This is a genomic window from Leifsonia poae, assembly GCF_050632195.1.
Classification (GTDB): Bacteria; Actinomycetota; Actinomycetes; order Actinomycetales; family Microbacteriaceae; genus Leifsonia; species Leifsonia poae_C.
Map to the genome: position 1 here is coordinate 222,354 of NZ_CP192580.1, position 54,664 is coordinate 277,017.

Sequence of the window (54,664 nt, forward strand, 5' to 3'; positions counted from 1 at the left end):
GGCGTGCCCGGCACTCAGTACCCCTGCCGCGACACGTGTCTGCACCGTCGACGGGAGCTTGAGCAGACGGATGGTGTTCGTGATTTGCGGACGTGAACGGCCGATGCGCGTGGCGAGCTCGTCTTGGGTGATCCCGAAGTCGGCGAGGAGCTGCTGGTAGGCGGATGCTTCTTCGAGAGGGTTGAGCTGGGAGCGGTGCAGGTTCTCGAGAAGTGCATCCCGGAGCATGTTCTCGTCGGCCGTGTCTTTGATGACAGCGGGAATGGTGTCGAGACCGACGATCTTCGTCGCGCGCAGACGTCGCTCGCCCATGATGAGTTCGTAGCGATCACGCTCGCCGACGATCGGTCGCACCACGATCGGCTGCAGCACTCCGACCTCGCGAATGCTCGCGACCAGCTCGTCCAGCGCATCCTGGTCGAATTCGGTTCGCGGCTGCACCGCGTTCGGAACGATGGAATCGGGGGAGAGGTTCACCAACCGCGCGCCGGGCACGATCACCAGATCGTCGGCGGGAGCCGAGGAATCCGGGAAGAACACGTCGACCGGTCGGGCGGACTGGTCGGTGACGGGGATGAGCGCGCCGATACCGCGGCCCAGACCTGTGCGCTTCGCTGCCATTAGCGGGGTACTCCTCTTCGTGCGATCTCGGCGGCCGCTTCCAGATAGGAGAGAGACCCCGACGAGTTCATGTCGTAGCTGATGACGCTCTGCCCGTAGCTCGGAGCCTCCGAAATGCGGACCGAGCGGGGAATGATCGTCGCGAGCACTTCTTTGGGAAGTGGGCCCGCACGTCCTCGGCCACCTGGTGGGCGAGATTGGTACGGGAGTCATACATGGTCAACAGGATCGTCGAGACACGCAGTTTCGGATTGAGGTGCTTCTCGATCAGCTGGATGTTCTTCAGCAGCTGGCTCAGCCCCTCAAGCGCGTAGTACTCGCACTGGATCGGGATGAGTACTTCGGTCGCCGCGACGAAAGCGTTGATCGTGAGCAATCCCAACGAAGGAGGACAGTCGATCAGCACGTAATCGAAGTCGTACTCCTCGAGGAAGCGGGTCAGAGCGCGCGCGAGTCGTTGTTCGCGAGCGACCATCGAGACCAGCTCGATTTCGGCGCCAGCGAGGTCGATCGTCGCCGGAACGACGAAGAGACCATCGAATTCAGGACTCTTCTGGATGACTTCGTCGAGTTCCTTGTCGTTGACCACGACGTCATAGACGCTCGGAGTTCCCTCACGGTGCTCCACACTGAGAGCGGTGGAGGCGTTCCCCTGCGGATCAAGGTCGATCACCAGTACCTGAGCACCCGACTTCGCGAGCGCCGCAGAGAGATTCACCACCGTCGTCGTCTTACCGACTCCACCCTTTTGATTGGAGATCGTGAAGATGCGCGTTCGTGACGGCAGCGGGAGAGTCTGCGCCGCGATCGCCTGACGGCGACGGGTCAGATCTTGGATTTCCCGGGCGAGTGGGGTCTCCCCATCGAAGACTGAAGAGGTCGATTCGACCTGGGCGTCTTGATCAGGATGTTTCACGTGAAACCTTGTCGCTCGATGGGTGCACGGCACCGTTTCCATGGACTCGGGAAGGTTGATCGGTCTGACTGACCAACCCAACAACTCTAGCTTGAATGACCGACACGACTTGCCGGTGCCGCCACGCAGGACGGGCATTCACACGACTGCCACAGGTCCGCCTCTATGCGCGCGCAGACCGGATCGGGAGAGCGTTTCACGTGAAACACTCGGTGCTCGCATCCAACCCCTGGCTCGAGCTGTCGGCGCCTCAGCCCCAATCTAAGATCGAGCAACTGGTCGCGGTCGCGGAGCCGGCGATCGCCAGATCACGCAGCCCCCGCTCACTGAACCACCGCGCGCCGCTCGAATGTTTCACGTGAAACCTGTCCGGACGCGCTGGATCGTGCGCGGCACGACCATCATCGATAAGCCCGCGAGTATCGGCCGGACGCTCGTGGAAATCCCTGCGGTCTCACCCAGCAGGCATCTTCTGTCGATCCGGCGGCGTCCCCTGATCTGAAGGTCAGCGACGATGCGCTGCAATATCCATCGGCTCACACAACGACGTGATCGCTCGCGGCCCGCTGAGCGCGGGTCGTCCCCAACCACTCGATCAAGCCCGGTCGGGACGGAGATATCGCACCGAGTCTTTGGAGTGTGCAGTATCCCCGTCTGCTATTCATTGTTCCGCAGCCACCCGTCACGGCCACTGCCAGCGCCTGCCCGAGTCCCTTGGGGGCACGGGTAGTGGGGGAGGAGCTGCCTCACCCGCGGATCGTCGACACGTTGAGTGTCACAGGAACGATCCTAAGACCCGCTCCCGATCAACGGACCGTCGCTCGAATCACCCTGGTGACGTCGTCGAGCACGCCATCGCCCAATGTGAGCACCTCGACATCGCTCAGCTTGAATCGGCGAATCTCTTTCGAAGCTGCCTCGACCTCAGCGGCCGCGGCGGCACCCTTCATCAGGACGAGCTCCCCACCATCTCGCACCAGGGGAGCGGTGAGGGGGATCAATTTGCGGAACGCACTCACTGCTCGCGCGGTCACTTGGTCGAGGGGAGTCTCGAGGCGCACATCCTCGGCTCGCGCCCGAACGACCTCGACGTTGTCGAGACCCAGTTCCTCGACCTGCTCAGCCAACCAGGCGACCCTGCGCTCCATCGGCTCGATCAGTACGAAGGTCGACTCAGGACATGCGATGGCCAGAACGAGACCGGGCAGACCTGCCCCGCTACCGACATCCCCAACCCGTCCGGGCTTCATCAGAGGAGCAACGATCGCACAGTTCAGGATGTGCCGCGACCAGAGCCGGGGGAGTTCAAGCGGGCCGATCAGTCCGCGCTCTTCGCCCTGTTCGGCCAGGTTGCGGGTGAACTGCCGAGCGAGGTCGATCTGGTCGCCGAACAGTTCGCGTGCCGCGGCGGGCTCGAGTTCGAGAACGTCGTCGGTCGCGCCGGCTCCGCCATTCGTCGCGTCAGTGGAGTCCGTCAATGTTTCACGTGAAACTAGGCAGCGGTGATGACGGTGTGGCGGTCGCGACCCTCGCCCTGCGAGTTCGAGACGAATCCACGCTCCGACACGATGTCATGCACGAGCTTGCGCTCGTACGAGGACATCGGGGGAAGGGCAGCCTGCGCGGCTCCTTCCTCAAGCCGAGCGATGGCACGCTCGACGAGCGTGGCGAGTTCCGCCTGGCGCGCATCCCGTGATCCGCCGATGTCGAGGATGAGACGCGAGAAGGAACCGGTCTTGTTCTGCACGGCAAGGCGCGTCAGCTCCTGCAGCGCGCTGACCGTCTCGGGCTTCGAGAGAAGTCGGAGGTCGGTGCCACCGTCGGTGTTGACCGAGATATAGGAGCGGCCGTTGCGCGCGTCGATGTCGATGTCACCGTCGATGTCGGTGATGTCGAGCAACTCCTCGATGTAGTCGGCTGCGATATCTCCTTCGCGGTCGAGCTCGTCGGCGGTCGGCTCCGAATACTCCGTACCGGTGCCCGTTACGGCCTGCGTCTCCGCGTCGACGGCGGTCTCAGCGGTGAACTCTGGTTCGGTCTGCTGCACGTCGGTCATCCTGTGTACCTACTACTTTCCGGTCTGCTTCTTGGCGCGGGTCTTGCTCACCGGCTGAACACGCTGCGTGGTCTTCTTGGGCACGTCGGACTCGTTGACGGTCAGCACGACAGCGCCCTCTTCGTTGATGAGCTTGCCCTTGCGTGCGAGGCGAGCCTCGCGAGCCTTCGCGGCATCCGAACCGGGGGTCGGCATGTTGCGGATGACAAGGAACTGCTGAGCCATCGTCCAGATGTTCGAGGTCAGCCAGTAGAACATGACGCCGAGCGGGAACGCGAAGCCCGAGAAGAGGAACACGAAGGGGAGCAGGTACAGCAGAATGCGCTGCTGCTTGAACTGCGGGCTCGCCTTGGTCTCCGGCGACATGTTCTTCGAGACGATCTGGAGCTGCGTGAGGAACTGCGATCCCGTCATGAGCACGACCATCGTGGCCGCGATGATCATGACGGCGGTCTGCTGCGGGTTGGCGTTCAGAGCACCCTGGAAGCTCTGGTGCAGGGGAGCGATCCCGAACAGGGATGCGTTTCCGAACTGCTGGGCCAGCGTCTCGTTGAGGGGGCCGACTCCGGCCTTGCCGCTCTGAGCACCGTTCAGAACCTGGAACAGGCTGAAGAAGATCGGCATCTGGAGCAGCAGCGGAAGACAGGAGCTCAGCGGGTTCGTGCCCGTCTTCTTGTAGAGCTCCATGGTCTCGCGCGACATCGCCTCACGGGAGAACTGGTCTTTCTTGCCCTTGTACTTCTCTTGGATCTTCTTGAGCTGCGGGGCCACTTCGAGCATGCGCCGCTGGTTCTTGATCTGGCGGACGAAGATCGGGATGAGCGCAGCGCGCACCACGACGGTGAGGCCGACGATCGAGAGCACCCAGGTGAGGCCGGCTGCCGGATCGAGACCGACATTGGTCAGGACCCAGTGCCAGGCGACGAGGATCAGTTCTACGACCCATTTGATGGGCCACAGAATCGTTCCGAAGATATCCATGTGGGTGCTAGGCCTTTCCCTGGCTTGTGGCGACGACGAATCCGAACGGAGTCACCCTGTAGCGACGTTTCTTCTTGAGCGGGACGTCATCGACCCCGCCGGCTGCCCAGGGGTGACACCGCGCGATGCGGCGGACCCCCAGCACTGACCCCACAACCACCCCGTGTTCTTGAATGGCCTGCAATGCGTAGGCCGAGCACGAGGGGTAGTAGCGGCAGACATCTCCGTACAGTGGAGAGATCACGGCCCGATATCCGCGCAGCAGAAGCACGGCGACGTTCCTCGGCGCAAGGAGCACAGCTGCGATCGCGGTGTTCATCGACGGGAGTTGCCTCTACTGGTGATGCGGCTGATGGATCGAGTGATCTCTTCGTGCAGGGTAGCCCACTCCGCTTGAGCACAGCCTGGTAAAGCCCTGATCACGACATCCATGCCCGGTGTCATCTGGGGGAGCAATTCGTGGGCGATCGCCTTCATTCGTCGCCGCACGAGATTGCGCCGGTTGGCGGTGCCCACCGTCTTTCCGACGATAAAGCCGAATCGCACCACCTGGGAGTCGGGGTTCGGGCGGATGTACGTCACGGTGTTCGTGTCTGTGGCACGAGCACCCCGACGAACCGTCGCCTTGTAGTCCGCCCCCCGCGTGATGCGATTGGCTTTGGCGAGCACCGGCCGGACTAGGCGGAGAGCTTCGTGCGACCCTTGCTGCGACGGGCAGCCAGGATGGCACGGCCGGCACGGGTGCGCATACGCAGACGGAAGCCGTGCGTCTTGGCGCGCTTGCGGTTGTTCGGCTGGAACGTTCTCTTGCTCATATCAATCTCCGTGTGGTCTCTTAACAGGCCGGTGCTGAATGATGGGCCAGCACGGGGAGGCCGTGAAAAGTTTTTGGGCAGCCTGAACGGCTGAAGTCAACTGGTTAAAGCTACGGCGTCGGCCGGACGAGGTCAAACCGATCGAGCCAAATCCATTGATTATGCACAGGATTGGCAGGAAGCAGGGGAGCGACACGCCGGTGTATTCCGGTTATCGAATTTGATCCACAACCTGTGGACAAGTTACCGTGAGGACGAAAGTTATCCCCAGCCATACCCACTGAGGTCTGGAGATCACTACGGTATTGCACACACAGCGGTGGATAACTCTGTGAATACCTCCCAGCGGGTACCTGAAGCCCGCTGACCCGACGACCTGGTCACGATGATGTGACTCGTTCCAACGGGTGAAGGCATCCACACCAACACGAATACGGGGAACGATGGCAGGCGGCGAAGAGTCCATTTCTGCGGCATGGCAGAGCGTGCTCGACACTTTAGGGTCGGACGATCGCATCACTCCGCAGTTGCATGGATTCCTCAGCCTGGTCGAGCCCAAGGGCATCATGGCCGGCACCTTCTACCTCGAGGTTCCGAACGAGTTCACCCGCGGCATGATCGAGCAGCGCAGCCGCGTTCCCCTTCTCAATGCAATCGGAACCCTCGACGACGACCTCGCAGTGACGACCTTCGCCATCGTCGTCAACCCGGAGATCCAACAGGACACGATGGTCGGCCCCATCGAGCCGTCCGAAGCGGCGTACATCGAGGCTCCCGTGGTTGCCACACCGTCGAACCCCACAGAGATCACGGCGCCACCTCGCAACAGCGATACGCGACTCAATCCCAAATACAGCTTCGACAACTTCGTCATCGGTCAGTCCAACCGTTTCGCGCATGCCGCTGCCGTCGCTGTGGCCGAGGCACCCGCCAAGGCATACAACCCGCTCTTCATCTACGGCGACTCGGGGCTCGGCAAGACCCACCTCCTCCACGCGATCGGGCACTACGCGATGAGCCTGTACCCGGGCATCCGTGTCCGGTACGTGAGCTCGGAGGAGTTCACCAACGACTTCATCAACTCGATCGCCAACAACCGTGGATCCTCGTTCCAGGCGCGCTACCGCAACATCGACATCCTGCTGATCGACGACATCCAGTTCCTCCAGCGAGCGGTCGAGACTCAGGAAGCCTTCTTCCACACCTTCAACACCCTCCACGACCACAACAAGCAGGTGGTCATCACCAGCGATCTGCCGCCCAAGCACCTGACCGGATTCGAGGACCGGATGCGGTCCCGCTTCGAGTGGGGCCTGATCACCGATGTGCAGGTGCCCGACCTCGAGACCCGCATCGCCATCCTCCGCAAGAAAGCGCAGAGCGAGAAGATCCAGGTACCGGACGACATCCTGGAGTTCATGGCCTCGAAGGTGTCGAGCAACATCCGGGAGCTGGAGGGAACGCTCATCCGGGTCACCGCGTTCGCCAGCCTCAACCGCACCCCTGTGGACATGCCGCTCGTACAGACCGTCCTGAAAGATCTGATCACGCTCGACGACGATAACGTGATCGCGCCGACCGACATCATCACGAACACGGCCGACTACTTCAAACTCACCGTCGATGACCTGTATGGTTCGAGTCGTTCCCAGGCGGTCGCCACCGCACGACAGATCGCCATGTACCTGTGCCGCGAGCTGACCAACCTCTCGCTTCCGAAGATCGGACAGTTGTTCGGAAACCGCGACCACACCACCGTGATGTACGCGAACAAGAAGATCAGCGAGCTCATGAAGGAGCGCCGGTCGATCTACAACCAGGTCACCGAGCTGACGAGCCGTATCAAGCAGAACCACCGCTACTCGAAGTAGCAGCCTCGGTTCTGGCAGTTATCCACAGCCTCTCCCCAACGTGGGGAGAGGCTGCCTTGCTCACATGTGGATAACTTGTGGACAAGATGCCGAAACTCGGACCGTTAATGGGGACGAATCCTGAATCCCTGTGAATTACGGCCGTTCGAACGATGCCCCGACTCCCCGCTGTTTGACTGGAGTCCCCAGGTCATCAACAAGTCACAGAGCTGTAGTTCCCAGTCGTGGACCGGGTTCCACCGAGTTATCCACAGTTTCCACAGCGGTTAACACCATTAATCGTTAATTCTTCTTAGTGGGTCAGCCGACAACCTTCGCCCAGAGCTCGAATCACAACTTTGGCCGGCCGAGGCAAGCGCTAGGATTTGTCACGTTCCATTGCCCGCCTACGACAGAGGTGACTTCGTGAAGTTCCAAGCCAACCGGGATGTATTCAGCGAGGCCGTCTCGTTCGCAGTGAAGCTCCTGCCCCAGCGGACGACCCTCCCCATCCTGAGCGGTGTTCTGATCGAGACCACCGAGACAGGTCTCCAGCTGTCGTCGTTCGACTACGAGGTCTCGGCGCAGACAGAGATCGCTGCAGAGGTCGAAGAACCCGGTCGGGTCCTAGTCTCCGGTCGTCTCCTTGCCGAGATCGCAGCGAAGCTGCCGAACGCCCCCGTGCAATTCTCGACCGAGGATTCCAAGATCGTGGTGCGCGCCGGGTCGGCGAACTTCACCCTGTTGTCCATGCCGGTCGAGGAATATCCGAGCATCCCGCAGGTGAGCGGCGAGGCGGGGCTGGTGCCGGCAGATGAGTTCGCCGAGGCTGTCGCCCAGGTCGGAGTCGCTGCATCCCGAGACGATGTCACTCCCGTGATCACGGGAGTCCAGCTCGAGGTCGGCGACAACACGCTCGGACTCGTGGCGACGGACCGCTACCGCGTGGCAGTTCGCGAGATCAACTGGGACAACGGGACCACCAGCGGCGAGCCTGTCACGGCGCTCGTGCCCGCGCGCACACTGACCGAGATCGGTAAGACCCTCGGTCACAGCGGCACCATCGCCGTTTCGATCACCAACCGCGACGACCGCGAGCTCATCGCGTTCACGGCCGATAAAAAGACCGTCACATCGTTGCTGATCAAGGGAAATTTCCCACCAGTTCGACGGCTCTTCCCGGAGACCGTCGACAACTACGCGGTCGTCAACACCGCCGAGCTCATCGAGGCGACGCGTCGCGTCTCCCTGGTGCTCGAGCGTGAGGCTGCCTTGCGATACTCCTTCTCCGCCGAGGGCCTCACCCTGGAGGCCATCGGCTCGGAGCAGGCTCAAGCATCCGAGAGCATCGACGCTCTCCTCACTGGCCAGGAGACGGTGGTTTCGCTGAAACCGCAGTTCCTGCTCGATGGTCTCGGTGCAGTGCACTCGGAATTCGTGCGCATTTCCTTCACCAAGACCGACAACCCCAACAAGCCGGGTCCTGTGCTCATCACGAGCCAAACCTCGAAGGACCAGGCAGGCGCGGACAACTACAAGTACCTGCTGCAGCCCAACCTGCTGCTCAGATAGTTGCCAGTGTCCGAAAGGAAAAGAAGGACAATCATGCACATCGGCCTCATCGGTCTCGGAAAAATGGGCAACAACATGCGTGCCCGCCTCGAGAAGAACGGCATCGAGGTGACCGGCTACGACACGAACCCTGACGTTTCGGATGTCGCCACGCTCGCCGATCTCGTCGCCACCCTCCCCGCCCCTCGCACCGTCTGGATCATGGTCCCGGCCGGGAAGATCACGGATGCGGTCGTGTCGGACCTCGAACCGTTGCTCGAAAAGGGTGACCTCGTCATCGATGGCGGCAACTCGCGGTTCACGGAGGACTTCAAGCACTCCGAGCAGCTCGCGCCCAAGGGCATCGACTTCATGGACGCCGGCGTGTCCGGTGGTGTGTGGGGTCTCGACAACGGCTACGGCCTGATGGTGGGTGGAAGCAAGGAGCAGGTCGAGCGCGTCATGCCCGTCTTCGACGCACTTCGTCCCGAAGGCCCGCGCGACGAGGGCTTCGTTCACGTCGGCGAGGTCGGCGCAGGCCACTACGCCAAGATGGTGCACAACGGCATCGAGTACGCGTTGATGCAGGCGTACGCCGAGGGTTACGAACTCCTCGACACCCGCAAGGACATCATCAAAGACGTCACCGGAACCTTCAAAGCCTGGCAGCGCGGAACTGTTGTTCGGTCCTGGCTGCTCGACCTCCTCGTTCGCGCACTCGAGCAGGACCCGGAGTTCGAGCACATCGAGGGCTACGTCCAGGACTCGGGCGAGGGTCGTTGGACCATCGAAGAGGCTCTGGCGAACGCCGTTCCCGTGCCGACGATCAGCGCCTCCATCTTCGCTCGCTTCGTCTCCCGCCAGGATGATTCCCCGGCGATGAAGGCCGTCGCAGCGCTGCGCAACCAGTTCGGCGGCCATGCCGTCAAAGCTGTCGACTGACGTGCGCCGCTAACGAAGAGTGCGTGTCACCCATCTGTCCCTGACTGACTTCCGCAACTATCGAACGGCGGAAGTTCCGATTGCGGCCGGCGCGAATCTCTTCGTCGGCCGCAACGGCCAGGGCAAGACGAATCTGGTCGAGTCGCTCGGCTACCTGAGCACCCTCGGGTCGCATCGGGTGTCGAGCGACCAGGCCATGATTCGCAAGGATGCGGAATCCGCGATCGTGCGGGCGCGCATCCACCACGAAGGGCGCGACCTCCTGGTCGAACTCCAGTTGAACCGGGGTTCGGCGAATCGAGCTCAGGTCAATCGCTCGGCCATCAAGACACGGGAGCTCCCGCGCTACTTCTCGAGCGTGCTGTTCGCTCCCGAGGATCTAGCGCTCGTTCGAGGTGAGCCGAGCATCCGTCGCCGGTTCTTCGACCAGTTGCTCGTTCAGCGCAATCCGCGGTTCGCTGGTGTGCTCGCGGACTACGATCGCGTGCTCAGGCAACGCAACACCCTGCTGAAGTCGGCTCGCGCATCCGGGGTCCGAGAGAGCCAACTGGGAACGCTCGACATCTGGGATGAACGACTCGTCACCCTGGGTTCGGAGCTCGTCGACGCCCGGGTCGACCTGATCAACCGGCTCACTGATCCGCTGGTCGCGGCCTATCGATCGGTCGCAGGCGACGATCACCACCCTCGGTTGATCCCGCTGCTCACCATTCGAGGAGCCGATGTCGACGATGTCGACACGGACGGAACGGCCGACGCAACGACTGTAACCGGCTCAACCAGTGTCGCAACCGCCGAGGCGTTCCGTGAGGCTCTCACTGGCGTCCGTCGCAAAGAACTCGACCGAGGCATCACTCTGATCGGGCCGCATCGGGACGACATCCTGTTCGAGCTGAACGATCTTCCGGCGAAGGGCTATGCAAGCCACGGCGAATCCTGGTCGTTCGCACTGGCTCTCAAACTTGCTTCCGCCGAGCTGTTGCGGCGCGAGTCCACCACCGGCGATCCGGTGCTCATCCTCGATGATGTCTTCGCCGAACTCGATCAAGCGAGACGCAGGATGCTCGCAACCGCCGTTGCCGGTTACGAGCAGGTGTTGATTACGGCGGCCGTTTACGACGACGTGCCCGAAGAGCTGACTGCGCACACGGTTCGTATCGAAGCGGGCGCGGTCGTCGAGGCTGGCAATGAGTGACGATCGGCCAGAGCTGAGCGAGGCTTCGGCGGTCTACCTTCGGTTCCGTGAGATCTTCGGGGGCGTTCCCGCTCGTGCGCGCCGCCCTAAGAAAAGGGATGAGCGGGATCCGAGCGCGAGTCAGCCCTTCGGCAAGGGGCGGGATCCGCATGGGCTCGGCGACATCGTCGACTCGCTCGCCACGCAGCTCGGCTGGACGTCATCCCTCGCACAATCCGACCTCCTCGCCGGATGGCTGGAACTCGCCGGTGAGGAGACCGCGAAGCACGCGACCCCCGAGGGGATCACCGACGGCGTTCTGACGGTGCGCTGTGAGTCGACGGCATGGGCGACGCAGCTCCGGATGATGCGCTCCGACCTTCTCGCGAAGATCGCGACCCGCTTCCCCCAGGCCGACATCCAATCCATCCGTTTTCAGGGCCCCGACGCCCCCTCTTGGAAAAGAGGCCCCAGGTCGATTCCAGGGCGCGGTCCGCGCGATACTTACGGCTGAGTGCACAAAAGAGGTCGGCGGCACAAAAATAACGCGTCAGACGGGCGAATCTGGCCGTTCCACCAGGCGGCTCTTGGTAGACTGGATGGGTCACACTGAGTGCGGTCAGGAGCCTAATTTCATATGACGATGGAACCGAACAAAGCCGAGTCGGAACACGACTACGGAGCGAATGAGATCCAAGTTCTCGAAGGTCTCGAAGCCGTACGCAAACGACCCGGAATGTACATCGGTTCCACCGGCCCCCGCGGACTGCACCACCTCGTCTACGAGATCGTGGACAACTCCGTCGACGAGGCGCTCGCCGGCCACGCCGACAACATCGAGGTCACGATTCTTCGCGACGGCGCCGTGCGCGTCGTCGACAACGGTCGAGGCATCCCGGTCGACATCCACCCCGTGGAGAAGAAGTCGACGGTCGAGGTCGTTCTGACGATCCTGCACGCCGGTGGAAAGTTCGGCGGCGGCGGATACGCGGTCTCTGGCGGTCTGCACGGTGTCGGTAGCTCCGTGGTCAACGCGCTGTCCGAGCGTCTCGACGTCGAGGTCAGCCGGCAGGGCAATGTGTACCGGCAGAGCTATCGCAGCGGTGTGCCCCAGGCTCCCCTCGAGATGGGCGAAGCGACCGACGCCACCGGTACGACGATCACGTTCTGGCCGAGCTCGGAGACGTTCGAGACGACCGAGTTCGAGTACGAGACGCTCCGCACGCGCTTCCAGCAGATGGCGTTCCTCAACAAGGGACTCCGGATCGCGCTGACCGACGAGCGTCCCCACGATGACGACGAGGACGATCGCACCGAGGTCTTCCTCTATGAGCAGGGCCTCACCGACTACGTGCACTACCTCAACGCCGCCAAGAAGGCGGAGGTCGTGCACGACGAGATCATCTCGTTCGAGTCGGAGGACACGGAGCGCAAGATCGCCCTCGAGGTCGCGATGCAGTGGACCACGAGCTACAACGAGAGCGTCTTCACCTACGCGAACACCATCAACACGCACGAAGGTGGAACGCACGAAGAAGGCTTCCGAGCCGCTCTCACCACGTTGGTCAACCGGTATGCGCGCGAGAAGAACATTCTGAAAGAGAAGGACGACAACCTTTCGGGCGACGATGTGCGCGAGGGACTGACGGCCGTGATCTCGGTGAAGCTCTCGGAGCCGCAGTTCGAGGGACAGACCAAGACCAAGCTCGGCAACACCGAGGCGAAGGCGTTCGTGCAGAAGGTCGTCGGCGATCAGCTCGGCGACTGGTTCGATCGCAACCCGAACCAGGCACGCGAGATCATCCGCAAGGCGCTGCAGGCGGCGACCGCTCGGCTCGCGGCTCGCAAGGCCCGTGAAACCGCTCGTCGCAAGGGACTCCTCGAGGGCGGCGGGATGCCCGGCAAGCTCAAGGACTGCCAGTCGAAGGATCCGTCGATCTCCGAGATCTTCATCGTCGAGGGTGACTCGGCCGGTGGCTCGGCTGTTCAGGGTCGCAATCCGGAGACCCAGGCGATCCTTCCACTGCGCGGCAAGATCCTGAACGTCGAGAAGGCCCGGCTCGATCGCGCGCTCGCGAACAACGAGGTGCAGGCGATGATCACGGCATTCGGTGCCGGCATCGGCGAGGACTTCAACCCGGACAAGGCGCGCTATCACAAGATCGTGCTGATGGCGGATGCGGACGTCGACGGTCAGCACATCACCACGCTGCTGCTCACGCTGCTCTTCCGGTACATGCGTCCGCTGATCGAGCTCGGCTACGTCTATCTCGCTCAGCCACCGCTCTACCGGTTGAAGTGGACAAACGCCGAGCACGAGTACGTCTACTCCGACCGGGAGCGCGACGCCTTCCTGGCCGAGGGTCAGGCGGCCGGCAAGCGCATCCCGAAGGACAACGGCGTGCAGCGCTACAAGGGCCTCGGCGAGATGGACTACAAGGAGCTGTGGGAGACCACGATGAGCCCCGAGACCCGCACGCTGTTGCAGGTCACCCTCGACGACGCGGCCGCCGCCGACGAGATCTTCGCCACCCTGATGGGCGAAGACGTCGAGTCGCGCCGTAATTTCATCCAGAAGAACGCGAAGGACGTGCGGTTCCTTGACATCTGACGACACCACAAACGACGGCACCGGCGTGTCCGGTGAGGACGCCGGCTCGGCCGCCGAGGGCACCGAGACGGAGATCGTGATCGCTGACGGAGCCGGCTTCGGCATCCACGGCCGGATCGATCAGGTCGACCTGCAATCGGAGATGCAGCGCTCCTACCTGGACTACGCGATGAGCGTGATCATCGGGCGCGCGCTGCCCGAGGTTCGCGACGGACTCAAGCCCGTGCATCGCCGGGTGATCTACGCGATGTTCGATGGCGGCTACCGCCCCGACAAGGCGTTCTCGAAGTGCGCCCGCGTGGTCGGCGACGTGATGGGACAGTTCCACCCCCACGGCGACTCGGCGATCTACGACGCGCTCGTGCGGCTCGTTCAGCCTTGGAGCCTGCGCTACCCGCTCGCACTCGGCCAGGGAAACTTCGGTTCTCCCGGCAACGACGGCGCGGCCGCCCCCCGATACACCGAGACCAAGATGGCGCCGCTCGCCCTCGAGATGGTGCGGGACATCGGCGAAGAAACCGTCGACTTCCAGGACAACTACGACGGTCGCACCCAGGAGCCGGCCGTTCTGCCCGCCCGGTTCCCGAACCTGCTGGTCAACGGCTCGGTGGGTATCGCGGTCGGCATGGCCACGAACATCCCGCCCCACAACCTCCGCGAGGTCGCGGACGGCGCGCTGTGGCACCTGGCCAACCCTGAAGCCCCGCGCGAAGAACTCCTCGAGGAGCTCATCAAGCGCATCAAGGGACCGGACTTCCCGACGGGAGCCCAGGTGCTGGGCATCAAGGGCATCCAGGACATGTACCGCACGGGCCGCGGTTCGATCACCATGCGGTCGGTCGTCTCGATCGAGGAGATCCAGGGTCGCGTGTGCCTGGTCGTCACCGAACTGCCGTACCAGGTGAACCCCGACAACCTCGCGATCAAGATCGCCGAGTTGGTCAAAGACGGCAAGATCGGCGGAATCGCCGACATCCGTGACGAGACCTCCGGTCGCACCGGTCAGCGCCTCGTCATCGTGCTGAAGCGCGATGCCGTCGCCAAGGTCGTCTTGAACAACCTGTACAAGCACACACAGCTGCAGGAGAACTTCGGCGCGAACATGCTCGCGATCGTCGACAATGTGCCGCGTACTCTGCCGCTCGACGGATTCATCACCGCATGGGTCGATCACCAGATCGAGGTCATCGTTCGGCGCACTCAGTACCGTCTGCGCGAGGCCGAGGAACGCATCCACATCCTGCGCGGCTACCTCAAGGCGCTCGACGCGCTCGACGAGGTGATCGCCCTCATCCGTCGATCGCCGACCGCTGACGACGCGCGCACCGGGCTGATGGAGCTGCTCTCTGTCGACCAGGTGCAGGCCGACGCGATCCTCGCGTTGCAGCTGCGTCGTCTCGCCGCGCTCGAGCGCCAGAAGATCCTCGATGACCACGACAAGATCGAGGCGGAGATCCTCGACTTCAAGGCGATCCTCGCCGACCCGGTGCGTCAGCGCACCATCGTCAGCGAAGAGCTCACCGAGATCGTCTCCCGCTTCGGTGACGACCGTCGCACCGAGATCATGTTCGGCTTCGACGGCGACATGAGCATGGAAGACCTCATCCCCGAAGAGGAGATGGTGGTCACGGTCACTCGCGGCGGCTACATCAAGCGCACGCGCAGCGACAACTACCGCAGCCAGCACCGCGGCGGCAAGGGCGTCAAGGGTGCCCAGTTGCGGGGTGAGGATGTGGTCGACCACTTCTTCGTCACGACCACTCACCACTGGCTCCTCTTCTTCACGAACAAGGGCCGGGTCTACCGCGCGAAGACCTACGAGGTTCAGGAGGCGGGCCGCGACGCGAAGGGCCAGCACGTCGCCAACCTGCTCGCGATGCAGCCGGATGAGGAGATCGCCGAGATCCTCGACATCCGGGACTACGAGACCGCCAAGTACCTCGTTCTCGCGACGCGCGACGGGCTGATCAAGAAGACGGCGCTCAGTGAGTACGACACCAACAGGTCCGGCGGCATCATCGCGATCAAGCTCCGTGAAGAGGACGAACTCGTCTCCGCACTGCTGGTCGAGGAGGATTCCGACCTGCTCCTCGTCTCGCGCAAGGGCATGTCCATCCGGTTCACGGCGTCGGACGAGGCACTCCGTCCGATGGGTCGTTCGACCTCCGGTGTGATCGGGATGCACTTCCGGGGCGAAGACAAGCTGCTGGACGCATCCGTCGTCTCGGACGAGGGATTCGTGTTCGTCGTGACGGAGGGCGGCTACGCGAAGCGCACCTCGGCGGACCAGTACCGCCTGCAGAACCGAGGCGGTCTGGGCATCAAGGTGGCCAAACTGAGCGACGATCGGGGCGACCTGGTCGGTGCGCTGATCGTGGATGAAGACGACGAGGTCCTTGTGGTTCTTGCCAGCGGCAAGGTGGTACGCTCTGCCGTGGCCGAGGTACCCGCCAAGGGCCGAGACACCATGGGTGTCGTATTTGCACGTTTCGCCGAGTCCGACAAGATCATCGCTCTGGCTAAGAACACCGAACGTAACCTCGATTCTCAGGAAGCTGAAGAAGAATCAGGGGAAGCCGCCGGGAAGGAAGAAACCGTAGATGAGCAGTAGTGTCGCCGAAAAGCTCGCCAAAAAGTCGTCCCGTAGACCCGCATCCTCCAAGCAGGTGCGGCTGAAGCTGGTCTACATCGACTTCTGGTCGGCAGTGAAGCTGTCGTTCCTCGCCGGAATCTGCCTGGCGATCATCGCGATCGTCGGAACCTTCCTCGTCTGGACCGTGCTCGACCGCACCGGTATCTTCGACCAGATCAACGGGCTGTTCAAGGACATCTCCGGCGCCGGTGGAACGGATCTCAAGGCCATCCTCGGTCTCGGGCAGGTCATGGGCTTCTCGCTCGTGGTCGGCGTGCTCGACATCATCGTGATCACGGCCCTCGGTGCCGTGTTCGCTTTGCTCTACAACCTCTCGGTGAAGATCACCGGCGGTCTTCTCGTCGGATTCACCAACAACTAGGCCACATACTCCGGCGCGATTCGGCCGGTTCTCGATTTCGTTTGGCCGGGCAGATCAGGTAGTCTCTAATCTGCCCAATCGGGGATATAGCTCAGGCGGTTAGAGCGCTTCGCTGATAACGAAGAGGTCCGAGGTTCAAGTCCTCGTATCCCCACTCTGTGTGAACAACACCCCATCCGGGGCCTTAGCTCAGTTGGTAGAGCGCCTGCTTTGCAAGCAGGATGTCAGGAGTTCGAATCTCCTAGGCTCCACAGTTTCTGTCTCACTTCCGTCACTGCGGCGGAACGATCGCCCGTGTCGGAAACGGACTCGAATACGAGACGCTCGTCGTCACGCTGCCGAGGGTGCCGATCTTTCCGCTCACCTGTTCGAGGTGTCGCATCGATGTGGCGACGACCTTCAGGATGAAACAGTCGTCGCCCGTCACGTGGTGGGCTTCGATCACCTCAGGGGTCTCTGCGAGCAGGTCGTGAAGCGGCTTGTAGACGCTACTCGGGTAGCGCAACCGAAGGAACGCGAGAACGGAGTATCCGAGCCGCTCCGGATCGACGACGGCTCGATACCCGCCGATGACTCCGGCCTCCTCCAGCCGACGGATGCGCTCTGCCACCGCGCTGTTGGACATGTGGACCGTGCGCGCGAGCTCGGCGATCGAGAGCCGGCAGTCTCGCTGAAGCTCGTGAAGGATCGACGAGTCGACGGCATCCGTGCTGAAAGTGGAATGTTCGGCCATGTCGGCATTCTTGCACCATAATCGCGGCGGTCCGTGGTGGATACCGACGATCGTCGCTTCAAAAGCTCGTCGCTGGTTCCTAATCTTGTGGCTATGGAAATCACGGCTACAGAAGCAGCGCGGCACTTCGCATCCAAGCTGCAGTTCGAGACGGATCCGTCCGACGTGAAGGCGGCGCAGGATGCGGGGAGCGGTTCGTGCTCGTCGACTCGCGCGGCGAGGCCGCCTGGCTCCAGGGCCGCATCCCCGGTGCCGTCCACATGCCCACTGCGACGATCCGGGATCGGGCCGAGGGGCTCATCCCTGCCGGCACGCCCGTAGTCGTCTACTGCTGGGGCCCGGGCTGCAACGGTTCGACCAAGGCCGCGCTGCAGTTCAGCCTGCTCGGATACCCCGTCAAGGAGATGATCGGCGGCTTCGAGTACTGGGCGCGCGAGGGACTCGGAATCGTCGATGATGCCGGTCCGATCGATCGAGTGGTGGACGAGCTCACTGCGCCGGTCGGTGTTGGCGCGATCGACTGTGCGTGCTGACGTCGTATGCCGGCGTGCTGACTACCGCTACTTGAGCAGTCTCGACAGCACACGATCGGCCAGCGGTTTACCACCGGTCTGACAGGTCGGGCAGTACTGCAAAGTCGAATCGGCGAAGATCACCTGGCGCACGGTGTCGCCGCACACCGGGCACAGTTCTCCCGTTCTGCCGTGTACCTGCATCCCTTGCTTCTTCTCACTCTTGAGTTCTGAAGCGGCAAGGCCGTCAGCACGTGCCAGCGCATCGCGGAGGGTCGACTGCATCGCGTCGTAGAGGCGCGCAGTGTCGTCGGCCGACATCGCGGCCGGCTTGAACGGGGACATGCGTGCCGTGTGCAGGATCTCGTCGGAGTACGCGTTGCCGATGCCGGCGATGATCCCCTGGTTGCGGAGGATGCCTTTGATCTGCGCGCGTCCCGCATCCTGAAGGATCCGACTGAACACGTCGAGCGTGAACGACTCGTCGAGGGGATCGGGGCCGAGCCGGGCGATACCGGGAACATCCGCCGGGTCGCGGACGACAGAGATGGAGAGGCTCTTCTTGGTTCCGGCCTCGGTGACATCGAAGCCGGTGCCGTCGTCGAGGATGAGCCGAGCTGCCAGCGGTCCTTTGCTGGGGCGACCCGTGGGTGGTGGTGGCGGCGCATCGCGCCAGCGGATCCAGCCCGCACGAGCCAAGTGGATGGCGATATGCAGGTCACCGGCGGCGATGTCCAAGAACTTTCCGTGCCTCGTCACACCGCTGATCGTCGTGCCCGAGAGAGCGGAGACCGGCGGGTCGAACGTCTTCAGGGCAGCGAAAGCCACCACCGTGAGCCGATCGATCACCCGTCCGGTGAGACGTGAATCGAGATCGGCCGCCAGCGCAGTGACTTCCGGCAATTCGGGCACGACACCAGTCTGCTCTTCACCGCCGACAACCGCAGTATGGTGACGAGATGGATATTCGGGTTGCCGCATACGGCGTCATCGTCGACGAGGGTCGCATCCTGCTCGCCCACTGGCGTGAGAACGGTCGATCGGGCTGGACCCTCCCTGGCGGCGGAATCGATCCGGGTGAAGACCCCGTCGACGCCGTCGTGCGCGAGATAGCCGAGGAGACCGGATACGTCGCCGAGCCGGGCGAGCTGCTCGGCATCGACTCCTACATCGTTCCCGCCGAACATCGCTTCGTCGAGGATGCGGGCCCGCTCCATGCGCTCAGGATCGTCTACCGTGCGAGCATCATCGGCGGAAAGCTGACGAACGAACTCGACGGCTCCACCGATGAGGCTGCGTGGTTCAGGCTCACAGCGATCCCGACCCGCCGCGTCGAACTCGTCAACGTCGCATTGCGGATGGCCGGGCTCGCATCCTGAGAATGCGTCAGACCACTCGTGCAGTGGCCGGTCGAACCTGCTCGGCGGGAATCAGGATCCACATTGCGATGTAGGCGATGAACTGCGGTCCCGGAAGCAGGCACGAAATCAGGAAGAGAATACGGACGGTCCACGCCTTCCAACCGAAGCGCTGCGCGATACCGGCGCAGACACCACCGAAGATACGGCCGTTCAGGGGTCTTTGCAGAGTGTTCATACGTCAACACTGACACCCGGCCGAGCCCGCGACTATCGGGGTATCCCCCGATTCTTCCCGGGGGTTTCGAGCTACTCGGAAGCCGGAGCGGTCGGCTCTTCGTCGGCGACCCAGAGCTCGTCGTCGGCTCGGAAGGTCTGCCAGACGGCGTAGAGAACTCCGATCGCGGCGATGACGCCAAGAGCGACGGCGATGACCGTGCCGGCACCCGGGCCGGACTTCTCCGTCGCGGCCGTGGCCTTCTTCTTCACGTCGGAGCCCGCCTTCTTGACTTCGCCGATGAAGGCACGGGCGCGAGCGTCTCGTGCGTGGTCGACGACGGACATCGCGGTTCCGATCGTCGCGCCGACAGCGGGGATCACATCGCTGACGAGACGGTCGCGCGCAGAACTCGCAGCACGTCCGGCGGTCTCAGCGGCCGGACGGACGTAGGTGTCGTAGCCATCGCGCACACGCGGAGCGAGCTCCTCGCGGGTGAGGTGACCGGCCTGCCGGCGAGCCTCGGCCGCAACCGCGTTAGCGTGCGCCAGGACCTCCTGCTGGTGTCCCCACAGTTCTTCGGCGCTACTGCGCAGGCGTTCGAGTTCCTTCTTACGCTTCCGTGTCAGGCTCATCTGGACCTCCATTGCGTCGTCTAGCGAATTGAATCCATCTTGCCACCGAATGGGCTGTGGATGACCCGAGAGCCCACAACCGCTGTGCAAGAATTGATGGCATGTCAAAGCACACCGCTGTCGCCACGCTCCACACTAACTACGGAGACATCAAGGTCAACCTCTTCGGCAATCACGCGCCCAAGACGGTGAAGAACTTCGTCGGACTGGCGACCGGTGAGATCGAGTGGACGAACCCCCGCACCGGGGAGAAGACCAACGACAACCTCTACGACGGCGTCGTGTTCCACCGCATCATCCCGGGCTTCATGATCCAGGGCGGCGACCCGCTCGGCAACGGAACCGGTGGCCCCGGCTTCCAGTTCGATGACGAGATCAGCCCCGAGCTCGACTTCACTCAGCCGTACATCCTCGCGATGGCGAACGCGGGCATCCAGGCGGGCCACGGCACCAACGGCTCGCAGTTCTTCATCACCGTCGGCCCGACCACGTGGCTGCAGGGTAAGCACTCGATCTTCGGCGCCGTCGAAGATGAGGCCTCGCGCAAGATCGTCGACAAGCTCGCCGAACTGCCGACGGATGCACGCGACCGCCCGCTCGACGACGTCGTCATCGAATCGGTCACGGTCGAGCAGGTCTGAACCGGTAGGGAGAAAGCCGAACGATGAGCGAGCCCGTCGATGTTCGGGCGAGCTATTGCTATCGGCACCCGGATCGCGTCAGCTATGTGCTGTGCCAGCGCTGCGGGCGCACGATCTGCCCGGAGTGCCAGACACCGGCCGCTGTCGGTGTGATCTGCCCCGAGTGCATGGCGCAGCAGCGCGCGACTCAGCCGAAGACCAAGCCGGCCATCCTGACCCGGATGACCGGTCGCGGCGCACCCGTCGTCACGTACGCGCTGATCGGCATCTGCGTGGTCGTCTTCATCTTCCAGTCGCTGCCCGGCATCGGCAATTCCGTCACTCAGGCGCTCCAATACGCCGGCGTCTACTCCGATCCGCGGCTCTTCCAGCCGTGGCGGATGCTCACCGCGGTCTTCGCTCATGGCGGCTTCCTCCACATCGCGCTCAACATGTACACGCTGTGGATCTTCGGGATGCTGCTCGAGCCACTGCTGGGGCGCGCTCGGTATCTGGCGCTCTTCCTCATCAGCGGATTCGCCGGGTCGTTGGGGGTGCTCTTGATTGCGAGCCCGACTCAGCCGGTGGTGGGCGCATCCGGAGCCATCTTCGGCATGTTCGGCGCCTTCTTCATCATTCAGCGCCGTATGGGCGGGGATGCCACCCAGCTCCTGGTGTTGATCGGCATCAACCTGGTGATCGGCTTCATCCCGGGTCTGGGCATCGCATGGCAGGCGCATGTCGGCGGTCTGATCGGCGGCGCGCTCGTGGGACTCATCTATGTGGAGACCCGGCGGATCTCGCGCCAGCGCTGGCAGGTGCCCTTGCTCGTAGCGCTCTGCGTCGTTCTCGTGGGGCTGAGCCTCGTGCGCTTCGTATGGCCCAACGCCTGACCGTTCGCCTTCTCTGCTCTGTCCCCACCGCGTGGATAAGTTATCCACAGCCTTATTAACAATGGGGATAATTACACGCGTGTAACTCTCCACAGGCTTATTAACACTGGGGAGAACGACACCGCTGTAGTTTTCCCCTATGTGGACGGATGCTGTGGATAACTCCGTCGCGAAGGCAAGAAAAAGCCCGGGAGCCGCCGAAGTTGGCTCCCGGGCTGAGGTAGGAGGGGACCGGCTAACGCCAGCGGGTGGTCATGAGGAAGCCGATGAAGGCGATGCCGAAGCCGACGAGGATGTTCCAGGCGCCGAGCGCTGGGATCGGGTACTGGTTCTGGCTGACATAGAACACGATGATCCACACCAGGCCGATCAGCATGAAGCCGAACATGACCGGCTTGAACCAGACGGGGTTGGGGGAATCCTCACCGGACTGCGCGACGCTGCGCTCGGGTTTGGTCTTCGACTTGGTGCGTGCCATAGCACCATAGTGTAGCGGGCCGAACTGGGCGGAACCGATGCGACGACGCCAGCGGCGGTTACACAGCTACCGCCACTAGAATTGTGAATATGAGCCTTGCCGATCAGCCTGCGGAAGCGGCGACGAAGAAGCCGCGGCGCCGGCCGACCTTCGTCGGCGTTCTGGGGGAGATCCTGATAACGGCGGGCGTTCTCGTGCTGTTGTTCCTCGGCTGGCAGGTGTGGTGGAACAGCCTGGTTCTCGCTGGTCAGCAGACGAACGCGGCGAGCAGTCAGAGTCAGAAATGGCTCGACGACGCCAAGAAGATCCCGGCTCCGACGGCCGACTCTGCCGATCCGCCGGTCTCTGCCGCCCCTGCCGACTACCAGCCGTTCGCCGTGATCTACGTTCCGCGACTCGGTCCCGACTGGAAGCGCACGATCAGACAGACCGTCGACACCCAGAAGGTCCTCAACAGCTTCGATGCGGGGGTGGGTCACTACAAGGGCTCGCAGATGCCCGGCGAGGTCGGCAACTTCGCGGTGGCCGGACACGACAGCGGGTGGGGCAATACGTTCATCGACCTGTCCAAGCTGCACATCGGCGACCACGTCTACGTGCAGACGCCTGAGGGCTGGTACACGTACACGTTCCGCAACTTCCAGTACGTGCAGCCGACGGCGGTCGGGGTCGTGCTTCCGGTGCCCACACAGCCCGACGTGAAGCCCGTCGACAGGCTCATGACCATCACGACCTGCAATCCGCCGTTCCACTCGGGCGAGCGCCTGATCGCGTACAACGTGTTCCAGGGCTGGCAACCGCCGACGGATGTGCCGAGCGAGATCGCGGCGACCGTGACCGCGAACGGAGGGTGAGACTTGTACGCAGCGCTGTGGCGCATCCTGCCGGGACCGGTGTGGGTGCGCATCCTTATCCTTCTCGTCATCGTCGCGGTGGTGCTCTTCGCCCTCGTGACGTGGGTGTTCCCCTGGGTTGATTCGCTCATGGGTCCCCAGGAAGGTACGGTGAACGCGTGACCCGCGTACTCGTCATCGACAATTACGACAGCTTCGTCTACACGCTCAACGGCTACCTGCAGGAGCTGGGCGCGACCACGGATGTGGTGCGCAACGACGACATCCCCGAGTCGGAGCTGACCGCTCGTCTGGCCGAGTACGACGCGGTGCTGATCTCTCCGGGGCCGGGCAAGCCCGCCGACGCCGGCGTATCCATCCCGGTCGTGCTCGACGCCCTCAAGACGGGTCAACCGCTGCTCGGTGTCTGCCTCGGCCACCAGGCCATTGCAGAGGCGTTCGGCGGTGTGGTCACCAATGCCGAAGAGCTGATGCACGGCAAGACGTCACAGGTCAGTCACGACGACAGCCCCTTCTACGACGGGGTCGGCCAGCCGTTCACGGCGACGCGCTACCACTCGCTGGCCGTCGTGGACGGAACGGTGCCCGACGACCTCATCATCACGGCGCGCACAACTGGCGGGGTCATCATGGGGCTTCGTCACCGGGAGGCACCCATCTACGGCGTGCAGTTCCATCCTGAATCCGTGCTCACCGAGGGCGGCTACCGGATGCTCGGCAACTGGCTCGAGGTCGCCGGCCTCGCCGGAGCGGCCGCCAAGGCGCGCGAGCTGAACCCGCTCGTGAAGCTGGCCTAGCCGAACGCGATCTTCGCAACCGCTTCTGCGTCGGGTCAGCCCGTGCAGTAAGTGAGGTTGACGGTCGAGCCCTGTGGCACATCCCCTGGCGCGACCGATTGGCTGTGCACCAACGGGCTGCCCTGATCGGCTGGACACGTCTTGTCAGGCTGCGGGTTTCCCGTCAGACCCAGCTCGGCGAGGATGCCCGTAGCCGCCTGGATCGACTGACCCGTCAGATCGGTGAGGGTGACGTTTCCGCTGGAGACCGTCAGCGAGATCGCATCGCCCTGATGAGCGGTCGCCGCGGCAGCCGGATCGGTCTTGATCACCACGTTTGCGGCCACCGTCGTAGAGTTCTCCGTCGTCACCGGACCGACTGTGAGACCTGCGGCGGTGATAGCGGCCTGGGCGGCATCCAGAGTCATCCCGTGCACGTCGGGAACGCTGACCGACTTCTTACCGGTCGAGACGTAGACGGTGACAGAGTCGCCCGTGGCGACGACGATGCCCGCTCCCGGGTCCGTGCGGATGACCTGACCCTCGGCGTACGTTGCGCTCTCCTCGGGCGTCTGGGTCCATTTCAGGCCCAGGTCGTCGAGCTTGGCCGTCGCTGCGTCCACCGTCTGGCCGGAGAGATTGGGAACCTCGCGAGAGGTCTCGGGGAGTGAGGTGCTGGGAGCGAGGCGCAGCACCCAGGCGAGCACCGCGATGACGACAACCGCCATCACCGCGAAACCGGCCCAGATCCAGATCACCGGTGGGCGGCGCTGGGTGCGGACCATCGTCTGATCCTCGGCGAGCTGACGGAAGGCGGCCTCCGGACCGGAGACCACACTCGGCGGAGCGCCGAAAAGGGTCTCACCGACCGGGTCGGGCTCTTTGCGCAGCGGGACCTTTCCGGATGCCGCGACCTCGAGGTCGGCGCGGAACTCCGCAACCGTCTGGTAGCGCTCGAAACGGTCCTTGGTCAGTGCATGGGCGACGACCACGTCCAGAGCCGGAGAAACCTTGGGATTGATCGTGCTGGGGGCGACCGGGGTCTCGCTGACGTGCTGATACGCCACGGCGACGGGAGTGTCCCCGCGGAACGGCGGCCGGCCCGTGAGCATCTCGAACAGGACCACGCCGGTGGAGTACAGGTCGGTGCGGGAGTCGACGGACTCACCTTTCGCCTGCTCCGGGGAGAAGTAGCTGGCGGTGCCGAGGATGGCGGTGGTCTGAGCGACCGTGGCAGACGAGTCGCTGATCGCCCGCGCGATCCCGAAGTCCATGACCTTCACCTGGCCGGTCTTCGTGATCATGATGTTGCCCGGCTTGATGTCGCGGTGCACGACGCCGGCGCGGTGGGAGTACTCGAGCGCGGTGAGGATGCCCTCACCGATGCGCACGGCCTCTGAGATCTCGAGCGGACCCTTCTTGATCAGGTCTTTGAGAAGAACACCGTCGACGTACTCCATGACGATGAACGGCAGCTGCGCTTCGTGCCCGTTCGGCTCGCGCACGGTCTCCTCGCCGGCGTCGAAGACGCGGACGATCGTCGGATGCGCCATGCGGGCGGCCGCCTGCGCCTCCTGACGGAAACGGGTGCGGAACGCGGGGTCGGTGGCGAGGGAAGGCTTGAGGAGCTTGATCGCAACGGTGCGGCCCAGACGGGTGTCGACGCCGCGGTGCACATCGGACATACCGCCGCGACCGATGAGTTCGCCCACTTGATATCGGCCTGCGAGCAGGCGGCTATCTGGGCTCAATGCGAACTCCTTCTCTCGGGGCTGCCGATAGTGTAGCGGGGGCTTTCTGAGTATCTCCTATTTGGTCGGGACGACGTCGCCCTAGCGGTTTCTAGCCGTTACCGCCGCCGGCCGCCGCTTTCACGGTGTAGGTCAGCGCCGGGGATTGCGCCGACTCGATCGACTCGCCGCAGAAGATCGTGTACGTGAGTTGGTAGTCGGCCGCCGTGTCCGGTTTCCAAGTGGTGGAAGTGCCAGGGACCGGGGTTTGCTTCTGTCCGTTGATATAGAGCGAGCGACCCACGAGCGTTTGGCCGGCCGGGCATGCAGCAGAGCCGAAAGTCACATTAACGGTATCGCCAACTGCTGCCTGGCCGGACGATGGATTGGCGGTGACTGTGTCGGTCGGGGTCGGGATCGACGCGACAGGGCCGAAGACCTTGACCGTGATCTGGGAGCCCTTGGGGACAGGACCGGTGGGGTTCACGGAGTAGACCGTGTTGACCTGGGCCTGTGTGGTCGCCGGGTTTCCGGTCTCGACATTGGCGACCATCCCGAGGCCCTGCAGCTTGGTGCGCGCCTCATCGGCGGTCAGGCCGTCGAAGTCCGCCTCGTTGATCGGCACAGTGTTGCTGGTCGGCGTCGGGGTCGGGGTCGGGGTGGGTGTCTGCGACTGAGTGGGTGTTTTGGATGCCGTCGTCGGCGCCGGGTTGCCGCTGGGCTGAGCGATGAGCGCGATGATCGTGCCGATGAGCACGAGTGCCAGCAGGGCGATGAGTGCGATCAGCGGCCAGGTCCACGGGCTGCGCTTCTTGGTCGTGGTGGACTTCGGACCCTCCTCGTCCTCCTCCAGCAGATCGACCGAGGCGGCCGACGGGAGGACGGTGGTGGCTTCCGTCGCACCAGCGGGGGCCGACGACATGAGCACCGTCGCGGCGCCGGTCAGGCCGGCCACGCCGAGAATGGCGGGGACGGATGCTGCCGCGGCCTGCACATCCCCTCGCCGCAGTGCCTGGGCGGCGCGCGCCAGGTGGGCCGCCGAAGCGGGCCGGTCGGCGGGGTTCTTGGCGATGCACGCGAAGACCAGGTTGCGAACGGGCTCGGCGACCGTCGGCGGAAGCTCGGGCGGAGCCTCGTTGATCTGAGCCATCGCGATCGCGACCTGCGACTCACCCGTGAACGGTCGGCGGCCGGCCAGGCACTCGTAGGCGACGATGCCGAGCGAGTAGATGTCGGTCGTCGGAGAGGCGGGGTGACCCGAAGCCTGCTCGGGCGAGAGGTACTGCACGGTGCCCATCACCTGGCCGGTGGCGGTGAGGGGAACCTGGTCGGCGATGCGCGCGATTCCGAAGTCGGTGATCTTGACGCGACCGTCGGGCGTGATCAGCAGGTTGCCCGGCTTGATGTCGCGGTGCACGAGGCCCGCGGCGTGGGCTGCGTGCAGAGCTGCCGCCGTCTGGGCGACGATGTCGAGGGTCTTGTCGGTGCTCAGCACGTGCTCGCGCTCGAGGATGGTGGAGAGGGCCTCGCCGGGCACCAGCTCCATCACGAGGAAGGCGCTCCCCTCCTCTTCGCCGTAGTCGAAGACGTTGGCGATGCCCTCGTGGTTGACGAGCGCGGCGTGACGGGCTTCCGCGCGGAAGCGCTCGAGGAAGCCCGGGTCGCCGAGGTACTCGTCTTTGAGGATCTTGATCGCGACGGTGCGTCCGATGACGAGGTCTGTGGCCTGCCACACCTCGCCCATGCCGCCGATCGCGATTCGCGACTGCAGCTCGTAACGTCCCCCGAAGGTGAGCCCTGCTGTGGGTCTCATTTATTCAGCACCGCCTCTAGTACTTTCTTCGCGATCGGAGCGGCGATGGAGTTACCCGAGCCGCTCTGACCTTGGCCACCGCCATTTTCTACAACAACCGCCACAGCGAACTGAGGATCGTCGGCCGGCGCGAAACCCGTGAACCAGAGCGAGTAAGGCTGGTTGGCCCCGTTCTGCGCCGTTCCGGTCTTACCGCCGACCTTGACCCCGTCTATTCTTGCATTGCTCGCCACGCCGTGATCGACCCCGTCGACCATCATCTGTTTGATCGTGTCGGCGTTCTCGCGACTCGACGCCTGGTCGAGCTCACGCGCCTGGAACTTCTCCAGCGTCTGCAGGTCGGCCGAGCGGATCGAGTCGACCAGATTCGGGTACATCACCTTGCCGCCGTTAGCGATGGCGGCGGAGACCATGGCCATCTGCAGCGGGGTGGCGCGGTCGCTCTGCTGCCCGAACGAGCCCTGAGCGCGCTGCGCGGGATCGGTGTAGAGCGGGTACACGCTCGGCTCTACCGGGATCGGGATGCTCAGCTTCTGATTGAACCCGAACTTCTCAGCCTGCGTCTTGATGGTCTGCGGGTCGAGCTGGATGCCGAGCTCGGCGAACGGGATATTGCACGAGAGGATCTGGGCGGTGGCGATGGACACGGTCTCGCCTGGCCCGCAAGTGCTGAAGTTGTCGTTCTTCACGACGGTGCCGCTGCCCGGAAGCTGCAGAGCCGCGGGGTTCGGGAGCTGGCTGTCTTTGGTGTACTTCCCGGTGCCGAAGGCGGTGGCGCTCATGACCGGTTTGAAGGTCGAGCCCGGCGGGTTGAGATTGCCGCCGATCGTGCGATTGATCAGCGGGTCCCCGGGCGTGTCGAGAAGCTGCTGATAGAGCGCGTTGACCTGTTTCGTGTCGTGCGACGCGAGCGCGTTCGGATCGTAGTTGGGCTTGGAGACCATCGCGAGGATCCGGCCGGTCTTCGGCTCGAGCAGTACGACGGCGCCCTGGTAGTTGCCGAGGGCGTCGTAGGCGGCCTGCTGCGCGACCGGGTCGATCGTGGTCTCGACGGATGCGCCCTGCGGGTTCTTGCCGGTGAGGATCGCGTTGACGCGGTCGAAGAACTGCGAGTTGGAAGACCCGCTGAGCTTGTCGTTCAGCGCTCCCTCGAGTCCCGTCGCCTGACCGTTGATCGGGAAGAAGCCGGTGACCGACGAGTACAGCGGCCCGTTGCTGTATACCCTCTGGAACTTGTAGACATCGTCAGCCGGCACCGATTGGGCGACGGGCTGTCCCGCGACGAGGATGGCGCCGCGCTGCTGCGAGTAGCTGTCGTTGCGGGCGCGGCTGTTGCGCGCATCCGCCGTCAGCGTGTCCGCTTGGAAGACCTGGAGGATCGAGGTGGACACGAGGAGGGCCAGGAACATGGCCAGCACGATGATGCTGACGCGTTTGATCTCACGGTTCACTCAGCTCACCACCAGTCGCGGTTGATTGCGCACGGTGTCGGACAGACGCAGGAGCAGGGCCACGATGATCCAGTTGGCCACCAGTGACGAACCACCTGCGGCGAGGAAGGGTGTCGTGAGACCGGTAAGCGGGATGACGCGGGTGACGCCGCCGATCACGATGAAGCACTGCAGGGCGACGGTGAACGACAGTCCGACGGCGAGCAGCTTTCCGAAGTCGTCCTGACCGGCGAACCCGATTCTCAGTCCGCGTGCGACGAACAGCAGGTAAAGGGCGAAGATCGCGAAGAGTCCCGCCAGGCCGAGCTCTTCGCCGAGGCTCGCGATGATGTAGTCGCTGTTGGCGAGCGGGGTGATCCACGGCTGCCCCTGACCGAGGCCGGTGCCGATGAGGCCGCCGTGCGCCAGCCCGAACAGGCCCTGCACGAGCTGAAAGCTTCCGCCGTTGGCGTTGTAGACCTTGTCGGAGAAAGGGATCAGCCAGTTCTGGAAGCGTCCGTTGACGTAGGGGAGGACCTGGCTCGCGATGACGGCGCCGCCGATGATGAGCAACAGGCCGATGATGACCCAGCTGATCCGCGAGGTGGCGACGTAGAGCATCACGAGGAAGAGGCCGAAGATCAGGAGTCCGGTACCGAGGTCGCGCTGGAAGACGATCACGGCCATGGCCATCAGCCAGACGACCAGGATGGGGCCGAGGTCGCGTCCGCGCGGGAGGCGCATCCCGAGGAACTTCTTGCCCACCATCGACAGCGAGTCACGTCGCTGCACGAGGTAGCCGGCGAAGAAGATGGCGAGGCACAGCTTCGCGATTTCGCCGGGCTGGAAGCTGAAGGGGCCGATACGGATCCAGACCCGCGCCCCGAAGATCTCCTGGCCGATCCCGGGCAGCATCGGGAGCAGCAGGAGCACGAGCGCGGCCAGTCCGAAGATGTACGTGTAGCGCTGCAGCACGCGGTGGTTTCGGATGACCATGATCACCACGATCGCGCAGATGATCGCGACCGCGCTCCACACGATCTGACGCACACCCGCGCTCGCCCAGCCGAAGTCTTTGTAGTGGATGTCGATGCGGTAGATCTCTGCGATGCCGATTCCGTTGAGAACGGTGGCGATCGGCAGGAGGAACGGATCCGCCTGGGGCGCGACGTACCGCAGCGCAATGTGCATCCCGAAGACAAGGACAGAGAGGCCGACGAAGAGGTACAGGAGCGTGAGATCGACGTGACCGATGGCACCGAGCTGGACGAGCACAACCGCGGCGGCGTTGACACCGCAGGCGACGATGAGCAGCGCGAGCTCGAGGTTGCGCTGCTTCTTGGGCAGATGCAGCCGTTTGATCGGGCCGGTCGCCGACTTGGGCCGGTCGGCCACCGCGCTCCTACTGTTGACTGACATTGGTCAATTGATCCACGATCATGCGCGCCGAAGCCAGGTCGGCGGCGTTGATGGTCTGCTCGACGAGTTGTTTGTCGTAGGTGGGCAGCTCGCTGACCTTCACGTCGGATTCCTCATAGACGTGGGACAGGCTGATTGGTCCGAGGTTCTGCTGCACACCCTGGAAGACGGCGACGTTGCCCGACGGTGACGCACCGACGAAGTACCGGGACTGGGTCCACTGGTAGCCGAACAGCACGGCCAGGACGATCGCCACCACCACGACGATGATGCCGATGAGCCAGGTGAGTCGGCGGCGGCGCACGCGGCGCTGATCCTCCTCGATGAGCTCGTCGAGGTAGTCCTCCGACTCCGCTTCGAAGTGGGTCGGGCCGGTGGCAGGGCGCACCGGATGCAGCCGCAGCGACGAGAGTCGCCCCGTGCGCGTGGTCGGCTTCGCCTCGGTGCTGAATGACAGCGGTGCTGCGGCAGAACCGACTGTGACCGGATCTTTCATCGTCTCACCGGGCGCGACATCGGCGATGTCCAGGATCACTACGGTCACGTTGTCCGGAGCGCCCGCGTCGAGGCTCTGCCGAACGAGCTTGTCGGCGACCTGCCTCGGTGTGTCGCGGGAAGCGAGAGCGGTAGCGAGGTCCTCGTTCTTGACCACGCCACTCAGACCGTCGGAGCAGATGAGCCAGCGGTCGCCGGGCTGCGTGTCGAGGATCCAGGTGTCGATCTCGGGGGAGGCGTCGACGTCGCCGAGAACGCGCATCAGCACCGAGCGGCGGGGGTGGACCATCGCCTCCTCTTCGGTGATGCGCCCACTGTCGACGAGACGCTGAACGAATGTGTGGTCGATCGATACCTGCTTGAGCTCGCCGTCGCGATACAGGTAGATGCGGGAGTCGCCGATGTGGGCGAGCGCGATTTGATCGCCGACCCGAATCATCGCGCTCACCGTCGTGCCCATGCCGGTGAGTTCAGGATGCTCGAACACGGTCTCCGCGAGCAGCGAGTTTGCCGCAATCAGCGCGGACTGCAGAGCGAACTCCGCTTCGGAGGCCGACGCGTACTCGCGGTCGGCTTCGCGGATGCGGTTGACGGCGATCGCGGAGGCGACATCACCGCCGGCGTGGCCGCCCATCCCGTCGGCGACGACGAAGAGGTCGCGCCCGGCGTATCCGGAGTCCTGGTTGTTCGAGCGGATCTTGCCGACGTGCGAGACGGCCGCTGCCCGGTTGGGTGTGGCCACGGCTTACCGTCGCAGCTCGAACGTCGTCGTGCCGATCTTGATCGGGGTGTCGAGCGGGACCTGGGTCGGGATGGTGACGCGCTTGCCATCGAGGAAAGTGCCGTTGGTGGAGTCCAGGTCTTGGATCATCCACTCGTCGTTCCAGAGCAGCAGGCGGGCGTGGTGGGTGGAGGTGTAGTCGTCACGGATGACGAGGCCGGACTCGCTGGAGCGCCCGATCGTGATCGGATCACGGCCGAGGGCCAGCTCTGTGCCCTGCCGCGGGCCGGAGGTGATGACGAGCCTGTTGGCGGTGAGAACGGTCGCCTTCGAGCTTCCCGCTGCCCTGTTGGCGCCCGACGGAAGGTTGGAGGCGGGCGGTGGCTGCATGGTGGGCATGGTTCCCGGTGCCGCATTGGGACGCGGGGCGACGGGTGCTGAGGCGGCAGGCGCAGATGCGGCGGCGAAAGGGGATGCCGCAGCCTGCGCCTCGGGAAGCTTGCGCACCCGCTGCCCGAACAGGTCGGTTCGCAGGGCATAGACGACGCCGAACACGAACAGCCAGAGCAGGAGTAGGAAGCCGAAACGCAGCACCAGCAGCGTCAGCTCACTGGGGTTCACGACTCGCTCCAGAAGCCGCCGAGGTCGGTGTGGCGCGTCGCGTCGTCGGCGAAGCCGTTGTGCGGCGACGGTGCGGGTGCCGATGCCTGGGGAAGGACACGGAAGACGATGCGCGTTCGCCCGATGGTGATGACCGACTCGGGCTCGAGGATGGCCTTGCGCACCGGCTGGCCGTTCAGCTGCGACCCGTTGGTGGAGCCGAGGTCTTGCACCTGGGCGGTGCGGCCGTCCCAGACGATCTGCACGTGCTTGCGCGAGATGCCCGTGTCGTCGACGGTGATGTCGGCGTCGCTTCCGCGTCCGATCACCGTGGTCGAGTGGGTGAGCGGGTAGCGCTTGCCGCCGATGTCGAGCACAGGCGTCCACGAGACGGAGCCCTTGACGTTCTCGGAGTCGACCTGCAGCATCCCCTCGCCGATGGAGGAGTCTTCGACCAGGTCGATCGAGATGCCGCCAGCGAACTGGTAATGCTGAGTGGTGGCGTGCTGCTGGACGAAAGAGACGAGCTCGTCGGTGAGGGATGCGCCCATCGAGCGCATCCTCTTGTAGTCGCTCGGCGACATCCTGAGCACGAACTTGTTGGGGGCCAGGATGCGGTCGCGCGTGACAACCGCGGCCTTGGTGTCGAGTTCCCGCCTCAGGGCGCTGGTGAGCTCGACTGGTTGCAGCCCCGACCGAAAGGTCTTCGCGAAGGCGCCATTGACGGCGCGTTCGAGACCTCTCTCGAAGTTGTCCAGAATGCCCACAGGTCTCCCGCTCCGGCTCGTCGACTATGAGCATGTTAGTCGGCCCGGGTGGAAAGCCGCCCTAGCGCTCCTCTCTATTGTCTAGAGAATGCGTCCGGGAAACTCCTGTGGAGCCTGGGCGGCCCCTGCCCCGAATTCAGGTTGGGCGGTGCGCCGTGCTATTCTCTCTGAGTTCGCGCGAGTGGCGGAATTGGCAGACGCGCTGGCTTCAGGTGCCAGTGCTCGAAAGGGCGTGGGGGTTCAAGTCCCCCTCGCGCACAGCGAACGAACGGAAGGGCCGGTTCGACAGAAATGTCGAGCCGGCCCTTTTCGCGTCGGTTCGTCTGACGCTGTCTTCGCGGCGGAGGACGTCATGTTCGGCGGTTTCGGCCTGTCGGGGGCGGTGGTCGCGGGTCTATGCTCTGGCCAAGCGGCAGCTTGCCAAGATTTCAGCCGCGACAGTTCGTGATCGGGGTTTCCGTGAAGATCGAATCTGTTACGCCGTTGGGATGTCGGACAGCGGCTGTGGTGGTGGTCGCGCTCGCGCTGTTCGGGCTGGCCGGCTGCGCAAGCGGCAGCACCGACGTCGAGCGGGCCCAGGCGAAGGTGTCGAGCAAGGAGAAGGCCGCGAACGAGGCCAAGGCGGCGCAAGCCGCCGCCGCGGAAACGTTCTGCCAAGCCAGCAAGACCTATATAACGGCCCTCGATCGGTACGGCGACGTGCTGCACGACACGGCACCCACCGTCGGCGACGTCAAGAAGGCGGGTGCAGACCTTGCGGAACCGCGCGACGACGCGTTCGACGGAGCGGAGGCGGCCGTGACGGCGCAGCAAGATTTAGTGGTCGCCGAGCGCGAGCTCGCCGATGCTCGCGCGGAACTGGAGCAGGCCAAGGCGGGGCCGTCGGGCGTGCCGAGCGTCACCGGAACCCCGCAGCCGACGCCCACCCCGTTGGTTCCCGCATCCACGGTCGACCGCGTCAAGAAGGCCGACGCCGAATTCTCCGAGGCGCAGGGTTCGATCAGCGACAAGACGACGCTCGCTGACGCGTCTGAGCAGTTCAACAGTGCGGTCGTCGCGCTCGAGTTCTCGTGGTTGCAGTTGTTCTCTCAGGCAGGGTGCATCCCGGATGCCCAGAAGCAGCAGGCCGCAGCGGCCGTCAGCACCTACGTGACCGCACTCCAACAGGATCTCGCGGCCGCCGGGTATTACAGCGGAAACGTCGACGGCGTCTACGGTCCACAAACGGTCTCGGCTGTCGAGGATCTCCAGAAGGCGAACGGACTGCCTGTTACCGGTGCGGTCGACAAGGCGACTGCTGCCGCTCTGCAGGCCAAGCTCTCGGCGCTGGGCGGCGCGGCCGCCCAGGAAGGGGTGGCGACCACGGCCGCCGTGCAGCAGACGCTGAACCTCGTCGGGTTCTGGGATGGACCCGTGGATGGAGTGTGGACGCCGGCGCTGACTGAGGCGTTGAAGTCGTTCCAGACCCAGCTGGGCGTCGAGCCGACCGGAGTAGTCGATGCGGCGACCATCAGCGCGTTCGAGAAGGCCGTCGATGACCTGAAGCAACCGGCTGCGCCGTCGACACCGTCACCATCACCTTCGAGTTGAGGTGAGTTCTATAGCGGACAGAAAGTGACCGGATGTCTTCCTAGGGCGGATGTATGACCGACACCACAGACATCCGTCCTTTCCGGATGCAGATCGATCAGTCGAGGCTGGACGATCTCGACAATCGCCTGGCTGCGACCCGCTGGCCCGACGAGCTCCCCGGCGTCGGCTGGAGCTACGGAGTGCCGGCGAACTACGCCCGACGCCTCGCCGACTACTGGCAAACCGGGTACGACTGGCGCGAGGCCGAGTCGCGACTCAATGCGTTCCCGCAATTCACCACGCAGATCGACGGGCAGAACGTCCACTTCCTCCACGTGCGGTCGCCCGAACCGGGTGCGTTGCCGCTGATCCTGACCCATGGCTGGCCGGGATCGATCGCCGAGTTCGAGAAGATCATCGGACCGCTCACCGACCCCGCCGCGCACGGCGGAGACCCCGCCGACGCGTTCCACGTCGTTGCGCCGTCGATTCCCGGTTTCGGATTCTCCGGTCCGACGACCGAGACGGGCTGGGACCTCGATCGGGTCGCGCGAGCCTGGGCCGAGCTGATGCACCGTCTCGGCTACGACCGCTATGGCGCACAGGGAGGCGACAGCGGCTCGGTCATCTCGCCGACTCTGGGACGGCTCGCGCCCGAGCATGTCGTCGGCGTGCACGTCAACGGCGGACTCGGATTCCCCACCGGGGATCCGGCGGAGTTCGAGAATCTGACGCCGGCGGAGCTGGGTCGTCTAGCCCAGTATCAGGATATGGACCGCTCGGGATACGCGATCATCCAGTCGACGCGGCCGCAGACGCTCGCGTTCGGGCTCGAGGACTCACCGGCGGGACAGCTGGCGTGGATCGTCGAGAAGTTCAAGGAGTGGACCGATCCGGCCCGCGAGCTGCCCGAGGACGCGGTCGACATCGACCAGCTGCTCACCAACGTCAGCATCTACTGGTTCACTGAGACCGCCGCATCCTCTGCCCGCCTCTACAAGGAGGGACAGAAGGGATGGGGTGCGACGGTTGACTACTCCGCGATCCCCACGGCGTGGCCGTGTTCCCGGGCGACGGGGAGTTCGACGCATCGCGGAGCGGGAGCACAACGTCGTGCACTGGTCGGAGTTCGATCGAGGAGGCCACTTCGCCGCGATGGAGGCGCCCGACCTGCTGGTGCCGGACATCCGGGACTTCTTCCGATCCGTGCGCGACTTGTGATGGTGCCGCATCCGGTTACCGACCGAGTGCGGAGACCGCGATCTCGGTCGCCGCTGCGAGCAGCGCGTTGTCGGGCGTCGCGTCGGGCGCATCCTTTCGCGACATCGTGACGACGACGATCGGCGCTCGGTTTGCTGGATAGAGCACGGCGATGTCGGCGCGCACCCCGTACTCGCCGGTTCCGGTCTTGTCTGCGACCGGCCACGCAGCGTCCGCGCCGGCGCGGATCGTGTCGTCGCCGGTCGTGTTGTCAAGCATCGTGTTTCTCAGGATGGTGCGATCGGCCGTCTCGAGCGAACTCCCGAGCAGAACTTTTCTGATGTCTGTGGCGAATTGTGCGGGGGTTGTCGTGTCGCGCGGATCCCCCGGCAGAGCCTCGTTGAGCTCGGGTTCGATGCGGTCGACCTTGGTGGTGCGGTCGCCGATTCCTCTGAGCCACTGCTCGACGGCGCTCGGTCCGCCGAGACGGGCGACCAGGAGATTGGCGGCCGTGTTGTCGCTGAATCGAAGCATCGCGTCGAGCAGCTCGCGTACGGTCATGCCGGTGTCGACGAAGCGGCTGGTGATCGGCGCGTAGCTGAGCAGATCAGCTTTCGTGAAGTGGACGACGACGTCGAGGTCTGTGGCGGACGACCGCTGGAGGATCGCCGCCGCGATGAACGTCTTGTTGGACGAGGCGAAGGGGAAGCGGTCGCCTGAGCGGTAGCCGACGGTGCGCCCCGAGCCGGTATCGATCGCGGTGACGCCCAAGCGCGCGCCGTGGGAGCGCTCAAGGGCGGCGAAATCGCGCGTCGTGCTCGATTGCAGCGATCCGGACGAGGCCGCTGCAGCCGAAGAAGGCGCCACCATGGCGTTCGGAGCAAGCGATGCCTGCCAGCCGCCCAAGACGATGGATGCCGCGACGGCGGCAACCGTGGAACTGAGAATGAGACCTTTGCGAACATTCATCTCCTCAGCCTCCTGTGTTCGACTGATCCTGTCGAAGACGGAACCGCTCCTATCCATGCTCGAATGGCATTGATCTAGGCTGCTGGCGTGGACATGATCGCAGCGTGCCGTGTGCTGGTCGAGGTCGAGGAGCGCGGTTCGGTGACGCGGGCAGCAGCGGCACTCGATGTCGCGCAGTCTGTCGCGAGCCGCCGTATCGTGGCGCTCGAACGGCAACTCGGTTCGCCGTTGCTGGAGCGGAACGCCCGCCGTGCGGTGCTCACGCCGTTCGGGCGTGACCTCGTACCCTCGGCGCGTCGCCTCGTGCGCCTCGCGGACGAGCTCGAGCTCGATGCCGAACGCGCGCGTCTGCGGCCGGTGACGATCGCCGTGCCGGAAGACTGCACGACACGCGACCTCGCCGTGGCGGATGCCGCAGGCCGAGCCGAGGGTATTCGCCTGGAGTTCGTTCGGGCGAACCCGCTCAGACGCTCGGAACTCGTCTCTGCTTTGGCCGTCCGAGTTGCGGTGCTTGCGGTGCCCGTCGATCGGGCCCGGTGGACCGCGCAGCTGGGCGCCGCCGGCAGGCGCCGGAACGATCATCCGCTCCGCATCGACAGGCTTCGTGCAGGGCGTCGTGGGGGAGTCGTGAAGGCAACCGGCGGGATCAGGATGCGGGCTCGCGCATCCGGATCGGGCCCGAGGACGACCTTCCGCACGTGCGCGACATCCTGACCCGTGCCGGATACGCGGCCGGTCTCGGCCCCGGACAGCTTCCCGTGGACGCATCGGTGACCGCATCCCTCGCCGCAGTGCTCACTGACGGCGACCTGCTGCTGTGCACACAGGCGGAAGCGCACAACCTTGGTCTGCACTGGCGCCCGTTCACCGGTCTCGAGATCGCGCGCGGGTTCGCTCTTGCCGGAGACAGCGAGCACGACGTGAGTGCTGTGCAGAGCGCGATCGCCGAAGAGCTGGCTGCAGCGCTCGGCGCAACCGTGTCGACGACAGCCTCGGAGGTTCAGGATGCGTGACGAGCGACTGCTCCGCGCCGTGCGCGCCGATCTCGCCGCCGCCGGGCTCCGTGCCTCCATCGTCGTCCGCGACCTCGATTCCGGCCGTGAGATCGCGCTTGACGGCGACGATGTGATGCCGGCGGCATCCTTGGTCAAAGTGCCGATCGCGTTGTCGGTGCTCGAGCGCGTGGCGGACGGGCGTCTCGACGGCGCGATGCCGGTAGTGCTGCCTGCGGGCGATCCGACAGAGAGCACGCCGGGGACCGGCCGCTTTCGGCACCAGGCGACGATCGCAGTCGACGATCTGGTCTCCCTTGCCCTGACGATCAGCGACAACGGTGCTGCCGACGCGCTTCTGAAGATCGTTCCCGCGAGCGATGTCATGGCCGACCTCGACCAACTCGGGATCCGCGGGATCTTCGTGCGGCATCCCCTCGCCGAACTCAGCGACACCCCGCTCGAAAGGTTCGCTCCGGATGAGGCGCACCTCGCGCAGGCGCTCGCCATCCGCGGAAGCACCCCGGCGCAGGGGCACCCCGTTCGTCAGCTCGACGTCGCCAGGACGAACACCGTGACGGCATCCGGATTCGCGGAGCTGCTCGAAGCGATCTGGCGGGAGCGCGGCATTCGGCCGATTGTCGCAGCGCGGTTGCGCGAGCACATGCACGGGAACATCGTTAGGCACCGCCTCGCACCCGACTTCGCCGCGGATGATGCGCGCTGGGCTTCGAAGACGGGGACGCTTCTGAACCTCCGGCACGAGGGCGGCGTGCTCGAACGCGCCGACGGATCCCGTTTCGCCGTCGTGGCGCTCAGTGCCTCCTCCGTGCCGGCCTCCATGCAACCGGCCGCCGAGGCCGCGCTCGGTGCCGCAGCTCGCGACCTCTACGACGCCCTTCGCGTCTGAGCGAGCATCGTCAGTTGCACTCCGCGGGCGGCCAGATGTTAGCGACGTTAGAGACGGTCCCTGCCGTGTCCGCCACCGTGTACTGCACGATCGGATTGGATACGGTGCAGACGTCGACCTGCACGATCAGTACGTGAGTCGACGGCTCGAAGGTGACGGTTTCGCCAGGGATCGGTGACACGACTGTCTGCACACCGGGCGTCGTGAGATTGAGGTCGAGTGTCGTCCAGTCGATGGTCGCGGACGGGTTCGAGGTCGTCGTCGCGGCAGTGAGGTCGGCGGTGGCCTCGCAGGGGTTTATGTTGTCGCACGCGGCGCCCTGCCAGGACACCGGCAATGCTAGGTCGGGATCTCCGACCGACGGTGCGACGACCACGAAGGCTGCGGGGGTGAGAACGGGCAGCTCGATCGTGGCGGCGTTCGAGACCACGCCTGCGCTGTCCGTCACGGTGTAGGTCGGCAAGGTCGGGGGAGCGGCGGTCGCGGTCACCGTGACCGAGAGGACATTCGTCGCGGCGTCGTAGAGGAATGCGTATCCGGAGGGGGCCGCGCTCGGCGTGAACGTGGAGTAGTCGATCGCCGCGCCAGGGGTGGTCGTCGTGTCGCCCAGCGTCGTGACGTCGACGGTGAAGGTGCAGGTCGCAGCGCCCGCCGCGCAGGAGCCCACGGGAACCCATTGCGCCAGCGCGACGGTGTTCGCGGTCACGACCCCCGCAGAGGGAGTCGGTGTCGGGGTGGGAGTTGGGGTCGGAGCCGGGCTCGGTGACGTCGTCGGACACGGCTCGGCCGCGTTCGCCGCGGGCGCTGAGCCGGCCGAACCGACGACACCGGCCAGGAGCAGGACGATCAATAGGGTGGACCCGCCGGCGCGCATCCGTCGCCTCACGAGAAGGAGTGCCGCGACCCCGGCACCCAGCAGCAGCACGCCGATCGCAAGCGCAACCCACGGCGACGAGCCGGTTGCGGCCAGTTCCTGACAGTCCATGAGCGCCCCCACTCGTGATGATTCCGCCCAGGCTACGCCACCCTCGTACGGGTGTCGCCTGTGCTCGAACCCATCTCACTAGAAAGCCGCTTCTACCCGGAGTAGTTTTTGCAGTAACGCATCGAGGGGGGACGCTCCATGGCCACATTCGAGATTCCACTGGGAAACGCTCCGCGTGTCGGACAGGACCTCCACCTCGTGAGGTGGGCGCGCACCCCCGACGGCTGGTCGCCTCAGACTGTGCTCGTTACCTACATCAGCTCGACTCCTGATACCTGGGTCGTGCGACAGCAGGGGTTGAGGACGACGTTGTCGCGGGCCGACTGGCTTCCCTTCGCGATCTGAGCGATGACGCGCGATATGAGCGATGACGCGCAGCCGAAGTCGCGCAGACGCCGGCTCACCCTGGATTCGGCGGCTGTGATCGTGCTCGCGACCATCGCCGTGCTGACCGCCTGGTGCGGGTTCGAATCCTCCAAGTGGGGAGGGGAGATGTCGATCGCGTTCAGCCAGGCATCCAGCGCACGGGTACAGGCCAGCAACTACTCCAGCGAAGCGCGCGACGCCCGCGCGCTCGATCAAGGAGTCTGGGAGCAGTGGGTGCTCGCCACCGCGCGCGGGGACACTCAACTCGTGACCTACATCGAGCAGCGCTTCTCGCCCGAGTTCGCGGTCGCCTTCGACGCGTGGACAGCTGACGGGCGGACCGATCGTGGACCGTTCGTCCGTGAGGAGTATGTGCCGCCAGGCACCGTGCAGGCGAAACAGCTGAACGACAAGGCCGACGAGCGCTACAACACAGCGCTGACGGACAACGCCCGGGGCGACAACTATTCGTTGCTGACGGTCATGTTCGCGCTCGTCCTGTTTCTCACCGCGATGTCCCAACGCGAGATCCACCGGGCCGCCCGACTCGGGCTCCTCGGCACAGCGGTCGTCTTCGGCGTTCTCGGCATCGTGCTTCTTGCGACCTTCCCGATCCGGATCTGAGCGATGTCGGTACAGGGCGATGTCAACGCATCCGACGGACGAACCGTGCGGTTCTACGACACAGGTGCGGTTCCGGATGCCGGGCCCACCGTGTTCTGGCATCACGGCACACCGCAGACCGGCCGGCTCCTCGATCCGATCGTCGAGGCGGCGGCCCGACGAGGGATGCGCGTTGTCTCGTGCGCTCGTGCCGGGTACGAGGGCACCAGCGAGATCCCCGGGCGCACGGTGGCCGCCGCTGCTGCTGATGTCATCCGCGTCGCCGACGAGCTCGGGATCGCCCGGTTTGCGACGATGGGCGCGTCTGGTGGAGGTCCGCACGCGCTCGCCGCTGCCGCTCTGGCACCCGACCGAATCGTCGGTGTTGTGACGCTGGCCGGCATCGCCCCGTTCACGACCGACTTCGACTGGTTCGCAGGCATGGCCTCGCCCGGAGGACTGAGCTCCGGTCTCGAGGGTCGAGCAGCCCGAGCCGCGTACGCCGAGATCGCGGAGTTCGACGAGACGAGTTTCACCGAGGCGGATTTCCGGATGCTCGCGGGACCGTGGTCGGTACTTGGCGCCGACGCGCAGCGCGCATCCGGAGCCGGAGCAGCGGGGAGATCGACGACGATGTCGCCTTCACGAAGTCGTGGGGATTCGAGCTCGGCGACGTTCTAGCCCCGACCCTGCTGGTTCAGGGCGGTCAGGACAGGGTGGTTCCCGCATCCCACGCCCGCTGGATGCTGGACAGGCTTCCAGCAGGGGAGCTCTGGTCGAGGCCACGCGACGGGCATGTCTCGGTGCTTGCCGGACTGCCCGTCGCGCTCGACTGGCTCGCAGAGACCGTCAGGTCAGCGGGAGCCACACCCGCATAGTCGACGGTCCGCGCTCGGCCCAGCCGCAATAGGGGACGAGCGGCACCCGGATGAGCTGGTCGACTTCTTCGTCGACGTCCACTTGGTATGGCCATTCGCGCTCAGCGGCGCGGCGCGCGCGGAGGTGCACGAAGAGACGCCCGTCTTCGAACTCGGGCTCGATGGAGTCGTCGAGCGTGTAGTCGTCGACGCTGTCGGAGCCCTCGGGAAGGTCGACCGACTCGAGCGCGTAGACGATCGGGCCGCGTTCGACCGCGACCGACCCGCGAACCGCGTCGACGCGGGGGTCGGGACGGACGAAGCGCGGCTCGAACGGCAGCTCGAGTTCGACGGTGTCGCCGGCGGCGAACTGCCTAGTCACCGTGGCGTAGTCGGCTTCGACCGAGCTCGTCTCCTCGGATGCGCCACCGTCGGACAGGACGGACACGCGTGCGCTCCCGGCCCATGCCGGCACGCGAAGGCTGAGGGTCCACGGCCGCGACGCGTCCTTCAGGATGCGCACGCGCACGGTCCCCTCGTCGGGGTACCGGGTCTCCACCTCCACTGCGATCTCCTCCCCATCGGGCAGGCGGGTCGCGATGTTCGCGGAGGCGAACTGGTGCAGTTGCAGGCCCTGCGCATCCGTCGTCGCCAGGTAGGTGTCGAGGCTCGCGAAGGTGCGGGCGACGTTCGGCGGGCAACAGGAGACCTCGAACCAGGGGGCCCGCAAAGATGCCTCTGCGCGCGGCGAGGCCGCTTCGGTGTCGGCGACAGCACCGGGGGTGCGGCGGTGCAGGGTGTTGGCGTAGAAGAATGCGCGACCGTCCTGCGACGGTGATGTTGCAACCACGTTGTGCAGTGTGCGCTCGATGAGATCGGCGTAGCTGCGACCGGTGCGCGAGAGGAGCATCCGCCAGCTGAACTGCACGGATGCGATGCTCGCGCATGTCTCGGAGTAAGCCCGGTCGGAGGGAAGCTCGAAGTCGTCGCCGAAGGCTTCGTCCTGATGGTGCGAGCCCTGGCCGCCGGTCAGGTACGTACGACGCGCGATGGTCCTCGACCACTGCCCTTCCAGGTTGGCGAGCAGCGGGGCGTCGTGTGTCTCGACGGCGACATCCACGGCCCCCGAGGCGAGGTAATTGGCGCGCACGGCGTGACCGCGAAGCACCTCGGCCTCCCGGATCGGAACATCGTCCTGGTAATAGGAGCGGCCCCACTCGATGTCGCGCAGCACGCCGGTTCCCCGTCGCTCGACGAACAGGCGGGCCTGCTCGATGTAGCGCGGCTCACCTGCGGTACGACCGAGCTCGACCAGCGCGGTCTCCACCTCGGGGTGACCGCACACCGACTGGATGCCATCGGTGCCGAACACGTCGCAGATGAGGTCGGCGAAGCGGAGGGCGCCGGCGTAGAGCCCGTCCTCGGCGTCCGGACGGGTCCGCTGGCGCGCAACCACAGCCTGGAAGAGGTGACCGGCGCAGTACAGCTCGTGACCCCACTCGAGGTCGGACCACCTTTCGCCCTGACCGGGGCGCCCGAAGTTCGTGTTGAGGTAGCCGTCGGGCTCCTGAGCGGCCAACACGCGAGTAGCGATCGCCGTGAACCGCTGATCGAGCTCCTCGTTGCCCGTCCGTCCGATCTCCCACGCGAGCGCTTCGAGGTACTTATAGATCTCGGAGTCGGAGAACTCCCGGCCACGGCGATCCTGGGGCAGCCTGCCGGCCGCCGCGAGATCGAAATTCGGCAGCCAGCCCTCGCGCTCGAGCCAGTGCTCGATGTGCTCCAGCGTCGCCGAGCTGTTGGCGCTCTGGCGTCGAGCCCAGTAGCCGCCGGTGATCCGCACCTCGTCGAGGCCGAGCGGCGAGAGCAGGGATGCGCTCGGAACGACCGGCGCTTGCGCCTGCTTGGTGTCGATGTCGGTCATGGTTACCCCTTGAAGGCGCCGGACATGAAGCCGCGCACGTAGTGACGTTGAAGGATGAGGAACAGAAGGATGCACGGCACGGCGAGCACGACGACGCCCGCTTCGGTCGCGCCGTAGTCGACGACCCCCTGAACCTGACCGCGCAGGTTCGAGACGGCCAGCGGGAGTGTCATCCGGTTGGAGTCGTTGATGAGGATCAGCGGAGCGAAGAAGTCGTTCCAGGCGGCGAGGAACGCGAACAGGCCCACTGTGATCAGCCCGGGTTTCACCGCGGGCACCAACACGCGCCAGAGTGCTGAGAAGGTCGAGCATCCGTCGACCAGTGCCGCTTCGTCGAGCTCTCTCGGGACGGACTCGAACGAGATCCGCATCATGAAGGTCGCGAACGGAAGCTGGAACATCGTGAGCACGAGCGCCACCCCGACGAGCGAGTTGGACAGGCCGACAAGATTGAGCAGCACGTAGAGCGGGATCAGCAAGGTCGCGTACGGCACCATCAGGATGGCGAGCGTCGCCATGAACAGCACGTTCTTGCCCGGAAAGCGGAACCGGGCGAACGCGTACCCGCCGAGGAGCGAGATGCCGAGCGTCAGCACGACCGTCAGCAAGGAGACGAACAGGGAGTTTCCGAGGTAGACCCAGATTCCTGCCTGGTAGTTGGCGAGCGTCGCGTAGTTGCCGAGACCCCATCCGTGCACCTGGTTCGTGCCGGCTCGGGGAGAGATCGACGACACGGCCGTCCAGATAAGCGGGTAGAGGAAGATGAGGGCAAGCCCGCCGGTGAGCACCCAATACGGGGTGCGGAGGGCGACGCCGGCGATGCGGTTGGGTCGGCGACGACTGCGGGCGTCCCGGTGGGGTGCGGCCGCGCGCGGCTCGGTGAGCGTGTCGGAGCTCATCACGAATCCTCTTTCTGGCCGAAGGCCCGGATCTGGGCGAAATTGACGATGACGAGGGCGATCAGCACCATCACCGACAGCGCGCCAGCCACGCCGAGGTTGTTCGGCCCTTGGAATGCCACGCTGTAGATGAGTTGCACGACCGTGATCGTGCTGTTGTCCGGGCCACCCTTGGTCAGGATGTAGAACTGCTCGAACGCGAGCAGGGATCCCGTCACACAGAGCACGGTTGTGAGTGCGATCGTCGGCCGCAGCAGGGGAGGGTGATCGACCGGAAGGTCTGCATCCTGCCCGCGCCGTCGATGCGTGCCGCCTCATATACGTCTTCGGGAATGGCCTGCAGGCCGACGAGCATCAACAGCATGTAGAAGCCGGCATATCGCCAGACGATCAGGAAGACCGTCGACCACAGAGCACCGCTCGGTGTGCCGAGGAAGGTGATCCCCCACGAGTTCATCAGGTCGGCGAATGGCCCGGCGAGCGGGGAGTAGAGCACGTAGAACAGGAGCGATGCCGAAGCCAGGCCGAGCGCGCTCGGGATCAGGATGGCGGTTCGCAACACTCCCTTCCAGCGCGACGATTCCTGCACGAGGAGCGCGAGACCGAGCGCGAGCGCGAGCAGGATCACGGTGGTGACGACGGTGTATGTCACCGTGAAGATCAGAGCGTTCGTGAGAAAGCGGTTCGAGAACGCGTCGACGTAGTTCTTCGGAAAGTTGAGCCCCTGGTTGCCGCCCAGTAGCGGCCAGTTCGACGCCGACATCTGGAAGACGAGGATGAGCGGAAGTACGAACAGGAGGAGCACGAAGACCGCGGTCGGCACGGCGTAGACCGCGCCGCGCCAACGTCCGCGCAAGCGGCGTGACCGGCGGGTTGTCGGCTCCCGAGGGGATCGCGTCTCTGTCGCCACGGTTCCGGCAGACATGGAAAGCCCTTCTATAGAGGTGGCCGGATGGCCGACGCGGGTGCGCCGGCCATCCGGGTCAGCGATTACTGGCCGAGCACCGATGTGATCTCCTTGTTGTCCGCGTCGACCGAGGAGCCACCGCCGAGCACGGCGTTACGGGTCAGGGTCAGCCACGGGCTGTTGGGAGCATTGAACGCCTGCTGGAAGTTGAGCGCCACCGGCGTCTCACCCTTGCCCGCGACCTCGTTGATCGTGACCAGACGCGGGTCCTGCTTGGAGTACTGGTTGTCGGCGAGGTCGCTGCGAGAGACGACGTCCTTGTCTTTCGCGAGCACGTCGACCTGTGCCTTCTCGGACAGGAGCCAACTGAGGAAGTTCCACGCCTGCGAGGCCTTCTTCGAGTCCTTCGAGACGCCGATGCCGTCGCCGCCGACGAAGGTGGATCCGCCGCCGTCGGCTCCCGGGATGCCCGCCACGCCGGCGTCGAACGTCGTCGAGGAGAGCAGAGTGGCCGGGTACGGCATGAGACCGACCTTGCCGTCGGTGAAGCCGGCCGTCCACGTGGGACCGGTCTCATCCTTCGAGGAAGGAAGCACGGCGCCCGCCTTCCACAGGTCGGCCCACGTGCTGTAGACCTTCTTGGCGCTGTCGCTGTCGAGCAATGACTTCGTGCCGGCGTCGTTCATCACCTGCTTGCCGTCGGCCCACACGCTTGGGAACCAGGTGAACACCTGGCAGCCTCCGCAGGCGAGACCTGTGGCGGTTCCGTAGACGCCGGGCTTGTTCAGCGCCTGGATCTTCTTCGCGTCGGCGGCGAACTCGTCGAGGTTGGCCGGAGCCTTCTCGGGGTCGAGCCCGGCCTCCTTGAACAGCTCCTTGTTCCAGAACATCATCGACAGGTCGAGCACGAACGGAAGTACGTGCTCCTTGCCGTCAACTGTTCCGGCCTTCAGATGGCCCTTGTTGATGGAGTCTTTATATGAGAGCCCGTCGATCTGCGTGCTGATGTCCTGGAAGAGGCCCTGCTTCACCCAGTTCGGGACGTACACGATGTCCGCGGCGAACAGATCCGGCAGGCTGCTCGACCCGGCGGCAGCGCCGACCTTGGCCACGTAGTCGTCGTTCGGAACGACGGTGAGCTCCACCTGGTTCTTGTGGCTCTCGTTGTATGCGGCGACGAGCAGCTTCGCCTGCTTCTCGAGCGGGGCGCGGGTCCAGAGCGTCAGCTTGGCGCCGTCGTCCGTCCCGTCCTTCGTGATCGCGGCTGTTTCGCCGCTGGTCGAATTGCCGGCAGAGCACGCGGCGAGACCGACCGCCAGTGCGCCTGCCACAGCTGCCGCGACGATCCGTCGCTTGCGGCCCTGGAACGAGTTCATTGCTTCTCCTCTTAGCTCTTCTTTGAGCCCGACAAGCGGGTTTGTGCCGTGGGAGCATTCCGAAAGTTCCGAAACGCCTTTCGGTAAGTAAATCGGCTATGAATTCGCGTGTCAAGCAAAGATTCAGGTAACCTTTGCGGAATCGGCCGAAGGGAGTTGAGAGTGACGCAGACGACGAACCGCGCCTCGACACGGGCCTCCACCCTGAGCGATGTCGCACGACTGGCGGGCGTGTCCATTTCGACAGCCTCCAAGGCGATCAACGGTCGCGACGAGGTCGCTCCGAAGACGCGAGAGCGGGTGATCGCCGCAGCGGATGAACTCGGCTTCACCCCGAACGCCCTTGCCCAGAGTCTCATCGCGGGTCGGACGGGAACGGTCGGACTGCTCACGAGCGACCTCGAGGGCCGGTTCGTCATCCCCATCCTGATGGGCGCAGAAGACGCCTTCGGTGCGGGCCAGGTCAGCGTCTTCCTCTGCGACGCGCGCGGCGACGCCATCCGGGAGCAGCATCACATCAAGGCGCTCCTCAACCGGCGCGTGGACGGCATCATCGTCGTCGGTCGGCAGACGGATCCCCGCCCCTCGCTCGGGCACGACCTCCCGGTTCCTGTCGTGTACGCGTACGCTCCTTCGGATGACTCGTCCGACGTTTCCCTGACCCCCGACAACTTCGCGGGCGGTCGCCTGGCCGTCGAGCACATGGTCGCCTGCGGACGCTCCCGCATCGCGCACATCAGCGGCGACCCGGCCTATGCGGCGGCGCAGGATCGCGCTGCGGGTTTTCGCGAAGCTATGGCGGCGCACGGCCTCGAGCCGGTGGGCGACGTGCTCTTCTCGTCCTGGACGGAGAGCTGGGGTCGGGATGCGGCGGCGCTGATGCTGAAACAGCATCCGGACATCGATGGGATCGTCGCCGGCTCCGACCAGATCGCGCGCGGAGTCATCGACACCCTGCGCGACCTCGGCCGCAGCGTTCCGGAAGATGTCGCTGTCGTCGGCTACGACAACTGGGAGGTGCTGGCCACCAACTCGCGCCCCGAGCTCACCAGCATCGACAACAACCTGCAGGAGCTCGGCCGAATCGCCGCGCGCCGCGTCTTCGCGGCGATCGACGGCGAGAAGCAGCCCGGAGGGGTCGAATACCTCCCTGTTCGTCTCGCCATCCGCGGATCGACCATCGAACGGATGTGACGATCGGGCGTCTTCTTTGTCGCCCGATTTGGGGTACAAATTCGTGTCCTCCAAACAACCTACAGAACGTTCTTTCTAGCTATGCTCAGGCTGTCACACACCCGAGTTACAGCCTCTGCTCTCAGCTAGCCCCGTCGTTCCCGCCGACGGATGCAGGGAGTTCCGAAACACCGGAAGGACGTATCGTGAACCAGAACTACGGAACCGCAGTCGACCCCGACATGGCCGCTCAGCGCGCCAACGCGCTCCTCGAATCCGAGATCAAAGCCCGCATCGAAGCCGTACGCGGCCTCGCCCAGCGCCAGGTCGCTCTGGATACCGCCATCGCCGAGTACGAGTCGGCCTGGCAGTCTGCAGCGCAGGCAGGCTGGACCGAGGACAAGCTCCGCGACATCGGCCTGCGCGCGCCCGAGCCCTCGACGCCGTTCGCCGGTCGCCGTGCCGCAGCGCCGGAGGAGCAATCCGCTCCGATGGCGCCCGTCGTTCAGCTGGCGCCCCCGGTGCCCGTTGCGGCGCCGGTTGCCCCGACGGTCGTCACGGCGCAGTCGATCCACTAGCACGCCGTCTCAGACCCCTGGCAGTGATTCCGTCGCTGGCCACCTAGTCGCTCCGACCACCCTCTGACCCCCAGGGCGGCCGGTAAGAGAACCCCCGAGCAGGGATGCGCGGCACCCGACCGCGCGTCCCTGCGATAACCCCGAACACCCGAACAAGCAGTCACGTCGACCCGAAGGACACGTCTGTGAACCACACCTATGCCTACAACCGCGCCCACGACGAAGCCCACAGGCTCGCTCGGCGTCACGAGCGCGACCTGCACTGGGCCAAGGAGCGCCGTCGCCAGCACGAGCGCGAGATCGGCGAGGCGATGCTGCTGGTCGCCACCAAGCCGGCCACTCTCGCCCGAAAGACCATGCTCGTCTCCACGATCCTCCTGATCGTCATCGTGGGTGGCGACGGGTTCATCGAGAGCACGGGGGCGTTCGCCGCCTGGCTGCCGATCGTCCACTGGGCCGCCGTGGCCCTGGTCGTCGGTGTTCTGATCGGCGCACTCATCTCCCTGCTCAAGCTGCGCAACCGCATCCAGGCCGCTCGTACGCTCGTCCGCTCGAACGATGCTCGTCTCGCGCACACCCAGTACCACATCAACGAGAGCGTCCACCTGTTCGTCGATTCGCGCACCGAGGTACACAACACGCGTCAGGTGCACCTGGTCTAGGGTGCGCGACTGACCGCCGTCATCCGCTACATAGCTCCAATAGCGAGAAAGACCGTGTAGAGCGCCCATACCCCCGCTCCGACGTAACCGCCCGTGCTTTGTACGGTCTTACCCTTCTTCCCGCTGTAAATCCCGAACACCAAGAAGAAGAGTGCGAGCGCACCAAATGTGATGGTGTCTATGATCCGACCGAGGTCATTGTGCCCGACAAGGGCGACGACAATTCGGATCACAATGCTCGTCGTAACCACCGCGATAAGTGTTGCCATGACGATGTACAGCGTTGTTTGCTTGCGTTTGGGTGCTCCGATAGACATGTTGCGATCCCCTTACGCGATGCAGGCGTTGAGGGCGCCTGTAGTGAAGAAGACGGCTCCGGTCTCGATTATCAACGCGAACCCACGGAGCCGATGACCGGCCGCGCGACTGACCCAAAGCCGCGCACGGCCGATAGTCAGGGGTGTCATCGGGGGATGGCTCCCGAGGGATCGAGATTGTCGTGCGCAAACTCATCGCCGTTCTGGTCTGTGTCACCGCCGCGTCGGCCGCGCTCCTCGCGCCCACGCCCGCGCCGGCCCGGGCGGATCCCCTTCCCGTGTTCTCGGGTCGGCTCTACGTGGACCCGTACAGCGACGCTCGGAAGGTAGCTGACCAGTTAGCCGCAGGCGGCGACACCGCCGGCTCGGCCATTGTTCGCACCATCGCCGAACAGCCGACGGCCGTCTGGCTGGGCGACTGGTACTCACCCGCGCTGCTGCTCAGCGTGATCCAGCGCCACATCCGTGCCGCAGCGGCTCAGGATGCGACACTCGTCTTCGTCACCTACGCCATCCCCAACCGCGACTGCGGCGGCTTCTCGGCCGGCGGATTCACGCCCGACCAGTACCTCGCCTGGAACCGCACGATCGCCGACGCGTTGGCGGGAACCCGTGCGGTCATCCTGATCGAGCCGGACTCGCTGGCGATGCTGTCGAGCGCGAAATGCGCGGGCGAGGCGAGCATCCGTCTGCCGCTCATCAAGTCGGCTGTCGAAATCCTGAACGCTGCCGAGCTCACCACCTACCTCGACGGCGGCAACGCGCGCTGGTTGACGCCTGCCGTTCAAGCGAGCTGGCTGACCGCAGCCGGAATCGACGAGGCGCACGGCTTCTATACGAATGTGGCGAACTTCGATGCGACCCAGAGCGAGCGCGACTACGCAGGCAAGGTCTCGTCGCGCGTCGGCTGGAAGCACTTCGTGATCGACGTCTCCCGCAACGGCAACGGCTGGACAGGAACCTGGTGCAATCCGCCCGGCGCGGCGCTCGGCCAGAATCCGCAGATCACGGAGGGAGTCACCACCAAGCTGGATGCACTGCTCTGGGTCAAGCATCCGGGAGCCAGCGACGGGGAGTGCAACGGCGGGCCGGCGGCAGGCAGCTGGTTTCAGGATGGCGCCGAAGCGCTCGTGCTCGCTCGCTGACGGCATCTCCATTCGTAAGGTAGAGGAACGCGCTCAGCGGAGCGGGGATGAGCAGAGCGGAGCGGGATGAGCGGCGCAACGTCCGACGCAGAGGTCGTCGTCATCGGCGGCGGAGCGATGGGATCGTCGACCGCGTGGCAGCTCGCCGCCCGCGGGTGGGACGTGCACCTGCTCGAACGGTTCGAGCCCGGACACGTGTTCGGGGCGTCCCACGGTCGATCCCGCAACTTCAACACCGCGTACTCCGACCCGACGTACGCGGCGATGCTCGCCGAGGCGTCCCGGCTCTGGCCGGAGCTCGAGCAGCAGACGGGTGAGCGCATCCTGAATCGGGTGGGCATCGTCAATCACGGGCCGAATGCGGACTTCGACCGGGTTGCGGCAGCGCTCCGCCACGTCGGTCTGGGTGCGGAGTTCCTCTCGCCCGAAGAAGCAGGCGAACGCTGGGCGGGCATCCGGTTCGACGGTCGAGTGCTCTTCGCACCCGACTCCGGGCGGCTCGACGCGGATACGGCTGTCACTGCGCTGAAGGCCGCCGCGGCAGCACGCGGTGCCGTGATCGAGCACGGTGTACGTGTTGTCGACATCTCGCCGGATGGCGACGAGCGGGTGACCGTCACGACGGAGTCGGGCGTGATCCGCGCCCGCCGAGCGGTCGTCACCGCCGGTGCGTGGACCGAGAAACTCCTCGGCGACAAGGTCAGGCTTCCACGCCTCCGAGTCACGCAGGAGCAACCGGCGCACTTCGCTCTTTGCGACGACTCGGCCGCGGCCTCCGCGCTCGCCGAGTCCGGTTGGCCCGGATTCAACCACTCGTACGATCCGACCGACCCCCGCTACGGCTACTGGCGCTCGCCCATCTACGGGATGTACACGCCGGGCTTCGGGGTCAAGGCAGGATGGCACGGAGCAGGGCCGGAGGTCGATCCCGACCGGCGCGACTTCCTCCCCGAGCCGAAGCAGCTCGATGACCTGCGTCGATACGTCGACGAATGGTTGCCCGGCGCTGATCCGGATCGGTTCGACCCGATCTCGTGCACGTACACGAGCACGGTCGACGAGAACTTCATCCTGGACCGCGTCGGCCCCATCGTCGTCGGGGCCGGGTTCAGCGGTCACGGCTTCAAGTTCACGCCGACCGTCGGCCGCATCCTCGCCGATCTCGCAACCGGCGAGGGTGCGGCGCCGCAACTGTTCCGAATCAACCGCTAACGATCGGTTCAGGATGCACGGCTCGCGCTAGATCGTCCGCGGAGCCTTATCGAGGTTGGCCACCAGCTGCTCGCGGTTCTGGCGTGTGACGTACGCGGGACGATCGCGCTCGACGCGCCAGCTCTCGGAGAGCGGGCCGATGTTGACGGTATCGAAACCGAACTCGTCGTAGATCGAGGTGACCAATGCCGCGGCGTCGTCGAAGTCGCTCGCGGTCGCGAGCGCGCGGCGGTTGGGCGTTCCGGCGGGAGTGCCGTCGGTGGGGATCTCGCGGAAGTTGATGTGGTTGAAGCCCTTGGCGACCTTCGATGACGGGAGGTGCTCCTGCAGCATCCCCGAGACCGTGGTCTTGCCCTCATCGAGGTCGGGGAAATGGCCGTCGCGCTCGAAGTAGTAGTTGTTCGTGTCGATCACGATCTTCCCGGCAAGCGGGGCGACCGGCACGTCGGTGTAGTTCTTCAGGGGGACGGTGACGACGACGAAGTCGCCCGCTGCCGCCGCGTCCGCCGCTGTCGCGGCAGTCGCGTTCGGACCGAGGTCTCGAACCAGGTCGGCCAAGGTCTCAGGCCCGCGCGAGTTCGCGATCGTGACCGTGTATCCGTGCTTGATGAACTCGCGGGCCACTGCTTGTCCGATGTGACCTGCTCCGATGATTCCTACGTTTGTCATGCTCGAGACAACGCCTCAGTCCGTCCTGAATTCCGAGTGTGTGAGTTTCGTCAGCGACGGGTCAGGGCGCAATCAGGGAGTCACGGCGGTGACGTCGTCCACGGTAAGGGTGACAGGCGAGTTCGCTACGCCGCCTGACAGGTAGCCCGTGATTCCGAGCCCACCCGGCGCCTGGAGTTCAGCCGTCGAGTCGGAGACCGAGCGCTGCCACGTCGTGGGCTCCGGGGTGCCGTCCAGCCACGCTCGCGACTCGATGAGTGTCGGACTCGTGCCCGTCACCTTGATCCGGATGTCGAGCTTCGCGCCGGGAGTGACCGTCACGCCCGCGACGGCGACACCGTTCTGCACGACCACCTCTGCGCCTCCCGAGGCATTCACGCGAACGATGTAGATCGAGACTTTGCCAGCCGACGAGATGATGACTTTCGACTGGTATGCGCCCGCGGTCGTGATGCGGCGCCCTGAAATCGAGAGGTAGACGCTGCCCGAGGAGGGCAGCTTGTCGATCGCCGCTTTCAACTTGAGATCGGTAGCCGACGACAAGACCGACGTCAGGTTGGCCATCCCCGTTGTTCCGGTCGGCATCTGCATGGTTCCCACGCCACCACTCACCGCGAACCGGGATGCGGTGCCTGCGATCGTCCATGCTCCGCCGGTCGGCGCGCCGCCCCAGCCGTTCGCGACAGTGCGATCGAAGGGATCGGACGCCAGAACGCCGGGCGGTGGCGGCGGCGCCGTGACCATGAGAGTTCTCGTCGTCGTGCCCGTGGCACCGTTGTTGTCGGTCACCGTCAGGCGCGCTGTGTACGTTCCCGCGGCCGGGTAGGTGTGCGCCTGAGTTGCACCCGTGGCGGTGGCCCCGTCGCCGTAGTCCCAGGTGAAGGCCGTCAGTGTTCCGTCGGGGTCGCTCGATCCGGCGCTGTCGAACGTGCAGGCGAGGTTCGTGCACGGAGAGCTGAAGCTCGCGGTCGGAGGTTGATTCCCGGCCCCAGGGGGACCAACGGTGAACGAATCAGCGAAGTCGGCGCCCGACGCCCTGGCGAATGATGCCGTGAGGTCGGTGGGGGTAGCGGTGACGGCGAGAGATCCGTATACCGGGCTTTGACTCACGCCCCTTGTCGCGGCGAAGTACCCCGCTTCGGAGTCGGCGGGATTGATGTCGTAGTTGCCGTTGCCTCCCGTGCCGACCGTCGCGAAGACCGTTCCTGCGCCCTTGACCATCGTGGAGTCGGTATCGGCAACGCAGGCTGCAGAGTACGTCCCCGGGACGATCGCGGAGCATCCCGCGCCCGTGGCGAGTTGATTGGTGCGCTGGTAGAGGTGCTCATGGCCCGTTAGCACCAGATCGACCCGCTTGTCGACGAGCATGTTGAGAAGGTCGGCGCCGGGGTCGCAGGTGTATTGACCCATCGAGAGGCACGGCTTGTGCATTCCGACGACGACCCAGGGGATGCTCGCAGCACGCGCCCCGTCGATGGCGGCTGCCGTCCACGAGTAGTGCGGCGTTCCGGCGGCGTAGCTCCAGTTCCCGTCGGAGAACGGAAGTGCCGGGGAGATCATGATGAATCGGACGAGCGGGGCGCCTTGCGGCACGTCCACGTAGTACTGCCGCCCGTAGGTGCCGACGGCGCCGGGCAGTTGGTTGGGCAGGCAGGCGGAGAAGTCGTTGATGTTGCCGTCCTGCCCACTGCTCTCGTGGTTGCCTGAGACGAGCTCGAACGGGAAGCCCGCGCCAACGTTCTGCGTGACGAGATCGCACCACGCCTGCTCCTGACCTGCGGGGGCATACGACAGGTCACCGAGTGCGAGGTGCAGCCCCGAACCGGCGGCCGCAATCCCCGCGAAGACGGATTGAGCGCCCGCTGCGTTGCCGAAGTCACCCGACGCCGTGAAGCGGACACTCGATGGCGTGGGGGCGACAGCTGTCACGGCTCCTGGCAGGACCAGGCTGGCCGCGATGACCGCGACACCTGCGACGAGCGCCGAAATGGTTCTGTGGTCGCGCATCCGCTGCTCCCTTGCAGTTCACTGATGTGCTCTGCGGCGCGGGCGTCGTTGCCCCCGTCGGAGGCGGGGCCCGTCTGGTGCGGGCCTCAAGCGAAACGCTAGCCCTCGCACTCGGATCCCACCAGTAGAACTGAGAGATTCTCGTGTATTGCGAACGGTGAGTGGAACGGTCCGATAGGCGACCGGCTATCCGACTCGATAGCGGAGGAACACGGTACCGCCCGTGAAGCGGCGCTCCTCGAGCAGCTGAAGAGGCACGAACAGGTTCCGGGGCAGCGCGGGTGTCCCTCCGCCGACAGCGACGGGCGTCAGGAACAGCTGCACCTGCTCGACCAGACCGGCGCGGAAGGCCTCGACGGCGAGCGTCGGGCCGCCCACGCTCACGTCGCGGTCGGATGCGGCGGCGAGCTCGCGCACCGCATCCGGATCGAAGCGGTTCAGGATGCGCGTGCGCGGGGTCGCGGCGTCGGTCAGCGTCGACGAGTAAACGATCTTGTCCGCGCTGCGCCAGATGTCCGCGTAATCGGTGATCTCCGGCGGGGCATCCGGACCTTCGGGCATGGTCTGCCAAACGCGCATGGTCTCGTACATTCGCCGGCCGTAGAGATACGTTCCGACCCGGCGTTCCTCGTCATTGACGAAGGCGTGCACCTCGGGGTCGGGAGCGGCCCAGTCGAAATTGCCGTTCGCATCCACCGTGTAACCGTCGACCGAAGCCAGAGCTGAAAAGACGATCTTCCCCATGATGACCTCCCGGCA

At 65.0% G+C, this 54,664-nt stretch carries 58 protein-coding genes, 3 tRNA genes and 1 pseudogene (1 of these 62 running past the window's edge); 30 read left to right on the top strand and 32 right to left on the bottom strand.

The features are described 5' to 3' along the window. The 8 genes and pseudogenes from ACQ86A_RS01255 to rpmH all read right to left on the bottom strand — a co-directional run. Positions 1-621 carry the 5' portion of a ParB/RepB/Spo0J family partition protein gene (locus ACQ86A_RS01255; RefSeq protein WP_431278833.1) on the bottom strand. The gene continues 309 nt to the left of window position 1, outside the view, so the window shows 621 of its 930 coding nt (coding positions 1-621); its start codon is at positions 619-621; the stop codon falls past the left edge of the window. After that, a pseudogene (locus ACQ86A_RS01260) lies at positions 621-1,579 on the bottom strand (ParA family protein). The gene ACQ86A_RS01255 and the pseudogene ACQ86A_RS01260 overlap by 1 nt, the downstream one beginning before the upstream one ends. Before the next feature lie 764 nt (positions 1,580-2,343). Further along, positions 2,344-3,015 (bottom strand): 16S rRNA (guanine(527)-N(7))-methyltransferase RsmG, encoded by a 672-nt coding sequence (gene rsmG / locus ACQ86A_RS01265; protein ID WP_431278834.1) that lies wholly within the window; start codon positions 3,013-3,015, stop codon positions 2,344-2,346. Positions 3,016-3,029: 14 nt separating this feature from the next. After that, positions 3,030-3,593, bottom strand: coding sequence for a protein jag (locus ACQ86A_RS01270; protein ID WP_431278835.1), 564 nt, complete (start codon positions 3,591-3,593; stop codon positions 3,030-3,032). 12 nt (positions 3,594-3,605) lie between these two features. Then, positions 3,606-4,574 carry a membrane protein insertase YidC gene (gene yidC, locus ACQ86A_RS01275; RefSeq protein ID WP_431278836.1) on the bottom strand — a complete coding sequence of 323 codons (969 nt, stop codon included), beginning with the start codon at positions 4,572-4,574 and terminating at the stop codon, positions 3,606-3,608. A gap of 7 nt (positions 4,575-4,581) precedes the next feature. Beyond that, on the bottom strand, positions 4,582-4,893 hold the full coding sequence (yidD, locus tag ACQ86A_RS01280; RefSeq protein WP_431278837.1) for a membrane protein insertion efficiency factor YidD: 312 nt from the start codon (positions 4,891-4,893) through the stop codon (positions 4,582-4,584). Further along, positions 4,890-5,243: a ribonuclease P protein component gene (gene rnpA, locus ACQ86A_RS01285; RefSeq protein WP_431278838.1), complete on the bottom strand. Its 354-nt coding sequence runs from the start codon at positions 5,241-5,243 to the stop codon at positions 4,890-4,892. The genes yidD and rnpA overlap by 4 nt, the downstream gene beginning before the upstream one ends. Positions 5,244-5,251: 8 nt before the next feature. Continuing rightward, entirely contained in the window at positions 5,252-5,389 is a 138-nt protein-coding gene (gene rpmH / locus ACQ86A_RS01290; RefSeq protein WP_055897189.1) for a 50S ribosomal protein L34, read from the bottom strand. A gap of 443 nt (positions 5,390-5,832) precedes the next feature. On the opposite strand from rpmH, the gene dnaA reads away from it, so the two are divergent. The 10 genes from dnaA (at position 5,833) to ACQ86A_RS01340 (ending at position 16,782) form a co-directional block, all read left to right on the top strand. Next, entirely contained in the window at positions 5,833-7,260 is a 1,428-nt protein-coding gene (gene dnaA, locus ACQ86A_RS01295; RefSeq protein ID WP_431278839.1) for a chromosomal replication initiator protein DnaA, read from the top strand. 405 nt (positions 7,261-7,665) lie between these two features. Then, entirely contained in the window at positions 7,666-8,811 is a 1,146-nt protein-coding gene (dnaN, locus tag ACQ86A_RS01300) for a DNA polymerase III subunit beta (protein WP_431278840.1), read from the top strand. 33 nt (positions 8,812-8,844) lie between these two features. Next, a complete protein-coding gene (gene gnd, locus ACQ86A_RS01305) occupies positions 8,845-9,732 on the top strand; it encodes a phosphogluconate dehydrogenase (NAD(+)-dependent, decarboxylating) (protein WP_431278841.1) in 888 nt (295 codons plus the stop codon). Between the two features lie 19 nt (positions 9,733-9,751). Next, complete coding sequence (recF, locus tag ACQ86A_RS01310) at positions 9,752-10,927, top strand: DNA replication/repair protein RecF (protein ID WP_431278842.1); 1,176 nt, start codon at positions 9,752-9,754, stop codon at positions 10,925-10,927. Continuing rightward, positions 10,920-11,420, top strand: coding sequence for a DUF721 domain-containing protein (locus ACQ86A_RS01315; protein WP_431278843.1), 501 nt, complete (start codon positions 10,920-10,922; stop codon positions 11,418-11,420). The genes recF and ACQ86A_RS01315 overlap by 8 nt, the downstream gene beginning before the upstream one ends. A gap of 123 nt (positions 11,421-11,543) precedes the next feature. Next, positions 11,544-13,517, top strand: a complete 1,974-nt coding sequence (gene gyrB / locus ACQ86A_RS01320; protein ID WP_431278844.1) for a DNA topoisomerase (ATP-hydrolyzing) subunit B — start codon at positions 11,544-11,546, stop codon at positions 13,515-13,517. Between the two features lie 76 nt (positions 13,518-13,593). Beyond that, positions 13,594-16,128, top strand: a complete 2,535-nt coding sequence (gyrA, locus tag ACQ86A_RS01325) for a DNA gyrase subunit A (RefSeq protein WP_431280504.1) — start codon at positions 13,594-13,596, stop codon at positions 16,126-16,128. Further along, positions 16,118-16,531, top strand: a complete 414-nt coding sequence (locus ACQ86A_RS01330) for a DUF3566 domain-containing protein (protein WP_431278845.1) — start codon at positions 16,118-16,120, stop codon at positions 16,529-16,531. The genes gyrA and ACQ86A_RS01330 overlap by 11 nt, the downstream gene beginning before the upstream one ends. Positions 16,532-16,611: 80 nt before the next feature. Continuing rightward, a tRNA-Ile gene (locus ACQ86A_RS01335) sits at positions 16,612-16,685 on the top strand. Positions 16,686-16,709: 24 nt separating this feature from the next. Next, positions 16,710-16,782: transfer RNA gene (locus tag ACQ86A_RS01340), tRNA-Ala, on the top strand. Between the two features lie 20 nt (positions 16,783-16,802). Here ACQ86A_RS01340 and ACQ86A_RS01345 read toward each other — a convergent pair. Beyond that, a complete protein-coding gene (locus ACQ86A_RS01345; protein ID WP_431278846.1) occupies positions 16,803-17,264 on the bottom strand; it encodes an Lrp/AsnC family transcriptional regulator in 462 nt (153 codons plus the stop codon). 197 nt (positions 17,265-17,461) lie between these two features. On the opposite strand from ACQ86A_RS01345, the gene ACQ86A_RS01350 reads away from it, so the two are divergent. Next, positions 17,462-17,797: a rhodanese-like domain-containing protein gene (locus ACQ86A_RS01350; RefSeq protein ID WP_431278847.1), complete on the top strand. Its 336-nt coding sequence runs from the start codon at positions 17,462-17,464 to the stop codon at positions 17,795-17,797. A gap of 27 nt (positions 17,798-17,824) precedes the next feature. Here the strand turns inward: ACQ86A_RS01350 and ACQ86A_RS01355 are convergent, their stop codons facing one another. Continuing rightward, the gene (locus ACQ86A_RS01355) at positions 17,825-18,688 is read right to left on the bottom strand and encodes an Fpg/Nei family DNA glycosylase (RefSeq protein ID WP_431278848.1); all 864 of its coding nucleotides are present in this window, start codon (positions 18,686-18,688) and stop codon (positions 17,825-17,827) included. A 47-nt stretch (positions 18,689-18,735) separates the two neighbouring features. Here ACQ86A_RS01355 and ACQ86A_RS01360 point away from each other — a divergent pair, with 47 nt between their 5' ends. After that, a complete protein-coding gene (locus ACQ86A_RS01360; protein WP_431278849.1) occupies positions 18,736-19,155 on the top strand; it encodes an NUDIX hydrolase in 420 nt (139 codons plus the stop codon). Between the two features lie 7 nt (positions 19,156-19,162). Here ACQ86A_RS01360 and ACQ86A_RS01365 read toward each other — a convergent pair whose 3' ends face one another. Next, positions 19,163-19,372, bottom strand: a complete 210-nt coding sequence (locus ACQ86A_RS01365; RefSeq protein WP_431278850.1) for a PspC domain-containing protein — start codon at positions 19,370-19,372, stop codon at positions 19,163-19,165. Positions 19,373-19,443: 71 nt separating this feature from the next. After that, complete coding sequence (locus ACQ86A_RS01370; RefSeq protein WP_431278851.1) at positions 19,444-19,986, bottom strand: hypothetical protein; 543 nt, start codon at positions 19,984-19,986, stop codon at positions 19,444-19,446. 101 nt (positions 19,987-20,087) lie between these two features. Here ACQ86A_RS01370 and ACQ86A_RS01375 point away from each other — a divergent pair, with 101 nt between their 5' ends. Both ACQ86A_RS01375 and ACQ86A_RS01380 read left to right on the top strand, forming a co-directional pair. Then, the gene (locus tag ACQ86A_RS01375) at positions 20,088-20,627 is read left to right on the top strand and encodes a peptidylprolyl isomerase (protein ID WP_431278852.1); all 540 of its coding nucleotides are present in this window, start codon (positions 20,088-20,090) and stop codon (positions 20,625-20,627) included. Between the two features lie 23 nt (positions 20,628-20,650). Next, the gene (locus ACQ86A_RS01380) at positions 20,651-21,499 is read left to right on the top strand and encodes a rhomboid family intramembrane serine protease (RefSeq protein WP_431278853.1); all 849 of its coding nucleotides are present in this window, start codon (positions 20,651-20,653) and stop codon (positions 21,497-21,499) included. 235 nt (positions 21,500-21,734) lie between these two features. Here ACQ86A_RS01380 and ACQ86A_RS01385 read toward each other — a convergent pair whose 3' ends face one another. Then, positions 21,735-21,977, bottom strand: coding sequence for a cell division protein CrgA (locus ACQ86A_RS01385; protein ID WP_387057409.1), 243 nt, complete (start codon positions 21,975-21,977; stop codon positions 21,735-21,737). Positions 21,978-22,066: 89 nt separating this feature from the next. On the opposite strand from ACQ86A_RS01385, the gene ACQ86A_RS01390 reads away from it, so the two are divergent. Genes ACQ86A_RS01390 through ACQ86A_RS01400 form a run of 3 tightly spaced genes read left to right on the top strand, consistent with a single transcriptional unit; the run spans position 22,067 to position 23,628 of the window. Then, complete coding sequence (locus ACQ86A_RS01390; RefSeq protein ID WP_431278854.1) at positions 22,067-22,831, top strand: class E sortase; 765 nt, start codon at positions 22,067-22,069, stop codon at positions 22,829-22,831. A 3-nt stretch (positions 22,832-22,834) separates the two neighbouring features. Beyond that, a complete protein-coding gene (locus ACQ86A_RS01395) occupies positions 22,835-22,993 on the top strand; it encodes a hypothetical protein (RefSeq protein ID WP_431278855.1) in 159 nt (52 codons plus the stop codon). After that, entirely contained in the window at positions 22,990-23,628 is a 639-nt protein-coding gene (locus tag ACQ86A_RS01400; protein WP_431278856.1) for an anthranilate synthase component II, read from the top strand. Before ACQ86A_RS01395 ends, ACQ86A_RS01400 begins: the two co-directional genes overlap by 4 nt. A 35-nt stretch (positions 23,629-23,663) precedes the next feature. Here ACQ86A_RS01400 and pknB read toward each other — a convergent pair whose 3' ends face one another. The 7 genes from pknB to ACQ86A_RS01435 form a co-directional block, all read right to left on the bottom strand. Next, positions 23,664-25,319 (bottom strand): Stk1 family PASTA domain-containing Ser/Thr kinase, encoded by a 1,656-nt coding sequence (gene pknB / locus ACQ86A_RS01405; RefSeq protein ID WP_431280505.1) that lies wholly within the window; start codon positions 25,317-25,319, stop codon positions 23,664-23,666. Between the two features lie 130 nt (positions 25,320-25,449). Beyond that, positions 25,450-27,150 (bottom strand): protein kinase domain-containing protein, encoded by a 1,701-nt coding sequence (locus ACQ86A_RS01410; RefSeq protein WP_431278857.1) that lies wholly within the window; start codon positions 27,148-27,150, stop codon positions 25,450-25,452. Further along, complete coding sequence (locus tag ACQ86A_RS01415) at positions 27,147-28,601, bottom strand: peptidoglycan D,D-transpeptidase FtsI family protein (RefSeq protein WP_431278858.1); 1,455 nt, start codon at positions 28,599-28,601, stop codon at positions 27,147-27,149. The genes ACQ86A_RS01410 and ACQ86A_RS01415 overlap by 4 nt, the downstream gene beginning before the upstream one ends. Next, a complete protein-coding gene (locus tag ACQ86A_RS01420; RefSeq protein ID WP_431278859.1) occupies positions 28,602-29,999 on the bottom strand; it encodes an FtsW/RodA/SpoVE family cell cycle protein in 1,398 nt (465 codons plus the stop codon). Further along, positions 29,983-31,236 (bottom strand): PP2C family protein-serine/threonine phosphatase, encoded by a 1,254-nt coding sequence (locus tag ACQ86A_RS01425; protein WP_431278860.1) that lies wholly within the window; start codon positions 31,234-31,236, stop codon positions 29,983-29,985. Before ACQ86A_RS01425 ends, ACQ86A_RS01420 begins: the two co-directional genes overlap by 17 nt. A gap of 3 nt (positions 31,237-31,239) precedes the next feature. Next, positions 31,240-31,836 (bottom strand): FHA domain-containing protein FhaB/FipA, encoded by a 597-nt coding sequence (locus tag ACQ86A_RS01430; protein WP_431278861.1) that lies wholly within the window; start codon positions 31,834-31,836, stop codon positions 31,240-31,242. After that, positions 31,833-32,582 (bottom strand): FhaA domain-containing protein, encoded by a 750-nt coding sequence (locus ACQ86A_RS01435; protein ID WP_431278862.1) that lies wholly within the window; start codon positions 32,580-32,582, stop codon positions 31,833-31,835. Before ACQ86A_RS01435 ends, ACQ86A_RS01430 begins: the two co-directional genes overlap by 4 nt. Positions 32,583-32,757: 175 nt before the next feature. Between ACQ86A_RS01435 and ACQ86A_RS01440 the strand changes: the two genes are divergently transcribed. The 3 genes from ACQ86A_RS01440 to ACQ86A_RS01450 all read left to right on the top strand — a co-directional run bounded on the left by ACQ86A_RS01440 (position 32,758) and on the right by ACQ86A_RS01450 (position 35,485). After that, a tRNA-Leu gene (locus ACQ86A_RS01440) sits at positions 32,758-32,840 on the top strand. Between the two features lie 201 nt (positions 32,841-33,041). Then, entirely contained in the window at positions 33,042-34,172 is a 1,131-nt protein-coding gene (locus ACQ86A_RS01445; protein ID WP_431278863.1) for a peptidoglycan-binding domain-containing protein, read from the top strand. Positions 34,173-34,225: 53 nt separating this feature from the next. Further along, positions 34,226-35,485: an epoxide hydrolase family protein gene (locus ACQ86A_RS01450; protein WP_431278864.1), complete on the top strand. Its 1,260-nt coding sequence runs from the start codon at positions 34,226-34,228 to the stop codon at positions 35,483-35,485. Here the strand turns inward: ACQ86A_RS01450 and bla are convergent. Beyond that, entirely contained in the window at positions 35,391-36,323 is a 933-nt protein-coding gene (gene bla / locus ACQ86A_RS01455; RefSeq protein ID WP_431278865.1) for a class A beta-lactamase, read from the bottom strand. The two genes, ACQ86A_RS01450 and bla, sit on opposite strands and share 95 nt — an antisense overlap. A gap of 93 nt (positions 36,324-36,416) precedes the next feature. Here bla and ACQ86A_RS01460 point away from each other — a divergent pair, with 93 nt between their 5' ends. The 3 genes from ACQ86A_RS01460 to ACQ86A_RS01470 are packed head-to-tail and all read left to right on the top strand — an operon-like array spanning position 36,417 to position 38,225. Then, positions 36,417-37,037, top strand: coding sequence for a LysR family transcriptional regulator (locus ACQ86A_RS01460; protein WP_431280506.1), 621 nt, complete (start codon positions 36,417-36,419; stop codon positions 37,035-37,037). Continuing rightward, complete coding sequence (locus ACQ86A_RS01465) at positions 37,022-37,336, top strand: hypothetical protein (protein ID WP_431278866.1); 315 nt, start codon at positions 37,022-37,024, stop codon at positions 37,334-37,336. The genes ACQ86A_RS01460 and ACQ86A_RS01465 overlap by 16 nt, the downstream gene beginning before the upstream one ends. After that, the gene (locus ACQ86A_RS01470; RefSeq protein WP_431278867.1) at positions 37,329-38,225 is read left to right on the top strand and encodes a serine hydrolase; all 897 of its coding nucleotides are present in this window, start codon (positions 37,329-37,331) and stop codon (positions 38,223-38,225) included. Before ACQ86A_RS01465 ends, ACQ86A_RS01470 begins: the two co-directional genes overlap by 8 nt. Before the next feature lie 10 nt (positions 38,226-38,235). Here the strand turns inward: ACQ86A_RS01470 and ACQ86A_RS01475 are convergent, their stop codons facing one another. Continuing rightward, entirely contained in the window at positions 38,236-39,210 is a 975-nt protein-coding gene (locus ACQ86A_RS01475) for an LPXTG cell wall anchor domain-containing protein (protein ID WP_431278868.1), read from the bottom strand. Positions 39,211-39,570: 360 nt separating this feature from the next. Between ACQ86A_RS01475 and ACQ86A_RS01480 the strand changes: the two genes are divergently transcribed. Together ACQ86A_RS01480 and ACQ86A_RS01485 are read left to right on the top strand one after the other, a co-directional pair. Beyond that, on the top strand, positions 39,571-40,200 hold the full coding sequence (locus tag ACQ86A_RS01480) for a hypothetical protein (protein ID WP_431278869.1): 630 nt from the start codon (positions 39,571-39,573) through the stop codon (positions 40,198-40,200). A gap of 3 nt (positions 40,201-40,203) precedes the next feature. After that, positions 40,204-40,860 carry an alpha/beta fold hydrolase gene (locus ACQ86A_RS01485; protein ID WP_431278870.1) on the top strand — a complete coding sequence of 219 codons (657 nt, stop codon included), beginning with the start codon at positions 40,204-40,206 and terminating at the stop codon, positions 40,858-40,860. Positions 40,861-40,885: 25 nt separating this feature from the next. On the opposite strand, the gene ACQ86A_RS01490 is transcribed toward ACQ86A_RS01485, so the two are convergent. The 6 genes from ACQ86A_RS01490 to ACQ86A_RS01515 all read right to left on the bottom strand — a co-directional run bounded on the left by ACQ86A_RS01490 (position 40,886) and on the right by ACQ86A_RS01515 (position 46,142). Then, positions 40,886-41,047 carry a hypothetical protein gene (locus ACQ86A_RS01490; RefSeq protein WP_431278871.1) on the bottom strand — a complete coding sequence of 54 codons (162 nt, stop codon included), beginning with the start codon at positions 41,045-41,047 and terminating at the stop codon, positions 40,886-40,888. Then, positions 41,029-42,960: a glycoside hydrolase family 127 protein gene (locus tag ACQ86A_RS01495; protein WP_431278872.1), complete on the bottom strand. Its 1,932-nt coding sequence runs from the start codon at positions 42,958-42,960 to the stop codon at positions 41,029-41,031. The genes ACQ86A_RS01490 and ACQ86A_RS01495 overlap by 19 nt, the downstream gene beginning before the upstream one ends. Before the next feature lie 2 nt (positions 42,961-42,962). Next, complete coding sequence (locus tag ACQ86A_RS01500) at positions 42,963-43,859, bottom strand: carbohydrate ABC transporter permease (RefSeq protein ID WP_431278873.1); 897 nt, start codon at positions 43,857-43,859, stop codon at positions 42,963-42,965. Further along, positions 43,859-44,077: a hypothetical protein gene (locus ACQ86A_RS01505; RefSeq protein WP_431278874.1), complete on the bottom strand. Its 219-nt coding sequence runs from the start codon at positions 44,075-44,077 to the stop codon at positions 43,859-43,861. Before ACQ86A_RS01505 ends, ACQ86A_RS01500 begins: the two co-directional genes overlap by 1 nt. Next, positions 44,074-44,784, bottom strand: coding sequence for a carbohydrate ABC transporter permease (locus tag ACQ86A_RS01510; protein ID WP_431278875.1), 711 nt, complete (start codon positions 44,782-44,784; stop codon positions 44,074-44,076). The genes ACQ86A_RS01505 and ACQ86A_RS01510 overlap by 4 nt, the downstream gene beginning before the upstream one ends. 65 nt (positions 44,785-44,849) lie before the next feature. After that, positions 44,850-46,142: an ABC transporter substrate-binding protein gene (locus tag ACQ86A_RS01515; RefSeq protein WP_431278876.1), complete on the bottom strand. Its 1,293-nt coding sequence runs from the start codon at positions 46,140-46,142 to the stop codon at positions 44,850-44,852. A 162-nt stretch (positions 46,143-46,304) separates the two neighbouring features. On the opposite strand from ACQ86A_RS01515, the gene ACQ86A_RS01520 reads away from it, so the two are divergent. The 3 genes from ACQ86A_RS01520 (at position 46,305) to ACQ86A_RS01530 (ending at position 48,555) form a co-directional block, all read left to right on the top strand. Then, positions 46,305-47,336, top strand: a complete 1,032-nt coding sequence (locus ACQ86A_RS01520; RefSeq protein WP_431278877.1) for a LacI family DNA-binding transcriptional regulator — start codon at positions 46,305-46,307, stop codon at positions 47,334-47,336. A 185-nt stretch (positions 47,337-47,521) separates the two neighbouring features. Further along, positions 47,522-47,893: a hypothetical protein gene (locus ACQ86A_RS01525; protein WP_431278878.1), complete on the top strand. Its 372-nt coding sequence runs from the start codon at positions 47,522-47,524 to the stop codon at positions 47,891-47,893. Positions 47,894-48,078: 185 nt separating this feature from the next. Next, on the top strand, positions 48,079-48,555 hold the full coding sequence (locus ACQ86A_RS01530) for a hypothetical protein (protein WP_431278879.1): 477 nt from the start codon (positions 48,079-48,081) through the stop codon (positions 48,553-48,555). A gap of 26 nt (positions 48,556-48,581) precedes the next feature. Here ACQ86A_RS01530 and ACQ86A_RS01535 read toward each other — a convergent pair whose 3' ends face one another. After that, the gene (locus ACQ86A_RS01535) at positions 48,582-48,872 is read right to left on the bottom strand and encodes a hypothetical protein (protein ID WP_431278880.1); all 291 of its coding nucleotides are present in this window, start codon (positions 48,870-48,872) and stop codon (positions 48,582-48,584) included. Between the two features lie 182 nt (positions 48,873-49,054). Here ACQ86A_RS01535 and ACQ86A_RS01540 point away from each other — a divergent pair, with 182 nt between their 5' ends. Further along, the gene (locus ACQ86A_RS01540) at positions 49,055-50,017 is read left to right on the top strand and encodes a glycoside hydrolase family 6 protein (protein WP_431278881.1); all 963 of its coding nucleotides are present in this window, start codon (positions 49,055-49,057) and stop codon (positions 50,015-50,017) included. Positions 50,018-50,083: 66 nt separating this feature from the next. Beyond that, positions 50,084-51,229 (top strand): FAD-dependent oxidoreductase, encoded by a 1,146-nt coding sequence (locus tag ACQ86A_RS01545; RefSeq protein WP_431278882.1) that lies wholly within the window; start codon positions 50,084-50,086, stop codon positions 51,227-51,229. Positions 51,230-51,256: 27 nt separating this feature from the next. On the opposite strand, the gene ACQ86A_RS01550 is transcribed toward ACQ86A_RS01545, so the two are convergent. The 3 genes from ACQ86A_RS01550 to ACQ86A_RS01560 form a co-directional block, all read right to left on the bottom strand. After that, the gene (locus ACQ86A_RS01550; RefSeq protein WP_431278883.1) at positions 51,257-51,898 is read right to left on the bottom strand and encodes an NADPH-dependent F420 reductase; all 642 of its coding nucleotides are present in this window, start codon (positions 51,896-51,898) and stop codon (positions 51,257-51,259) included. Between the two features lie 72 nt (positions 51,899-51,970). After that, positions 51,971-53,905 (bottom strand): PKD domain-containing protein, encoded by a 1,935-nt coding sequence (locus tag ACQ86A_RS01555; RefSeq protein WP_431278884.1) that lies wholly within the window; start codon positions 53,903-53,905, stop codon positions 51,971-51,973. A 186-nt stretch (positions 53,906-54,091) separates the two neighbouring features. Continuing rightward, the gene (locus ACQ86A_RS01560; protein ID WP_431278885.1) at positions 54,092-54,649 is read right to left on the bottom strand and encodes a dihydrofolate reductase family protein; all 558 of its coding nucleotides are present in this window, start codon (positions 54,647-54,649) and stop codon (positions 54,092-54,094) included. Positions 54,650-54,664: the final 15 nt, after the last annotated feature.

Excerpts from the sequence above, each read along its gene's own strand:
- ACQ86A_RS01480 (WP_431278869.1), top strand. The coding sequence starts at position 39,571 with ATGAGCGATGACGCGCAGCCGAAGTCGCGCAGACGCCGGCTCACCCTG.
- rpmH (WP_055897189.1), bottom strand. The coding sequence starts at position 5,389 with ATGAGCAAGAGAACGTTCCAGCCGAACAACCGCAAGCGCGCCAAGACG.
- ACQ86A_RS01390 (WP_431278854.1), top strand. The coding sequence starts at position 22,067 with ATGAGCCTTGCCGATCAGCCTGCGGAAGCGGCGACGAAGAAGCCGCGG.
- ACQ86A_RS01315 (WP_431278843.1), top strand. The coding sequence starts at position 10,920 with ATGAGTGACGATCGGCCAGAGCTGAGCGAGGCTTCGGCGGTCTACCTT.
- ACQ86A_RS01375 (WP_431278852.1), top strand. The coding sequence starts at position 20,088 with ATGTCAAAGCACACCGCTGTCGCCACGCTCCACACTAACTACGGAGAC.
- bla (WP_431278865.1), bottom strand. The coding sequence starts at position 36,323 with ATGAATGTTCGCAAAGGTCTCATTCTCAGTTCCACGGTTGCCGCCGTC.
- ACQ86A_RS01495 (WP_431278872.1), bottom strand. The coding sequence starts at position 42,960 with ATGACCGACATCGACACCAAGCAGGCGCAAGCGCCGGTCGTTCCGAGC.
- ACQ86A_RS01470 (WP_431278867.1), top strand. The coding sequence starts at position 37,329 with ATGCGTGACGAGCGACTGCTCCGCGCCGTGCGCGCCGATCTCGCCGCC.
- ACQ86A_RS01450 (WP_431278864.1), top strand. The coding sequence starts at position 34,226 with ATGACCGACACCACAGACATCCGTCCTTTCCGGATGCAGATCGATCAG.
- ACQ86A_RS01410 (WP_431278857.1), bottom strand. The coding sequence starts at position 27,150 with ATGAGACCCACAGCAGGGCTCACCTTCGGGGGACGTTACGAGCTGCAG.
- ACQ86A_RS01420 (WP_431278859.1), bottom strand. The coding sequence starts at position 29,999 with ATGTCAGTCAACAGTAGGAGCGCGGTGGCCGACCGGCCCAAGTCGGCG.
- gnd (WP_431278841.1), top strand. The coding sequence starts at position 8,845 with ATGCACATCGGCCTCATCGGTCTCGGAAAAATGGGCAACAACATGCGT.
- ACQ86A_RS01515 (WP_431278876.1), bottom strand. The coding sequence starts at position 46,142 with ATGAACTCGTTCCAGGGCCGCAAGCGACGGATCGTCGCGGCAGCTGTG.
- ACQ86A_RS01550 (WP_431278883.1), bottom strand. The coding sequence starts at position 51,898 with ATGACAAACGTAGGAATCATCGGAGCAGGTCACATCGGACAAGCAGTG.
- yidC (WP_431278836.1), bottom strand. The coding sequence starts at position 4,574 with ATGGATATCTTCGGAACGATTCTGTGGCCCATCAAATGGGTCGTAGAA.
- dnaA (WP_431278839.1), top strand. The coding sequence starts at position 5,833 with ATGGCAGGCGGCGAAGAGTCCATTTCTGCGGCATGGCAGAGCGTGCTC.
- ACQ86A_RS01535 (WP_431278880.1), bottom strand. The coding sequence starts at position 48,872 with ATGTCTATCGGAGCACCCAAACGCAAGCAAACAACGCTGTACATCGTC.
- ACQ86A_RS01270 (WP_431278835.1), bottom strand. The coding sequence starts at position 3,593 with ATGACCGACGTGCAGCAGACCGAACCAGAGTTCACCGCTGAGACCGCC.
- ACQ86A_RS01385 (WP_387057409.1), bottom strand. The coding sequence starts at position 21,977 with ATGGCACGCACCAAGTCGAAGACCAAACCCGAGCGCAGCGTCGCGCAG.
- ACQ86A_RS01510 (WP_431278875.1), bottom strand. The coding sequence starts at position 44,784 with ATGTCTGCCGGAACCGTGGCGACAGAGACGCGATCCCCTCGGGAGCCG.
- ACQ86A_RS01485 (WP_431278870.1), top strand. The coding sequence starts at position 40,204 with ATGTCGGTACAGGGCGATGTCAACGCATCCGACGGACGAACCGTGCGG.
- ACQ86A_RS01500 (WP_431278873.1), bottom strand. The coding sequence starts at position 43,859 with ATGAGCTCCGACACGCTCACCGAGCCGCGCGCGGCCGCACCCCACCGG.
- ACQ86A_RS01360 (WP_431278849.1), top strand. The coding sequence starts at position 18,736 with ATGGATATTCGGGTTGCCGCATACGGCGTCATCGTCGACGAGGGTCGC.
- ACQ86A_RS01555 (WP_431278884.1), bottom strand. The coding sequence starts at position 53,905 with ATGCGCGACCACAGAACCATTTCGGCGCTCGTCGCAGGTGTCGCGGTC.
- ACQ86A_RS01475 (WP_431278868.1), bottom strand. The coding sequence starts at position 39,210 with ATGGACTGTCAGGAACTGGCCGCAACCGGCTCGTCGCCGTGGGTTGCG.
- ACQ86A_RS01545 (WP_431278882.1), top strand. The coding sequence starts at position 50,084 with ATGAGCGGCGCAACGTCCGACGCAGAGGTCGTCGTCATCGGCGGCGGA.
- ACQ86A_RS01380 (WP_431278853.1), top strand. The coding sequence starts at position 20,651 with ATGAGCGAGCCCGTCGATGTTCGGGCGAGCTATTGCTATCGGCACCCG.
- gyrB (WP_431278844.1), top strand. The coding sequence starts at position 11,544 with ATGACGATGGAACCGAACAAAGCCGAGTCGGAACACGACTACGGAGCG.
- ACQ86A_RS01460 (WP_431280506.1), top strand. The coding sequence starts at position 36,417 with ATGATCGCAGCGTGCCGTGTGCTGGTCGAGGTCGAGGAGCGCGGTTCG.
- ACQ86A_RS01365 (WP_431278850.1), bottom strand. The coding sequence starts at position 19,372 with ATGAACACTCTGCAAAGACCCCTGAACGGCCGTATCTTCGGTGGTGTC.
- ACQ86A_RS01560 (WP_431278885.1), bottom strand. The coding sequence starts at position 54,649 with ATGGGGAAGATCGTCTTTTCAGCTCTGGCTTCGGTCGACGGTTACACG.
- ACQ86A_RS01345 (WP_431278846.1), bottom strand. The coding sequence starts at position 17,264 with ATGGCCGAACATTCCACTTTCAGCACGGATGCCGTCGACTCGTCGATC.
- yidD (WP_431278837.1), bottom strand. The coding sequence starts at position 4,893 with ATGAACACCGCGATCGCAGCTGTGCTCCTTGCGCCGAGGAACGTCGCC.
- ACQ86A_RS01370 (WP_431278851.1), bottom strand. The coding sequence starts at position 19,986 with ATGAGCCTGACACGGAAGCGTAAGAAGGAACTCGAACGCCTGCGCAGT.
- ACQ86A_RS01330 (WP_431278845.1), top strand. The coding sequence starts at position 16,118 with ATGAGCAGTAGTGTCGCCGAAAAGCTCGCCAAAAAGTCGTCCCGTAGA.